The following is a 49302-nucleotide window of genomic DNA, read 5'->3' as shown; positions in this document are numbered from 1 at the left end:
TGACGAAGGGAGCGTCATCTTGGATCGACATGGATTGAGCGACGAGCAGTGGGAACGGGTCCGCCCGCACTGCCCGGTAAGGTCGGTGATCGCGGCCGTTCGGCTGCGGACAATCGCAAGTTCCTGGACGCTGTCCTGTGGATCGCCGGAACGGGAGCACCTTGGCGAGATCTGCCGCAGAGCTTTGGTAACTGGAACTCCAATTTTCGTCGCTTTCGTCGCTGGGCGACAAAGGGGTCTTCGATCTTCTATTCGAGCGATTATCCGGCGATCGTGACTTCGAATATGCCATGATCGACGGTACTATTGTTCGGGTCCACCAGCAGGGCACCGGCGCAAGGGGGGGACTCAACGTCAGGCGATCGGACGGTCACGCGGCGGTCTGACCACCAAGATCGTGGCGCTGGTGGACGCGCTGGGAAACCTGGCGCGTTTCGTTCTGCTGCCCGGTCAAAGCCACGACCTCGTCGGAGTGAGCCCGCTGATTAAAGACGTCGAATTCGGTATGTTGCTCGGCGACAAGGCCTTCGACGCTGACTGGTTGCGTGCGGAACTCAACGATAGAGGTGCGGTAGCGGTGATCCCTCCAAAATCGAACCGGAAGCAGAACATCGACTGTGACTTCCATGCTTATCGCTGGCGGCATCTCGTGGAAAACTTCTTCTGCAGCCTCAAAACATTTCGCCGGATCGCCACCCGATACGAGAAAACCGATGAGAGCTACCGAGCCATGATCAACCTCGCCGCCCTGAAAATCGCTATGCGCTAAATGTCCACACGCCTTAGTACCAGCCAGCACGATGTTCCCCTTTTTATTGATATGGACTCGCATTAGCGAAAGTTGCACAGGGCGTAAATGGGGTTGGTGGAAAAAACCGTCCCCGCGGTTGTCGCTGTGGCTCGATCACTCGTTTTTTCTGAAAACGTGCACGCGGCTGCTCAGAGTAACATTCGATATGGTGTCATAACGCCCACGACCTTTCACAAACAGCTGGTCGCGACAGTTACGAAGACATCATTCAGGCCTGAGAAGCGTCAGGAGTTTATGCGCACGATGGCTCGACAGATGAGCAAGGCGCATTGCTTCACGGGTTCCGGCTTGACGCTCATGTGCCTACCAGTCACCTGCTCAGACGCATCGACGAGCTGCTCGACTTCGATTTTCGTAGGGGAGGCGCTGGCCGCGAGCTACAGCGCGAGCGGACGGCCACCGATCGATGCAGCAGCCGCTTCAGTACGACGTCGCCCCTTCAGATCGGCGTACGCGGCTGCATCGTCGCCCTTGTCAGAACCTCCCCAACGGCGGTCGGCCTCAGCGACGAGGGGTCGATCAGGCTCTGGTCCAGCGCTCCCTCGAAGACGATCGCGCCGTCGCGCCGTAGCAGGAAGAGGCCGCGCAGGTCGATCAGGGCACCGGATCGAGCCCGCGGGAGTAGGCGCGGAGCGCTTACTTGAACACCGCTGGTCGATAGCCGGCGATCCACGACCCGGCATACACTGACCCCCATCGCTCAGGTCCTCCCGCTGGCGCAGCCCGGCCCGCCGGGCCGTCGCGGGAACGAGGTTCTACCGCTTCTCATGCCTACGCCATGCGCCTCCTGAGCTCCGCTACACGAGGATCGCCGGCGAGCGCCCCTATGCCCGCAAGCTGCTCGATGACGGGCGGCACCCCCCAGGGCCATAGACCTGCATCCTCGGGGAGGATCGCATGAAGGATCGCGAGATACTCCTGGGGGTAGCGCTTGACCTCCTCGTCGTCGCCCTCGCCGCTGCGGGGGAAGACGTCGACCTGGTCGGCGGTGATGCCGAGGACCGGCAGCACGGCGGCGGTGACCTCCGGCATGCGGTCGCCCGAGCCGAGCGCCAGCGTGGCGAGTGCCGCCGATGCCGCAGGACTACGAGCGACCAGCTGGCGCGGCCAGACGTCGCGGACGAATTGGACGATGCGGGCGGCGCACGCGTCCGAAGCCTCCGCCCAGTTTCCCACCATACGCAGAGCCGCCAGGCGCTGGTGCTCGCCGGTCACGATAAGCGCCTCCCTCAGGTCGGCGGACGCGATCGTCGGGTCATCGCCGACTGGGGTGCCGAACCAGGCGGTGAGAAGGTGGCCGATGGCCTGATCCCGCTGGCGGGACGGCATGGCCCCGTCCTCGACAAGCCCGAGCAGCAGCGGCCGGACAAGCACGAACAGGCTGTCGAGGAGCTGCTGCTCGAGCGCGAGCAGCCCGACCAGCGCGGCGTCGACGGCGGTATCGTCCCGCGCGCCGCCAAGGAGGGGCAGGAGGTTCCGCTCCGTCCACCTGCGATCCTTTGCGAACAGCCAGTTGGCCTGGCCCGCGAGCAGGACGGCGGCATGCGCACGGGGCTCCTGCGTCAGAGACAGCAGCGTGGTCGCGCGTTCCTGGAAACTTCCCGGCAGCGCTTGCGGGTCGCCGCTCCAGTCGGCTTCGGCGAACAGCATCTCGGTCAGCCGGCCGGCGGGCGCGTTGATGGCCTCGCCGATCCACTCGTGCTCGCCCTGTACGACGACGCCGGAAGCTCCCGCCTCCGGATGCCGCGCGAGGACCTCCACCAGCCGCTGCCACGTGGCGAGATGCAGATCGCGGTGCTGCCGCCAGACCGGTTCCGAGCGTGTCGCGAACCAGTAGGTCGCCGCGCCGACGTTCTCTGCGAGTACCGCGTCCGGCAGGCGGCAGATCCGCCTCGCGAGCATGCAGCGCAGGCGCGGCGAATCCGCCCGACGTGCTTCCGACCAGAACAGATCGCTCCAGGCCCACGCCCATGGCTCTCCGCGAGCGGCGGCACGTCGCAGTGCGGCCAGGGCCCTGACCGGCCTGCTTTCGGCAAGGCCGCGGAACGGGCGAGCCTCGACGAGGAAGTCGCGCCGCCGCCCCGCGCCCTCCTCGGCAGTCGTCAGCACCTGGTCAAGCGGAACCTCGAGGAGCCGGTCGTGGGTTTTGTCGGCCGAGACCTGACCGCCCCGCGACGGGTTGCGGTCGAGCTGCTCGGAAGCGTCGTCCTCGCTCCAGCCGGGAAGCCGTGCAGCCAGTTTCGTCATCAGCGGACCGAGATCGAACGTCGTCTGGAGCCCCTCGCGCCGGAGCCAGTGCAGACGTCGCAGGACCGAGTTGATGCGATAGGGCTCGAACGCATCGGAAGCCGTCCCCTCCCGTGGCTCCGGTCCTGCGAGGATCGCGGCCTCGATGCTGCCGCGGGCGTCCTCAGGCAGTTCCGTCCAGCGCGCCGTCAGCGTAATGAGCAGATCCCGCTCAAGCCGTCCGTCCCACAGGTCGGAACCCAGGGAGAGGACGATCGCGGCGGCCTGCGCAGGGTCCGTCAGCTGCCGCTGCCCCGCGGCCCACACCCGCAGATTGCGGAACGGCGTGCCGTGCGCGTTCCGCCAGCTGCCGATCTCGGCCAGCGCCAGATCTGGTGCGGTCTCGTACAGCTGTGCGACGAGCGCCGCGAAGCGGAACATCAGGGCGGAGATGTCCGAGACCCCGATCCGGAACTCGCCTGGCCCCAGCTCGTATCGCGCGAACGGAGCCAGCCCGGTCAGCGCGAAGCCGCCGACGGCCTGTTCGAGCCGGCTGGCGAGCAGAAGGTTGCGGCGGACGCCGTCGACGTAGTCCGCGAGATGCTCGGGCGGAACCTCGAGGCGATCGGCGTGCCGCGCGTAGGCCACGTCGGCATCCACGAGACGAATGCCGGCGGCAGCGGCGGCGACCGGCGCCGTCATCGGTCGCTGCACGGTCAGACGCGGGCGTTCGATCCGGACGAGGCTGGCTACCGCGAGCGACGACCATCCTTCGGCCTGAACGACGCGCTGCAGGTCGTACACGCTCCGTCCCGCATCCCCCGCCTCCTCGCTCGCCGCGAGCAGCAGCCGCCATCCCCTGCGCACGGCGGCCGGCACGTCGTCGCGCAGCAGGGCGTGGCGGACCCTGAAGGTCATGTCCGGGTGAAGCGCATCCTGCCCGGCGGCCCACCATAGCGCGACGGGATCGGCGGCGATCCGCCCGAACCAGCCTGCGAGGCGTGCAAGCCGCTCCGTCAGCTGCGGCGCGTCGGTCGAGGAACGCCCCCGCAGCGACACCGGGACGGCGCTTCTGCCGGCCGGACGCTCGCCCGAGACGGCCTCGAACGCCGACCAGCTGCTCTGCGGAACCGTCGCGGACCGGTGGCGATCCTGATCGCGAGGCGGAGCCGTCTCTCCATCCAGGCCGTAGGCTGCGAACGGATCGAAGTCCTCTCGTGCGGAGCCGTCGAGGCTCGTCATCCGGGGCTTGTCGAAGCGGACCTGCGGATCGAAGACGCAGAGCCACTCGGCCGGCGGCGGCGGCTCGTGTTCGGCGAAGATCCTGGCGCCAAGACGCGAGGATATCAGCTGCGCGACCTGCCCGCGCTGGTACGGCAGCAGATTCCTGGGTCCCCGCATGGCCATGGCGGCGACGTCCCGGCGCCAGCCGTCCGGGTCGCGAGCGCGGCCCGCCCAGGCGTCGAGTGTCGTCCACAGGCCGGAGAACGTGTCGAAGGGAATGGCGGTCACCCCCTTGTGACGCCAAAGTGAAGTCGCACGCGACGCCTCGCCGTCCTGGAGCGCGTAGAGCCGGCCCGGCCTGACACCGGTGCTGAGCGCCTCCAGCAGATACTGCATTGGCGGATCGTCTGCGGAATAGCCCACGAAGACGATGCGGTACCGGTCCATCAGCGAACGCATGAAGGCCGTCGCCCAGCCGTCCGCCAGGTACGCGCGTCCGAAATCGGCGGAGGAGAGGACGAATTCCGGTCCGTCGGGTCCCCGGTAGTCGAGGGTGACCTTGCCGTGGAGGTGGATCACGCCTGCCAGCGCACCGGTGCGCGCAGGATCCGGCAGCGACGGTGGCGCCACTGCCCGCAGGGACGGATCGGCAAGCTCGAACACGCGATCGAAGTTGGTCGTGACGAGTCTGACGGTGCCGTCGGGTGCGCGCGACAGGTCGATCAGCGCCTGGTGGGCAGCGAGACCGGGCACGCCGGGCGGCTCGAGCGAGCGGGCTACGGCCCGCCGCACGTCCTCGACGGGGAACTCCTGCTCGAGCAAGGCGAATATGCGGTCGGCCGGCGGGATGCCGCCGGCTCCGGGGATGGGATCGATTCGTCCGGCGAGCTCGATCAGGCGACGCGCGGGGCTCGTGCGCGACGATCCGAGCTCGTCGACCACCCTGCCGGCAAGCTCGTTGAAGCTCGGGCCTCCGGCCTGATGGCGGGATACGCCGGCGCCGCAGAAGAAAACGACCTGACCCTCGTCGCGCGCATCGAGAAGATCGCCTGGCAGATCGGGACCGTCGGCGATGAACCTCACGAAGCGGTTCCCTCCAGCCGGTGCGATCGCATCGGTCGGGACGGGCGCCTTGAGCGAGGGCGGACGAGACGCGCGGGTGATCCGACGTTCGCCTTCGCTTCGGACTGCCGTGCTTCCCCTGCATCGCTCGTCATCGTCGTCTCCGCGAACTGCGTACGGATGGAAGCGGACGTTCGCAACGTCAGGACGGGGCTCCGGTAGAGGAAATCCTAATCCGCCATTGCGGCCGTACGACACCTGTGGAAGCGGGTCAGGTCGGTCGATCGAGCTGAAGAGGAAGATCCCGAAACGCGTCGGTCGTGATCTGGCCTAGGTCGCCAAGAGCCAAGACCCCGCCCGATCGTGAGAGCCGCTGCAGGTGCCGCCGATATGCCTCGACCGTCCGCTCCCCGTCGCCGCCGTCCAACGTGCCGTACAGGATGTGTGCCGGCCCGAAGTGGATCTGCCGCCGCCGGCGCTTGATGCGGTCCAGCATGATCGGCCGCGATGCGACGATGCCGATCCTGGCGTTCGCCAGCGAGAGGTCGCAGTACGCCAGGAACGCGCCGACCTTCGCGGGGACCTGCGACGCGCGGTCGAAGTCGATCATCGCGGGTCCCTGCCCGGCGAGGGCGATCGTCACCATGATCTCCTGCCAGGCGTCGTGGACCTCTGCGATGCTCAGGTGCGGGACCGGTCTTTCGGCGTCGGCCGCGACCATCCGGACGATCCGCATCGCGGCGACGAGGAACTTCCAGCTCTCGGCGGACTGCGCCCTGGTCATGGCGATCGCTCCGAGATCGACGGTGCGGCCTCCGAACTCCGCCTCGAGCGAGACCTTCTTGCCGGGCGAAGTCGCCTGAAGCTCTGCGAACAGCGCGACATCGGATGGCGAGACCATCGCCTCCCGTTCGAGATGGGCGTGCGCACGGGTCTCGTCATGTGGACCCAGCACGACCTCTAGGCATGGCGTGACCACGCGGATTGCGTGGAGATGATCGAACGACGCGTCGAAGACCTTCGCCGCTACGACATGCCGTGCGCCGTTCGGGAACTCGGCTGCCAGCGTCCCCGCCTCGCCCTCGGCGATGAGCTCGAAGAGGACGTCGGTCACGTCGATCTCCGGCTGCCGGGCACGGACGCCGAAGCGCTCGCTCGTGAAGGTGAAGCGCTTCGCCCTGACGCCGCTCTTCAGTCCCAGCATCTGGTCCAGGACGTCGCGGCGTCCGCCCGCTGGCAGGGTCACCAGTCCCCTGCCGGTGGTCGTCTCGAAGCCGATGGTCCGGACGATCCCTTCCTTTGCAGTGGCGTACGACGGGATCCTCGCGATAGCCTGCGCGATCCAGTCGAGCAGTCCTGCGGCTGGAACTTCGGTCGTCTCATCGAACGCCAAGCGTACGGTCTCGCGGTGGACGGCGACGACGCCGAGCGCGTCGGCTTCGCGACCGGCCTTCAGCCAGGCTGCGATCTCCGCCAGCCAGACGTGCCGGATGAAGTAGCGTGCCTCGCCGTCGCGCAGGACCACGAGCAGGATGAAGGTCGGCAGTGGCGAGCGCGCGTATCGCAGGGCATTCGACAGACTGAGAGAGACGGTGCGTCCATCGCCCTTCGTCGTCTTGATCTGGACGGAGGCTATTCGCTGGGTCTGTCGCAGATCGATCGCGATCTTCGGCTGAGCCTCGGGCGGAAACTCGATGAGCATGTCCCAGCCGTTGTCGTCCTCGTCAGACTTGGTGCAACTCACCTCGGCTTCGCTGCACAGCAGGCTGAACCGCTTCTCGCCCTGCCGGCCTGTCATGAGGTTGGAAAACGACATCGCTCCAGCTTACTCATGGCAGCTGCGCAGGTGAAGAAGCCTTCCCGGTCCGACGAGACCCAAGCCTTCGGTTCCCCGATATGGACGGAAGCAGGAATCCGTTAACGTCGGCTGACTACATCTCCGAACAGGCCCGGCGTCAGCAGGGCGCGGGCTGGCAACATCTTTTTGGGAGCCGCGGCGACGATGCCAACCATCTATCGTGACGACCTCAGCGACCGCCTGATACATCTGACGAAGGGCGAGCCCGAGCAGGCGATGGGAACCTTGCTGACGATCATCGACGAGCGCAGGCTGATCGGCGGGATCGGCTATATCAAAGGGCGGACACCGTTGCGTTTGCTTCAGCGAATCACCAATTTCCAGAATTGGTTTTCTTCTTGCTCAGCCGCGGGAAGAGGTGAAGTACAAGCCGTATGGCATCATGTTCAGGAAGACATGGATCTACAGGAAGGGTGGCCGGCCCGTGTTCTACCAATCCGAACATGTCTACGCGAAGCTGCCGCCGGAGCTGCAGCATCTCCATGTGCGCTTCGATCTGTCCTACTTGCCGCCCACGGATCACAGCTGAGAACGCGAGTGGCGTCTCAAGGCTGACGAGCTTCCCTTTACACCTGATGACGTGTCGCTGATTCTGCCGAACCGCGCCGTTCTGGACGTCATGGTCGAGCACCATCTTAAGGCCGCCGGCACGCCGTTTCCCTGGCGGTACATCCTCCTGGAGGATCTCGGCGTCCCCGTCGACCACGGCCTCATCGCCGACGCATAGATACGTTAAGCACGCTTACCCTGCGGGGCGGCGTTGCGCGGCGCCTTACGCCATCGCATCCAGCAGATCGCTTGTCTGGAAGTTCAGCAGAAACTGCGCGTACGACGAGCTGAAGATGTCCGCGATGTACTCGGCCACCTCGACATCTTCGGACGCGTCGTCGCCTCGCCGTACGCCGTACTTGCGCGACCTGGTCGTCGCGAACAGGAACAGGGTATGGAAGTAGACGGAGCTGACGAAGCGGCGCCCCGCCAGCTCCGCTGCCTCGACCGACTTGGCGTTCCGGTTGGAGTCCTTCAGCACGGAGCTGTCGACGTTGACGTAGATGCGGGCCAGCTTGTCTTCCTCGACATAGGGCTGCACGACCACGTCGAAGTTCATGTCGACACCGGCGTCCTGAAGCTCGTCCCACGACTTGCGCCCCTCACCGCCCTCCTTCGAGCACAGCACCAGCTCCGGGATGCCGAGTGGCGGTTCCGCCTCGGAACGGGGCTTCGTCGTCTGACGCTCGGGATCGGCGATCCGTACCAGCAACGTCTCGACGAGATCGCCCTCCGGGCTGGACAGCGTGGCCCTGAGTTCGATCATGTCGCCCGTCGCCATCTCGCTGGTCGCCCGCAGGCCGATCCTGATCGTGCCGTCGGCGGGGCTGGCACGGGTTACCCCTAGGATCTCGCCCTCTTCCGACGCAGCGCCGGCGTCCCGCCGCCGCCGCCGGCCGCAGCGGGCCTCATCAGCGCCACGGTCAGCCGACCGGGATCGTCGGTACGGTCAAAGTAGTCGTTCTCGACGTCGGTGGCGAACGAGATGGTCCGGCTGCCGCCGGCCGGCAGCCGGTACAGCCTGACCTTGCCCTCCTGTCCGTGCGGACTGCCGGCCGTCTCGCGCATGGTGGAGCGTCTTGCGGCGGACGGCGAGGACATCCAGGTCGTGCTGACCACGCAGGCCCGTCTGCCGGAGATCGCGTTCGAGGCGGACCTGCCGCTTGATCGCCTGGATCCGGCGTCGTCCGCGCTTCTTCTGCCCGCGGAGATCCGAAAGGACGAGCTGACCGACCTCCTCGAGATCGGGGACGGTCATCCTCTTACGCTCAGGATCCTAGCTGCGCTGGTCCGTCATCTGGGCGCCGTGAGGTTCGTCGTAGAGCGGGTCGGCCGGCGCCCGGAGCTTCCGGTCGAGCTGCCCGGGCGAGCGGCGCACGATGCCGGCTCATCGCTCGACCGGTGTCTGAGCGTGCCTCTTGAGCGACGATCGCCGCCCCGACGAGGCACTGCTGCTGAGCCTGCGGCCGTCTGCTCGGTCAGGCTGGGTGGTTCCACCAGGCGCATAGCGGATCTGCGGACGTCGACGCCGTCATTCAGCTTCTGCGCCACACCTTCAGGGACGGGGCTACTACCCTGTCCCGCCTTCTCGAGCGCTCGGCTGCCCCTTCCTGGCTTGTTCGCGCCGTGGGCGCTTCCTTCGACGTCAAGGATCTGCTGCGTGAACGAGCCTACCGCTGGGACCCGGCGCGACGTCTCCGGTGGAAGGAGATCGCCGATATGGACAGGACGAACGAGGAATTCTGGCTTGCCTCGAAGGTCTACTCGTCCGGACGGGGCGCGAGATCGATCGGGCCGGATTTTGAGGAGATCACAGCTGCCAGACGATTTCGCTAGCTGATCATTAAGCCGCCGCGACGCGCGACGCAGCATCCATCGCCTTTCCCGGAGGCGCCCGATCGAGTCCAGTCAAGCCTGCGGCCTTGCGACCTGCACCAAGGTCAGAGGCGAACTCCGCGATCGCGGCGCATGGTTCGATCGGACCGAGCCACTTCAGACACACGACGTCCGATGGCCAGCAGTTCGACTGGATCAGCCGAGGACGATGTCCTACCGCCGCGAGATGTTCGCGAACCGCCGGGAAGACGACGGACGTCCTGCTCGGAGTCGAAGGGCGCCGCGATTGATCCAGGGAGATTTCAATCTCCTCTGCTGGGTCGCGCATTGGAGAGTTCCGGAAGATGATAATAACATGCCCGACGTGCAAACGGACGAGTCAACTGGAGACGGCTCCGACCGGATCGGCGAACGACGACGAGGACGTGGTGGAATGGTCCGCTCCCGAAGGCTTCCGCAAGGTCGTCGGGGGATGGAGATCGAACGTCCTGAACCTCTATTGCCGGCAATGCGGTGTGCCAGCGCAATGGGGCGGCCCACGCATCGTCTAACCCACGTACTATGCATGGCCGGCCACGTGGACATCGACATCGTGCGGGCACCCACGGAAGCTGGCGATACGCCCGCCACTACCGTCGCGATGCCTGAAGCCAACCGACGCCACTCTGCCGTCGGGACGGACGACGCGGACGGATTAACATCCCGCGCCGACCTTCGAGCTGCCGATCGGTGTCGAGCAGCCGCCCTGTAAAAAGTCGCATGAGCGGCCAGTCCTTGATCAGGAATTGGAGTCCTTGCCATGGCATCAGCGCGGGCGACGCACCACCAAGGTGTCGGTGGCGGACGATAACTGCTGGTTGTCTCGGACGCCGGGCGTGCCTAATTACCTTACATGGCGTACGGCTACCTTGGGGTTGCGATCCTTTCCGAAATTGTCGCCACGTCCTTCCTGAAGCAGAGCGATGGCTTCACCAAACCCGTTCCGACGATCGTCATGGGCGTGGCATACGTGGTTTCCTTCTACTTTCTGTCGCTTGCACTGAGGGACATCCCTACTGGGATCGCCTACGCGATATGGTCGGGCATCGGCATCGTACTCATCGCCATGATCGCTTGGGTGGTGCAGGGCCAGAGGCTGGATATTCCCGCCATGGCGGGAATGGCGCTGATCATCGCTGGCGTGCTCGTTATGAACCTCTTCTCGAAGACGGCCGGGCACTGACGTCAGCGGCCGGCTTGCACGATCCTTCCTGAGAACATGACGGGCCAACAATGTTGAAGGAGGATGGCCGGATCGAACGGGCACGTCATCCGCCACGGCCGCCTGTTCCTTCGAAAGAGCGATTTTTGGTCGAGTGAAGCCGCCCGCATCCGTCGCTACGGAAGGCTCCGCAGGTGGACGGGGCGGGTCGCTCGCGGCCTCGGAGGCAGTCCTGAACCAGATGTCGTCGGTGCGGGCGGTCTTGGCGGTGAACCAGTTGACGGCCTCAACCGCCAGGTTGGGCATGGCCGGATCTACTACCATCATTCTACAAGAACGGCACCAAGGCAGTCGCATGTGAGGCCACGGCGGCGCGGGTCGACGAGGCGTTCTTCGCGAGGCACCCCGCCACCGAGCTCTGGGATGGAAAGACCAGGAGCTGAAGTGCGCCGACGGGCTTACCCGGCCGCTGCGCCAAGACTACCGTCGGGCTTCAGGCTGACGGTTGGCCCATCGTCGTGGCTATCCCTACCCCCGACGGCGAGATCCGGCTCCTGGTGGCCGTGGCACCGAAAGCGCAGGGGCAAAGACGCGTTACTGCTGCTCACCACCATCCGCCGTTACGACCTGTACAGCATGACGATCCATGGCAACGATCACCGGTATTGCGGCGTCACCGGCCGCCGAACGGTCGTCTTCGTCAACGTAGACGACCGCGCGAACATCCGCTTCACCGCACGCCGTGATCGCGGCTGGTGGCCATGCCGTGATCACGGCGGTCGAGCTCCTCGGCGTTTCCTTTCGCGGCCCGCGGCGAACCGTGAGGTGATGGACCGGCGGGCGCGTCAGAGCTTCCGAGTGAGTTCCGGCACGATCTCGAAGAGATCACCGACGAGCCCGAGGTCGGCCACCTGGAAGATGGGGGCGTCCTCGTCCTTGTTTATGGCGATGATCGTCTTTGAATCCTTCATTCCAGCGAGATGCTGTATCGCACCCGAGATGCCGACCGCGACGTAGACCTCAGGCGCGACGATCTTTCCGGTCTGGCCGATCTGATAGTCGTTGGGGACATACCCGGCGTCCACGGCGGCCCGGCTTGCGCCGACGCCCGCTCCAAGCCTGTCGGCCAGAGGCTCGATAAGCTCGGCGAACCTCTCCCCGGACCCCAACGCACGGCCACCCGCCACGATCACCCGCGCACTCGTCAACTCGGGACGGGACGATGCGGCGATCTCCTGTCCGACGAAGGTCGACAATCCCTTGTCACCGGTCGACTCGACCGTCTCGATCCTGCCGGTCCCGCCATCGCTGGCCGCCTTCTCGAAGGCCGTTCCGCGAACTGTGAGGACCTTCTTAACGTCCGACGTCCGAACCGTCGCGATCGCGTTGCCGGCGTAGATCGGCCGCGTGAACGTGTCCTCGCCCTCGACCGAGAGGATGTCGCTGATCTGCATGACGTCCAGTAGTGCCGCCACCCGCGGCGCGAGCGCCTTGCCGCTGGTCGTCGCGGGCGCGAGGAAAGCATCGTGACGACCCATGAGTTCAACAACGAGCGGCGCGACGTTCTCGGCCAGCAGGTGCGCATATTCTACATCGTCGGCGACATGCACCACGCCCACGCCCGCGATGCCCGCAGCCGCCTGCGCAACGCCGCCGACCCCATGGCCGACGACCAGCAGATGCACCTCGCCCAACAGCGACGCGGCGGTCACGGTGCGAAGCGTCGCATCCCTGACGGCGGTGCCGTCATGTTCGACCCAAACAAGCGTCTTCACTTGGCAATCCCCATGGCATGCAGCTTCATTACCAGTTCGTCGACGTCCGCGACCTTCACGCCGCCCTTTCGCGCAGCAGGCTCAGCGACGCCGATCGTCTTGAGCCGCGGCGTCAGATCTAGCGCGAATTCGACCGCCGCCCTCTGCGCCATCGGCTTGGCCTTCGCTTCATGATGTTCGGCAGAGACGCGTAGCGCGGCTCGTTTAGCCGCAGGTCGGCCGTCACGATCGCGGGGAAAGGATAGCGGTCCGTCTCGAGGCCTCCATCCACCTCGCGCGTGACGGTCAGGCCATCTGGCGTGATCTCGACCTTCGATGCGAACGTGGCCTGGCCCCAGGCCAGAAGTCCCGCGAGCATCTGTCCAGTCTGATTGTTGTCGTCGTCGATCGCCTGCTTTCCCAAGATCACCAGCTGCGGCTGCTCCTCGGCAACGATCGCCCTCAGGATCTTGGCGATACCGAGCGGTTCGACCCTCTGCTCGCTGGTGACGAGGATGGCACGGTCGGCTCCCATCGCGAGCGCGGTGCGCAGCGTGTCCTGCGCCTTCGGCTCGCCGATGGAGACGACGACCACTTCAGAGGCCACACCACCCTCCTTCAGCCGTATAGCCTCCTCGACCGCGATCTCGTCGAAGGGGTTCATGCTCATCTTGACGTTCGCAAGGTCGATCCCCGAACCGTCGGCCTTCACGCGCGGCTTCACGTTGTAGTCGAGTACGCGCTTGATCGGCACTAGTACCTTCATCGAATTCCCTCTCGATCGACCGGTTGTCTCATGGCCGAAAGTACGAACGCCCGTAATTATGCGTAAGCAGAATTAAGGAGATTGGAGCTCACCCGATCTATAGCCGCTGGCTCGGCGCGCGACCTCGGCACCCGTCCGAGCGACCTTCAGTCCTCTGGTCTGCGCATGGAGAACGCCGCGTCGGGGCGAACTTCGAAATAGTCTGCGGCATAACCGGCCCGCAGTACGATCCCGGCTCCGGCAGTATCGAAGAGGCCGCCCCGAAGAAGCGCCCGGTCGATATGCACTCCCACGATCTCGCCCAGCGCGATCCAGGCTTGCAACTGACTTCCCGACGCATCCGTGAGCCGATGTATGTCGATCAGGCGGCATTCCAACGACACGGGCGCATCTGCGATCCGGGGGCAGTCCACGATCTCGCAGTCGATCGCATCGAGACCGGCCTGAAGGAACTCATCGACCAGAGGGCCCGCCGACCGAGACGTCGAGTTCATGGCTTCCGCGTGGCGACGGGTAACCAGGTTGCACGCGAAGACGCCGGTCTCGCGGACGTTCGACAGGGAGTCCTTCTCACCGATGCTCGAGAAGCCGACAATGGGCGGCCTGTCGCAGAGCATCGAGAAGAAGCTGTACGGCGCAAGATTGGCGACGCCGGCGGCGGAGCGGCTCGAGATCCACCCGATCGGTCTCGGGCCGAGGATCGCCCCCAGCGGATCGCGGGCAAGGCCATGTCCCGATCGGGGTTCGTAGAAGTGCCTGCCGTCCATTCCGTGGTCCGCTCATCATCCCTCCCGCGCGACCAGGACCGACCGGGAAATACCGACCGAAGTCCAGGCGTCGGGGGCCATCGTCGTCGACGGTCGCGACCTACTTCGAAGCCGTACCCGCTAGATAGGCCACGACCGCCTTCCTATCCGAGTCCTTCGCAAGGCCGCCGAAGGCCATTGCGGTACCGGGATACGCCGCCATCGGGTCCTTGAGGAAGGCGTCGAGCTTCTCGGGCGTCCAGCTTCCGTCCGCCTTCGCGAGGGCCTGCGAATAGGGGTAGCCGGCAACACCGCCGATCTTGCGGCCGAGTACGCCAGCCAGCGCAGGCCCCGCCGGTGAAGGGACTCCCGCTTCGGCGGAGTGGCACACCGCGCAGTTGCTGAAGACCTTCTTGCCGGCCTGCACCTGCATCGTATTGCGAGCCAGCGAGGAATAATCGATCGATGCCGCCGGGACCGAGGAGGTTCCGCCGGCCTTTTCGTCTCCTCCCTTCGGATTCGAACACGCGCCGACTGCGACGAGGCTTACGGCTGCGCACGCCATCATCGCGCTGCGAATGGTCAATCTGTCATCCATTGCTGATCTTTTCCTTCTCAAGCATCGTGGTCATCTCGCGACATGCGCGGATGCCACTCTCCACGGCCCCCGTCGATGTAGGCATGCCAACCGTCGGCGGTGCCGGAACCCGCGAAGAACAGGCGTCCCTCGGGCTTCGCCATGTCCTTGTACTTACGGAACCACCCGACCCGGTAGGCGGGCCACGCCATCTTCGAGAACGGGTCCTTCACCCAGTTGTAGGGCGCGATGTCGGTTATCTCGACACCGGGATGTATCTTGCGCAGCTCCGCGTTGACCGCATCCTGGTCGTTGATGTCGAGCAGTGACTGCCGCCCCAGCGTCGCCTTCAGAATGGTCCCGATCTGCGCACCGGACTCCTCGGTCTGAATCGCGCTGAGGGGGTTGGGGTCGTCGCAGAACGTGAAGGTGTTTCCGATGTTCTGCTTGATCCGCATGTACATCGTCGCGCCATCGCACAGATCGCCGTTCTTGATGAACGCCTGCTTTTCGGCCGAGAGCGCGGGTTTGAACTCGATGTCCGGATACACCTGTGTCGGAAGGGTGAACAGGACGGCCTTGGCCTCCACGGCCTGACCGTCCGCGGTGCGCAGCGTGACACCTGCAGCAGTCGTCTCGACCTGCTTGACGACGGTCCCGAGCCTGACGTCCGCCTTGCTGTCGTCGAGTATCGCCTTGGCGAGCGCCGCGGTGCCGCCGTTCGCGATGTGCCAGTGCTTCTCGGAGTCGGTGAAGGTGTACGGGTCCCACGCCGCGGCGGCGAACATCTTCACGTAGCTCATATAGCTGAAGGTGTTCGTCGGCGAGCCGGCATAGAGCACCAGTTCGGCATTCAGTGACGCACGCTGGATGGGGTCGAGATCGAGCTTCGCCATTCTATCCGCGGCGGACATCATGTCGAGCCTTGCCACCTCGGGATTGGAGAAGGGAGCGAACGGTTGCGGGAACAGCGTCTTCGCGCCCTCGCAGAACTTGTCGAAGGCGTCGTTGTAGCCGGCGTCGAACCGCGCGGGCGGAACGTCATGGACCTTGCCGTCGGCCGTCATCACGTAGGCCTTGTCCAGGTCCCGCAGCGGAACCTCCTCGAACCCGAAGCCGTACCGCTGCATCTCGGCGAACACGTGCGGCTGCACCCAGTGCACCGACGAACCGCCCAATTCGATCTGGCGGCCAAGGAACTTGCTCGTGAAGGTCCGCCCCCCGATGCGCGGGCGGGCCTCCAGAACCACTACCCGCCACCCCTTGGCGGCGAGTTCGCGAGCCGCCGTGATGCCTGCGTACCCCGCACCGACGACGGCCACGTCATACGGCCCCTTGTCCTTGCCGTCGCGAGCCTCTCGATCCGGATTCTCCTTGGCGCAACTCGCAAGAGCGATCGTGCCGGCCGCAGCCGCCCCGAATCTCATCAGCGATCGCCGATCTATCCCGCCACCGAACCCCACACCGTCTTCGTCCGTCTGCATCGTCATGCTGCCTTTATACTGCCGTTCGCACCGGTCTCCCGAAGGGATCAAGCGGCGACGTTGATGACCTGGAGGCGGGTGTATTCGTGAACACCTTCCAGACCGCCTTCCGTGCCGAGCCCTGACTGCTTGACGCCGCCGAACGGGATGTCGGGGTGGATGGCCGTGTGCTGGTTGATCCAGACGCTGCCGGCGGAAATGCCCCGCGCGAGCTGTCGGGCGCGATCGACATCGCGGGTCCAGATCGAGGCTCCTAGACCGTATGAGCCGAGATTGGCGCGGACGATCGCGTCGGCCTCGTCGTCGAAGCGGAGGAGAGGGACGACCGGGCCGAACTGCTCGCCGGTGACGAGAGGAGCGTCGTCGCCAAGGTCCGCGATCACCGTCGGCTCGATGAAGTATCCTGGTCGATTGGCCACATGACCGCCGGTCAGCACCGTACCTGACGACGCCGCCTCGTCGATGATGCCTCGGACCTTGTCGAACTGCATGCGGTTCTGCACCGGACCGAGCGTCACGCCGTCCTCGTCGCCCGCGCCCAGCCTGATCTCCCGCGTCGCCGCGACGAAGCGATCCCTGAAGTCGTCATAGACCTCGGTCGCGACGTACAACCGCTTCGGCGCGGCGCAGACCTGACCTGCGTTCAGGAAGACGGTCGCCGCCAGACCGCGGGCCGCGGCCTCCACATCGGCATCGGCGAGCACGATGGCCGGATCGTTGCCTCCGAGCTCCAACGTAACGCGCTTCATGTCGTCCGCGGCACTGCGCATTACCGCCTTGCCCGTGTCGGTCGAACCCGTGAACGATACCTTTGCGACATCCGGGTGCGCGGTGAGGCGTGCGCCCATGTCGTTGTCGTCGGCCACGATATTGAAGACGCCCGCCGGAAAGACGTCTGCTGCGAGACGGCCGAGCTCGAGCGTAGTGAGCGGTGTCGTGGGCGCTGGCTTGAGGACGACCGTGTTGCCTGTGATCAGGGCGGGCGCGTACTTGTTGCTGGCCAGGATCATCGGAAAGTTCCACGGCGTTATGCCGGCTACCACGCCCAGAGGTCTGCGCTCCACCTCGTAGGCTCCGGTCGGATGGTCGCGCTTCTCCGGCTTCAATTCGACAGCGGCATAGAAGCGGATTCCGCGAACTGTCGCGTCGACCTCGTAGCGGGCCTCGCCCCAAGGCTTACCCTGCTCGCGGACGAGCAGCAGGGCGAAGGCGTCGGCCTCCTCGTCGAGACGACGCGCGAATTCCAGCAGGCATTCGCTCCTCTCCGACCACGACCTCGCCGCCCAGTCGGGGAAAGCCCGCGCCGCCGCGGCGACCGCTTCGTCCAACTGAGCGCCATCGGCCACGTGCGCGTCCGCGAAACTTTCGCCGGTGGAGGGATCGATCACGGCGATCGTGCGGGCTCCTTCAACGAGCCGTCCGTCGATTAGCATCCTGTAAGCGTTCATTGCTGATCCTGTCGCTCGGTATCTGGAAGGGAGGCGGTGGAGGAAGATCCACCGATCGGGATGTACGCGACGCACGTGACCTCGACGCGGATGGCGGGGCTGATGAATCCGACGACCTGCACCCCCGCCACCGAAGGCCCATCGCAGCCGCGATAGAAGTCCTGTCGATGCGGGAAGAGACGCTTCGAATACTCTTCACCGGTACAGGAATAGTAGATCGTCTCGCTGACGACGTCCGACGCCGCGCCCCCGTGCGCCGCAAGCACGCGTTCCATCTGTTCGTAGACGACCTTGAACTGAAGTGCCGCGTCGTCGGCATGGAGCTCGTTGCCGACCTCGTCCACGGCGGTGAGGCCACCGATGAAGACGAGATCGCCGGCGCGGACGCCGATGGACATGCAGTATTCGCGCTCCATCACAGGCATCAGATGGAAGGGTGTCGTGGTCATGTGAAAATTGCTCCGACCTGTCACGAAGCGCCATGCGCTGGAACGGCGACGCGGGCTGTACGGGTTGTTGAAACGAGAAAGGCTGCCACGAGAGCCGGCAGCGGGGTGACCAGGAAGACCGCAGACAGCGAGGCGCGCGTGAGCACGAGCGTTCCGATCGCGGGACCGACAGACTGCGCCGCGACGTTCACGATGTAGATCATGCGCGTGTAGCGGTGCCCGGGGTCGTTCTCTGCCGTCATCGACATGTAGAACGCCAGCCCCATGCACCATGCAGAGGCGTAGATGGCGAAGGCGATCGTGAAAAGCAGGGTGGAATGCGCGCCGTAGATGCCGAGCAAGGAGGCCAGAAACACCATCGTCGTGATCGCGATCCAACGTAGATGGCGCCCGCTCTCGCCGAAAAGCGTGGGTATGAGGCTGCCGCCGGCCGAAAAGATGTAGCCGAACGCCATGGCGTTCGCGACAGCTCGCTGATCCAGACCGTTGGAAAGGCCGATCCGCTCGATGAAGGCGTAGATAACATTTACGCTGACGCCGAACAGAAGGAGGCCGACCAATGCGATGCGGCCGGCGTTCCGACCACCGCCCTTCATACGAGGCACCTCCTCCGGCAGGACCGGTTCCGAGGGGCCGTTCAGCGATCGTGGAAGCAGCAGAGCCAGAACGGCGCCGAGCCCAAGCCAGAGCGCACCAGATCCCAGGGCGGCAGCATCGCCGAAATGCGACCGAAGCCCCTCGAGCAGCCAGATCGCGACCGCGGATAGCGTCATCCCCAATGCCAGTCCGGCCCCGTAGGCGCGAACCGGAACCACGGCCTGGGCAAGTACGCAGGCGGTGACCGTAGTGATCAGAACGACCGCGAAGCCGGCAACGAAACGGATGGCGCACAGCACGAGGAAGCCGTCCGCGGCCGCCGTGAACGCGTTGCCGACTGCGGCTACGATCGAAGCCGCTACTATCACCGTCCGCCAGTTCGCGCGAGGCATGAGGAAGAACCCGGCGACCGCGCCCAGCACTCCACCCGCCTGGTCCACGGTCTGTACGAGACCCGCCTGGCTGAGGGTCAGCCCGAGATGATCGACATACAGGCCGATGAAGAAGGGCGCGATGTCGATCAGGATCAGCGAGAATGCGTAGAGAAGGCAGGCGATCGCCAGGGTTCGTCCAGCCACCGTCCCCTTCATCGGTGAGGGTGTGCCGGGGGAAGGCGGTTGCGCGGCTGCCACGCTCACCGACCGGAACCGTGATGGTTGACTCGGCCCCGACGAGCAGAGGGCAGGCGATCAGCGGATGGGGTGTTCGTCGGCACGTCCACGAGACCTGGTACCGAAATTGGTGGGATTCCCTCCACGATCATGCCCGTCCTCGTCCCAAGCTGCTGCTGAGCTTTCTATCGGTTGAGCCGCCCGCCCCACGATGGCCAACCCGCGCTACGCCCGAGCGGCCATGATGAGTCGCGGACGACTGCATCGACAATAGCTCACTCCGACCGCGTAGCAACTTATTTATGCAGATGCATATTATTGAACTGTTCGACTCGCGGTCACGAACCAGAGCAACCGTAGTACCGAAATCGCCGATCTTCTCTGATGCGGCCCCGCAGAGGATGAACCTGCACAGACCTGACCAGAGCGGCCAACAGCCAACCCGTGGGTACGAGCCGGCCTCATAATTATACGTAACGATAATTATTGACCGATCGCGAATCGTTACATAGCAATGAGCATCCGCCCGGATCGCATCCGGCCCGGACAGCGCCCAGCGAAAGATCGCGGCGCCGTCATCGAAGTCTGCGGCGACGCAGGTTCCGGGAAGCGGGAGGACGTTTCAGGACCAATCAAAGGGGAGAGCCTTCCATGCATGTTCCATACGCGTTTCGCCTTCCGGCAACGGTGCTCGCAACCGCGCTCTGCACCACCCTGCCGTTCTCCGTTCGAGCCCAGGAGATGCCCGCTCCTTTCGGTACGGGGCCGGTCTCGTCGGGGCTGGCGGCGCAGGAATCGTCCAATGGAACAATGGCGGCGCCCCCCGCGGCCCAAGGTCGGCCAAGCCCCGGCCAGGCTGACTCGACGGAATCCGGCGATATCGTGGTGACGGCCACCCGGCGTGAGCAGCGGATCCAGGACGTGCCGATCGCGATTTCAGCGATCGGGGCGGCGGCGATCCAGGAGCGTCAGGTCACGCAGGTCGCGGATATCATCAAGCTGGCTCCGAATTCCCAGGTCAGCTATCCCTATGGTGAGGGCGGACCGCCCAACTACGTCATCCGAGGCATATCCTCGACCGACTACTCGCCGAACCAGAGCAAACCCATCGCCATCTACATAGACGAGGGTATCCGTAATCTGCAGGCGTTCGAGTCGATGCCGGTATTCGACGTCGAGCGGGTCGAGGTGTTGCGGGGGCCGCAGGGAACCCTTTACGGGAAGAACGCGACGGGCGGTGCCGTCAACATCGTGACCATCAAGCCCGGCTTCACGACCGAAGGGTACCTGACCGGAAGCTACGGGAACTTCGACCGGGTACGGCTTCAGGGTGCGATCCAGACACCGCTGATCAAGGACATCCTATCCGTCAGGATCGCCGGTCTGTACGTTCACGACAACGGCACCTTCCGGAACCTGGCGCCCGGTGCCGGCGACCTGAATCAGACCGACGTCTTCGCTATCCGCGGTGCGCTCCAGTTCCAGCCGTCCGACGACTTCGAGGCGACGTTGCGCTACAATCACGTCAGGAGCGGCGGTCGGAACTACGCTCCGATCGCCGCGAACATCGACTTCAACGACCCCGCGATCCTCTTCCCCGGCAACAACCTCGGCAATCAGCCCGGTTCCAACAGGAACGGCCTGGGGTTCTTCGAGAGCTCGCTCACCCGGACCCCGAAGCGGGACATCCGCATCGACGGTCTCAACCTCGTGATGAAGTGGAACGCCTCGGACACCATCACCCTTAATTCGGTGACCACGTACGATTGGGGCAAGTGGGTCGATACCGTGGACTCCGACGGTCTCGAGCTCGAAGTGGAGAGCCCTTTCGTTACACGCGGCAAGAACCTCAAGCAGTTCGTTCAGGAGTTTCGTCTCGCCACCTCGTTCGCAGGTCCCTTCAATCTTCAGGCCGGAGCGATGTACACCTGGGACAGCGCCAATGCCGGATTCGATTTCCGCCTCTTCACCGACCCAGCCTGCGGGAACGCCTGCAACGCCGGCCTTACTGCCAACGGCCGAGGCCTCACCCAGACGAACAACTTCCTACAGAAGCGCGACGGGTACTCGGCGTACGTTCGTGGAGAGCTCGAGCTTGCCCGAACGCTCACCGCCACGGGCGGCGTGCGCTTCAGCCGCGACAAGGTCGCCGTCAGCCGATACAATGCCTTCCTGGGCGACACCGCCGACACGTTCGCGGTAAACACGATCGCCAACGTGTCAGACCGCCGGACCTTCAACGACACCAGCTTCGAAGCCGGCATCAACTGGAAGCCCGCCGAGACCCTGCTGCTGTACGGCTCCATGCGCGAGGGATACCGTACGGGTGCCGTGAACGCGCAGGGCTTCAGCGACCCGTCGGAAGTCAACTTCGCACCGCCCGAGACCGCGCGGACCTTCGAGGCGGGCTTCAAGTCCACGCTGCTCGACCGGGCGCTCACGGTCAACGGCTCGGTGTTCCAGACCGACTACAAGAATCAGCAGGTCATCGTGCCCGAAGGGCTGCTCCTGCCACTTCGTTCGATAAGCGACTCGCGCGTCCGGGGCTTCGAGGCTGAGATCACCGCCAAGCCGACCAACCGTGTGACTTTGGGCGTCGGCATCGGCGTCCTCGATCCGACCTATGGCGCCGATGCGGTCGTCACGGGAACGAGCGGCGTCGATGTCGCCGGCAATCAGATCGCCAACTCCGCGCGGTTCAGCCTGAACCTGAACACGAACGTCGTGCTGGCCAAGTTGGCCGATGCGACGATCGAGTTCAACGGCGACGGCGTCTACACGTCGCGCGTCTACTACGATATCGGCGAGACACTTTCGCAGGGTGGCTATTGGCTGGCGAATGCTCGTGTCGCCTACAACGCAGACCGTTTCTCGGTCGGTGCCGGCGTCAAAAATCTCTTCAATGAGAAGTACGTATCTTACGGACTGCAGTTGCGCGCTCTTGGTTTCGATTTCCTGCAGCGCGGTGTGCCGCGCATGTACAGCGCCGACGTCACCTTCCGCTTCTAACGCCTGGAGTTTCCTCGAACGCCGGGTCGGACTGAAGAACACGCAGGCTGCGCACGGTACACCTGCTCCGATCGGATCATCGCGTGCGACGATGATCCCGATTTTGTTCACGTCGCAGGACGCGCCCCTACCTCGTCGAGACAGCTTTCGGCAGGCGGCGAGACTGGCCGCCAAGGCGACCGAAGACATTTTTACTTCTGCAACAAGGCGGTCACCGCGATTTCGGGGCGACTCTGCCAGCCGCTTTTCCGAACGTCATCTCTCGGGGGGACAGCACTCCGTCGCGCGTCGCGTCGAGTGCCCGTGGCGGCCTAGCCAGCAACTCGCGGCGGGAGACGAAGCCGTCTCCATTCCGATCGAGCTTGCGAAAGTTCGATACCGGCATCCCCTGCATCCGCCACTCCGTACGCGAGATACGGCTATCCCGGTCGGCATCCATCTTCTCGATCAGCTTCCTGACCCTGATGGGCGCGGACGATGGCGGACCGTTCGCAACGGCTGACGAGACGATAGTTGCGCAGACCACAACCCAGATCGCCCCGAACACAGGTTTCGCCGCGGAACGCATTGACATGGAACCGGTCTCCTTCATTTTTTTCGGATAGCGCATAACGGCAGGCGCGGCATCACAGTATTTCTTCGATCGAGAATTAGCACGTGGGTGAAAACGCAGCTGCCACCGTCCTTAAACACAGTGGTTGACCGTGTGCCGGCCCGACGACGGACCAAGCAGAGGGCCGCGAATGGCTTGTAATTATGTGAACGTATAATAATGTTGACGAGGGGGTTGGGTGCGTGCTCAGTTGCATATCGAGACGCCGGCTCCTGCCGATAGGACCTTCGGGACGATCGGCGTCGCTCGACCTGGTATTCGCAAAGTCGCAAAGACTACCGATCCGGTGATGGCTAGATGATCGCGAGAGGAGATGCCGTGATGCAGCGACCGCAGGTGTCCATCAAGAAGCAGCCGCGTCATGCTTGGCGGCCAATCGCCGCGGCACCCGATATCTCGATGACTTCGCGATGAAGGTTCATCTCAACGTGAACGGCACGCGCGTAAGCCCGGAGGTCGATGACGACACGCCCCTTCTGTGGGTACTGCGCGACACGCTCGGGCTGAAAGGCACGAAGTTCGGCTGCGGCATAGGTCAGTGCGGCGCATGCACGGTCCTTGTCGATGGACAGGCAACCCGTTCGTGCTCGCTGGCGGCAACGGCCGCTGCAGGGCTCGACATCATGACGATCGAAGGCCTCTCGGCCGATGGCGCTCAATACGTCCAGAAGGCCTGGCAGGATCACAGGGTTCCGCAGTGCGGGTACTGTCAGTCCGGTATGATCATGGCCGTGACCGCACTGCTGTCGAAGACCGCGGCTCCGACCGATGAGGACATCGATCAGGAGATCACCAACATCTGTCGCTGCGGTACCTACGACCGCATCCGCGCGGCGATCCATGCCGCTGCGAACAACCGGGTCTGATGGCCATATGGAACCCGATCGCAGGTCCCTTCTGAAGTCCATCGCCGCGGTCTCGGCCGGGATCGTCTTCCCCGTCGCCATCGCTGGCTGCCGCGTCGATGACTACGGTCCCGCCGAGCCGGTCGAGCTGATCTCCTGGGTAGTGGTGATGCCGAACAACACCGTCAGGATCCGGATACCGCAGAGCGACATCGGACAGGGCGTGATGACGACCCTTTCGCAGGTCCTGGCCGAAGAACTCGACCTCGACTGGTCGCTTGTTCGGCCGGAATTCTTCGATCCCCTCACAAATCTCAGGCGGGGCAACGTCTACGTCTACACCTGCACCGAGAGCAGCTGGTCGCAGATCGCCTCTTCGATCCGATGAGGATGGCAGGCGCGCAGATCCGCCACATGCTGCTCGCCGCGGCGTCCCGACGCTCCGGGATCCCCGTCGAGGACCTCAGGACGGAGAACAGCAGCATCGTCTCCGCGGGCGGCGGAAGGCAGAGCTATGCCGAGTTGGCGCTCGAGGCTTCGCGTCTCACACCTCCGGACCCCGCGACGGTGAAGCTGAAGGACGCGGCCGATTACAGGCTCATAGGAAAGCCGATAAAGCGCCTCGATCTTACCGCGAAGACGACGGGCGCACTCAGGTACGGCATCGACGTCGAGCTGCCCGGCATGCTTTACGCTGCCGTCCGTCAGTCGCCGGTCTACGGCGGACGGCTCGTCTCCTATGACGAGAGTGCAATCTCCAGCTTTCCAGGGGTGGTCAAGGTCGTGCGGATCGCCGGCGGCCCTTCCGGTCTGAACGGGCCGATCGCGGACGGTGGCGAGGACTATCCGATGGACGACGCGGTAGCCGTCGTGGCGGACAGCTTCTGGCGGGCGAGGAAGGCTCTGCTCGCCTTGCCTATCCAGTGGGAGGACGGAGAGTTCGCGACCGCGAGCAGCCCATCAATCATGGCCGACCTGACGCGGCGGGTCGGGCAGCCCCAGCCGGTCGTCAGGGAGGCCGGGGGCTTCGGCGAGGCGATCGGACGGGCTCACCAGATAATCGAAGCGGACTATTCGTATCCCTTCATGGACGCGATGCCGCTCGAGCCGATCAACTGCACGGCGTGGCTACAGCCTGATGGCCTTCAGGTGTGGGCGTCTACGCAGTTCGCCCAGGATGCCCACCGATTGGCCGCGGTGACGGCCGGCCTTCCGCCGGAGAAGGTACGCTTCCACCTCCCTTACACAGGCGGTGGCTTCGGTAGACGATGTCAGAACGAGTACGTCTCGCAGGGAGTACAGATCGCCAAGGCCGTCGCAGACCGGCCGATCAAGCTGATCTGGACCCGGGAGGAGATGATGGCCCGCGGCTATCCTCCCCCGATCACGGTCTCGCGTTTCAAGGCTGGGCTCGACGAGAATGGAAAGGTGATCGCGTGGTTCAACCGGGTGGTGAGCGGGACCGCGCCGGACCAGAGCTACGGCCCTGCCCGCCTGCCGCATTACGTGCCCAACCTCAGGATCGAGTACGCGCGCATCAAGACGCCACAGCCTTTCGGCTGGATGAGAGGCGTCGCCTTCACGCAACACGTGTGGATGAACCAGGGCTTCCAGGACGAACTCGCCGTAGCTGCGAGGCGCGACCCGGTGGAACTCTACTTCGAGCTGCTCGACGAGAACAGCGTGCCGGCTGGACTGGCGGATCGCAAGGTCGCGGTCGGTCGCATCCGCCACATGCGGGCGGTACTGAAGCGCGTCACGGAGATCGCCCGGTGGGGCGAGCCGATGGCGCCGGGCAGAGGTCGAGGCGTATCCGTCAGCGATTTCAGCTACTGGGTCACCTATCGCACCGGAACTGCCGCTGCGGTAGTCGATGTATCACTTGACGGTAAGGGAGGCCTCCGGGTCGATCGCGTCGTCGTGGTTCTGAACTGTGGCCGCATACTGAATCCCGAAGTCGTACGGGGGCAGGTCGAGGGCAGCATCTTCTGGGCGCTCACCACCGCGCTCTACGGAAAGATCACCCTCGAGAACGGTCGCGTGGTGGAGCGCAACTTCCAGGACCACAACGTGGCGCGGCTCGCAACCGCGTGTCGCGACATACGCATCGAACTCGTCGAGAGCGACGACCATCCCGCCGGCGTCGGCGAGGATGCCGTTCCCATCGTGATGACAGCGATGCTCAACGCCATACACGCTGCTGGAGGGCCGCGCATCCGGTCGCTTCCGCTCAGCCAGCATGACCTGTCATTCCGCGCTACGAATCCGGTCGCTCCGTCTCAGCCTAGCCGCGGCATCGCGATGCGCGCATACCCCCCATCCGCCGCTTGCGGATGGGGGGAGGCAACGCCTAGCCGACCGACCTGATCGCCAGGCTTTCGGCCTTGCAGAAGGCGTTCTTCGACACCAGCCTGCCGTCCTCGAAGCGAAGGATGTCGAGCCCATCGACCATCGACCTGGATCCATCCGCCGCCGTCATCATCATCGTCCAGGTCACGAGCGCGCGAGCATTCGGCTCGTCGAGGATAGTCGAGGTCACGTCGTAGCTGACGTCGCCAAGCGTGCCATCGAAGATGGACCTCAACGAGGTGCCGATCGCCGCCCTGCCCCGATGCTCGATCCCGTTCGGATCGACGTAGACCGCTTCCGGGGAAAGCAACTCGACCATTCGGTCGTAGTCCTTGTCGTTGAACGTATTCATGAATGCCGTCGTGTTGTCGGAAAGGTCGGACATGCTTGCTCCTGGGGTTTTTCGTCGTATTGTGGAAAGAGCCGACCGGGCCGGACCTCTTTTGTGGCCTGTGACCGGACGGGTTCGTCAAACGGGTACCGTCAATTGTCGAACGGCACTCCGAGAGAATTGCGGAAGGTCTGAGGCGAACAGTTGGCCCAGCGCTTGAAGGCGCATCGGAAGTTGCTGACCTCGGTGTAGCCTGCGCGGTCCGCGACCTCGCCGATCGTCAGGCCGGGATCCGCAAGACACCGCTTGGCAAATGCGAACCGGATTTCAGCCAGCGTCCATGCGTACGTCGTTCCCAACTCACGGAGCCTGCGGCGAAGCGTCCTGCCCGACAGCCCGAGTTCCCGTGCACGTCGGCTTCCGCTGCGTCGAAGCGCGGCCCCGTCAGGACAACTTCCTTCAGTCGTCTCACGAGCGGCGGGTCCGACCCGAGAGCTGGGTCCGCTGCGTTAAGGGCATCCCCTCGGGCATCATCCTGCATGCGCCCCGTACGGCGGCGTCGTTCGGAAAGCGCGCGTTCTCCAGCGTCCTCGAAGAGCGACGAGCAGCCCACTCCATCGCAAAGAGCCTCCAGTGCGGCTGTGGACGAGTGCGAGTCGACTATCCGCCACGGATCCGAAGGGGGCGTACCATCATCGAGCAGGCGAACGTCTCCTACCACGCCTTTCCGAAGATCGGCCGGATTCGATCGATCCACCATCCTTGAATGCGATGCCATTACGCGCGCTCCTCTCCACGCTCCCGGTCACGACGCGGCGGTCTCGCCTGATCGGCGAGACCGGAACCGCCAAGTCGTCCGAACCGATGCCGCCGTACTACGCCAGCTCGACGGACCGCCGGACAGACGGCGCGACACAACCTGACGACGGACATGTATCCATTGAGACGCAACGCCGTGAGACTCCTCAATCAATTATACATGTGGATAAATCAAGAGGTTTGAAGATGGATAGCATCACGGCAAGACCTCTGGCGGGCTGTAGTATGCCGGACGACACGACACCTAAGCCAACGATCGAGGGTGCAGATCGGCATAGGATGACACGGCTTTCGATTACGCCTTGTATTTATACAGATGCCGAATTAACGTTCCATTCGCAGCAGAGGAGAGGGCGTTGAAAGCCTATCGCGTAGGGCAGATCGTGCCCAGTTCGAATGTGACGATGGAAACCGAGATCCCGGCACTCCTGCGTTCGCGGGAGTCCATCTCCCCCCGAGCGCTTCACCTTCCACTCGGCACGTATGCGCATGAAGCACGTGACCAAGGAGGAGCTGTCCAGGATGGACGCCGCAAGTGACGAATGCGCCATCGAACTCTCCGATGCCGCGGTCGACGTCATGGGCTACGCGTGCCTCGTCGCCATCATGTCGATGGGCAAGGGATACCACCGGGCGTCGCAGAAGCGGCTGCATCAGGCGACGGCAGACAACGGCAACCCGGCGCCGGTCGTATCGTCAGCAGGTGCGCTCGTCGATGCGATCAAGGCGATCGGCGCGAAGCGCGTGGCGATCGTTGCGCCGTACATGAAGCCGCTGACCGAACTCGTCGTGGATTACATTCGCGCCGAGGGGATCGACGTGGTCGAGTGGCGCGCCCTCGAGATTTCCGACAACCTTGCCGTCGCGGCGCACGACCCTGCGAAGCTCCCCGGCATCGTCGCCTCGATGGAGCATCTGTCGGAGGTGGATGCAATCGTGCTGTCGGCATGCGTTCAGATGCCGTCCCTGCCGGCGGTATCGATCGTCGAGGCGCAGGTCGGAAAGCCGGTGCTGACGGCCGCGATCGCGACGACCTGGGCCATGCTGCGGGCGCTCGACCTCGATACGCGGGTCCCCGGTGGCGGAACGCTGCTGTCGGGAGCGTTCTGACCATGGTCGTCCCATTCGGTTACAACGTTCACGCGAACGGCATCCGGCATCATCTGGTGCGACATGTCGGATCCGGGCGTCACCCACTGCTGCTCGTTCCCGGAATCACGTCGCCTGCGGTCACCTGGGACTTCGTTGCCTCCGGTCTGGTCGACGAATACGAGGTGCATGTCCTTGACGTCCGCGGACGCGGACTTAGCCAAGCGGGCGACCTCGACTATTCGCTCGATGCGATGGCGGACGATGTCGTGGATCTGGTGTCGAAGCTCGGTTTCGACCGTCCGGTCGTCCTCGGTCATTCGATGGGCGCGCGCACGGCCATACGCGCTGCGAGAAAGGCGCCGAAAGCGTTCGGCGGTCTGATCCTGGCCGATCCGCCGGTCAGCGGACCAGATCGGCGCGTCTATCCTTCGGCCTGGGCCTGGTACGAGGACTCGATCCTACTCGCACAGCGCGGGTGCTCGGCAGACGACATGAAGGCGTTCTGCCCCACATGGACGGTCGAACAACGAGCGCTGCGCGCGGAGTGGCTCCATACATGCGAACTGCACGCCATCAAGGCCGCCTATGACGGCTTCCACGCCGACGATGTCCATGCCGACCTGCCGCATATCGACGTACCGATGCGACTGATCGTCGCTGGAGCCTCGCCCGTGATCGAGGCGAAGGACGTCACCGAGATCCGGTCGCTTGCGCCAGCCATGGACGTGGTGACGGTCGAAGGAGCCGGGCACATGATCCCGTGGGACGATCTGAACGGATTTCTGCAGGCGGTCGCAGGCTTCAAAGCAAATATCGACGAGGCCGCACATGGATCACGCTAGTTTCGCAGAGATATGCCTCCATCAGTTGAAGATGTCGGGCGTACGGGCCGACGAGCGGCTAGTGGTGCTCACCCAGGGAGATGAGCGTCTGGACTACGCCGACGCCTTCCTTGCAGCAGGTCGGGCGCTGAAGGCCAACATCTATCACATGCGCCTGCCCGCCCCACCGCCGATGGGCAGCTGGGCCGTCGGTCAGACGCCGCTCGCGCGCATGCCCGAAGCGGTGGAGGCGTTGAAGAGCGTCGACATGGTGATCGACTGCATCTTCCTCCTGTTCTCGCCCGAGCAGATGGCCATCCAGGCCGCCGGGGCGCGGGTGCTGACGGTCGTCGAACCGCCAGAACTGCTGGCTCGCATGCTTCCGTCCCGGGAGTTGCGCGAGAAGGTGGAGATCGCCGGGGAACTGCTGGCAGGGGCGAAGTCGATGCACATCACCTCGCCGCACGGTACCGACGTCACCTACAAGCTCGGCACCTACCCGACCGTGACTGAATACGCCTGCACGGACGAGCCCGGTCGTTGGGACCATTGGCCTTCCGGCTTCGTCTTTACCGGCGGCGCGGATGATGGCGTGGACGGTCAGTTCGTCGTCGCCCCAGGAGATGTCCTGCTTCCACAGAATCTCTACGTTCGCGAACCCATCACGTACACGATCGAGAAGGGCATCGTGACTTCGATCCGGGGCGGCTTCGAGGCGGACATCGTGAAATCCTACATGGCCGACTTCGACGATCCTCGGGGCTTCGCCATGAGCCACATCGGCTGGGGCATGAACCCGGATGCGAAATGGCATCGCATGACGCCGGGCGAGTTCCCCGGTGGCATGGGCATGGAGCCGCGCAGCTTCCTAGGAAACGTACTCTTCTCGACCGGTCCGAACAACGAACTCGGCGGCGCGAACGATACGGACTGTCATCTGGACATCCCGCTGCGAGGTTGCTCGCTGTTCCTCGACGGAGAGCCCGTCGTGCTGAACGGCGCGATCGCGGCACAGGAGCTGCTCGCGAGCGGTCGCAAGGTGTACGATGTCGCAGGTTGATGTCTATGAGAAGGCTGGTTTCGGCCGGCAGGTGCCCCGCGGAACACGACCGGGAGTCGTGGTCGTGGACTTCAGCTACGGTTTCACGGACACGCGCTATCCGACCGCGGCGGACATGCGCGCGCAGATCGCCAAGACCCGTGAGATCACCGACCTGGCACGAAGCCGCGGCTTCCCAGTCATATATACGACGATCGCCTACCAGCCTTGGGAGGTAGAGACGCTGCCCTGGCTACGGAAGGCGACTGGCATGAGAGCGCTTCTTGCGGGGAGTCGGCTGGTCGAGATCGATGTGGCGACGGGAATCGTTGAAGGTGACCCCATCGTCGTCAAGCATGGTGCGTCGGCGTTCCACGGCACGAACCTGGCGTCCCTTCTGACGGCGGCTCACGTCGATACCGCGGTAATAACCGGGGCGACGACGTCGGGCTGCGTTCGCGCCACGGCGGTCGACGCGGTCCAGTCCGGGTTCACCGTCCTCGTGCCGCGGGACTGCTGCGCCGACCGGGCTTCGGATCCCCATGAGGCGAGCCTGTACGACATTTCGCAGAAGTACGGAGACGTCACCGACGCGACTGACGTCATCGAATGGTTCGGACGGCTCTAGATGCGAGAACATGAGTACTTGAGTACTCAGACGAAAAAAGGAGAGGGACGGAAATGGCTCAGCATGTGATCGTCGTAGGAGCAGGGCCTATAGGGCTGCTGACGGCATTCGGACTTGCGAAGGAGGGGACGCGCGTCACCATCCTCGAGGCGGAGGATCGGTTCAACGACAAGCCGCGCGCGCTCGTCTACCACTACCCCGTCTTGCCTCATCTCGAACGTCTCGGACTGTTGCAGGACTGCCTCGCCGAAGGTTCCTTCGACAGAGTTTCGGCTGGCACATTCACAGCACCGGCGAGATGATCGAGTGGGAGTGGTCGCCGGAAGGTATGGGCGGCCACGCGCTGCACCTTCACCAAGGGCTTCTTTCCAAGATCCTGGCACGGCGCGCCTCTGCGCTTCCGAACGTCGAGATACTGCTCCGCACCCGGCTCACCTCCTGCCGCCAGACCGATGCCGGTGTCATAGTGGAGGTGGAGGGCCCAGACGGGCCTTCCGTGATCGAAGGCGACTACCTCATCGGAGCGGACGGCGCGAACAGCACCGTGCGCAGGAACGTGCTTAACCTGCAGTTCCTCGGAACGACCTGGCCGGAGCGCTATGTCGCAACCAACACGAGAATCGACCTGTCCTCGCGCGACTACCCGAAGTCCGTCATGCAACTCGATCAGAAGCACGGGTCGATCATCTGCAAGATCGAGGACCCCGAAGTCTGGCGCGTGACCTTCGTCGAGGATCCCGACCTGCCGATCGAGGGGATCGAGGCGCGCATCGGCGAGATGTTCGCCGATCACCTGCCGGATCTGCCGTATGAAGTCCTCGCTTACTCCCCTTATCGCATGCACCAGCGCATCGCCGACCGCATGCGCGTCGGCCGCATCCTGCTCGTCGGCGATGCCGGACACGTGACGAATCCGACCGGTGGTCTCGGCCTGACCGGTGGCATGTTCGACGCCTTCGCCCTGATCGGCGCCTTGAACCGGGTCATCCACGACAGCGCGGGAGAGGAAATGCTCGAGTTCTACGAGCGCGACCGGCGGCGTGTTTTCGCGGAGATCACTTCTCCTCGAGCGTCCGGAAACCTGCGCAGCCTTTACCACATGAAGGATGGACAGGATAAGGACGATCGCATCCAATTCCTGCGCACGGTCGCCGGGGATAAACGGCTCCTCGAGCGCGAGCTCAGCTTCACCAAGCAGATGGAGACGCAGTTCTGAGTAATCCGCGCTCTTTCGAGCTGGCAGATTTCGGAGGCGTTTTCCTGACCACTGGACGCGTTCATGACGGAGACCGCGACTGGCCCGGGATCAACGCCTACGTACAGTGGTTCGTCCCGATGAACCGGCGACCCGTCTCCGTGCTTCTGGTGCACGGCGGCGGGGGTCAGGGCGCCGACTTCCTGCGGACACCCGACGGTAGACCTGGATGGATACATCGCTTTCTACGTGCGGGATACGCCACATATGTCATCGACCGTCCGGGGCACGGGCGCTCGACCTGGAACGACAGGGTGCTAGGTCCCCAGCAGCCGGCCGCCGACTACCAAGCGCTTTACCCTCGTTTCGTGGAGGTCGCGGAAAACGCGTTGTGGAAGGAAGCCGCAAGGCACGACAGGTGGCCCGTCAATCCGCGAGCGGGCGATAGGTTCATGGCTGGACAGGGGCCGATGGCCGCCACGCTCGGCGCCAGCCAACGCCACGTCGAGGTGGTCGCCGAGCAACTGTTCGAACTGACCGGGCCTACGATTGTGGTAAGTCATTCGATGGGCGGGCCTTGCGGCTGGGCCCTGACCGCGATTGGGGGCCCGAGCGTGGTGGCCGTGGTCGCGGCGGAGCCGTTCGGATACCCCGGCATGGTCCATCCGTTGGGGTGCTTCGACAACGGTTTGGCCGCGTTACCCTACCGAGGTCATCACGATCCGTTCGCAAGGCCCATCGCCATCGTAACTGGTGAAGCGACGTGGATGCGGGACGCGAACAGCCGCGCTGCCGCCTTCGTGCGAGCGAGAGCGCCGATTTTCGAGCACTTCCTGCTTGAGGAGCACGGCATCACCGGTAACGGCCACATGCTCATGAGCGAAACCAACAGCGACGAGATCGCCGACCTCATGATCCGGTGGCTCGCTAGAACGCTTGATGAGACCGCCGGCCGCGACAAGGACATGGGACAGGTGACTTCCTAGCCCGCCCGATCCGGGCTACTGCCCTGGGAAACCATGATGTCGGAAGCGGTTGGGATGGAAGTCGAAGCGATCGGTGCCGAGGAGGCGAAGCGGGAAGCCCTCACGGCGAAGGCGCGTAAGCCCGGGCGTCCACGTAAGGATGCCAATCACAGGGAGTCGATCCTGAACAAGGCCGAGGTGGCGTTTGCCGAAGGCGGATACGCAGGAATCAGCATCCGTGACATCGCGGAGCGCGCCGGCGTCAACCAGGGCCTCATACGGTACTATTTCGACACCAAGCAGCAACTGTTCGACGAGGTCTACCGCCGCCGCGGCGGATTGCTCTCCGGACATCGCCACGTACTGCTCGACCGGTTGCTGGAAAGCGGCGAGCCCCTGTCGGTCCAGTCGATCATCCGCGCCTATCTACAGCCTCAATGGGACCTCAAGTACAGCGGCGAGGCGGGTGCGGCGTTCGTTCGCCTTCAGGCGCGCCTCCACGCCGAGCCGGAAGAACATGCGTTGCGACTGCGGCGCGAGGTCTACGACGCATCGGTCCGGCGGTACGTCGATGCGCTAGCCGACATTCTCCCGAACATCCCCAAGAGGACAATCGGCCTGCGCATGGCGTTCTTGGTAGGCACCTACCTGTTCATGCTGAACGACCTGGGTCGTATCGAGGATCTGACCGAGGGGAAGATACAGCAACTATCGAAGGACGAGATGCTCGCGCACATGGTCAACTTCCTCACTGCTGGCATACAGGCTCCCAGCCCGTGAGCCGGACGCCGGGTCGGACGCCCGGCCGTCCGGACAGATCATCGGGCCATTGTCCCGAACCGCATGCCGGCCTTCCTGCCGTCGTACGTGGCCTGCGCAATTTGTCCGGCACCGAGACAGTCGCCGATCCGCTCCACCGAGCGGATCAGGCCGGCGTCTCGCTTCTCCACGAGCTGATGATAGAGCGCCTCGTTCGAGACCTGACCCGTCACGAGCACCACGGTATCGGCGGCGATCTCGCACTCCCGACCGTCGAGCTGCCGACTGACGGTGACCTTGCCTTCGGCGATTGAAACGATCGACGTACCGACCACCATCTCGATTCCCGCCTCGTTCATCGATTGATGACATGGACGAGTTCGAGCGTGTTGTGCGTCCACGGTGAGGGATCGCTGGCGGTCGTTACGTAGGTGACCTTGCATCCGGCCTTGGCGAGACGATCGGCGATTACGGCGGCCATGTAATAGTAGTCCTCATCGTAGACCACGACGCGCCCACCCTCCGGCAGCCTGTCGTCGAGGATGTCCTCGGCCGTCAGTACATGGGGAAGGTCGTGTCCGGGGATCGGTTCATCGTGATTGCGGCCGACGCCCTCGCCACGCCACTTCGCACCTGTGGCAACGATGACGTGGTCCGCGTCGAACCCGGCGACGTCGTCGGCGCCGAGCGGACTGTCGAGATACATGTTCACGTTCGGCATCGTCTGCAACTGACCGACCCGGTAGTCGACGACGCGGCCCCAGGCGCTCAGACGCGGCAGCCGGCGCTCCCTCACGAGCCGCCCCCCCCACTCGCTGCCCGCGTCTGCGATCGAGACCTGGTATCCGCGCTTCGCCAGCGTATGAGCCGCTTCCAGACCGGCGGGCCCGCCGCCCACGATGAGGATGGACGCGTCCGGATCGTGCGCCTCGGACACGTCCTCCGGATGCCAGCCGCTGACGTGTTCCTCGCCGGCGGAAGGGTTCTGGGTGCAGCGGATCCTGGACGAGGTCATGACCTCCGCGGTGCAGGCGTTGCAGCCGATGCATTCCCGGATGTCGTCCTGTCGGCCGGCATCGATCTTGTTCGGCAGGAACGGGTCGGCGATCGATGGCCGCGCCGCACCGATCAAGTCGAGCACGCCGCGCTTGATCTGACTGACCATGGCGTCGGGCGAGGTGAAACGGCCCACACCTACCACAGGCTTGCTGGTGACCTTCTTGACGAAATCGATGAACGGCTCCTGCTGCCCCTCCTCGAAGAAGCGGCTGCTGCCGCTGTCCCACGCCCAGTCGCTGACGTTCACGTCCCACAGGTCCGGGACGTCCGCCAGCGCCTCTACGACGCGTCGACCATCCTCAAGCGCCGTTATGTTGGACGCACGGCGCCGGTCCTCGACGGCGAAGCGTACCGCCACCGCACATTTGTCGCCCACGGCGTCCTTGACGTCCGACAGCGTCTCGCGAAGCAGCCTGACACGGTTCTTGAATACGCCCCCGTATTCGTCGGTACGCTTGTTCACGCGGGTGTCCAGGAAGTCCTGCAGCAGCGATAGGTTGTGCGCGCAGTACACATAGATGATGTCGAAACCCGCTTCACGGGCCCGCAGCGCGGCATCGCGGTACCACCGGCGGAAATTGGCGATGTCCTGCCGGTCGATCGTCCTCGCGGAGATGGGGTTGATGAAGTAATGCGGGTACTTGCCCGTAGGTGATAGCGGATGCTCGCGATGGTAGATGGCAGGACCCGAGGCACCCGCATGGGCAAGCTCGACGCCTGCCAGCGCGCCATGCTCCTTGATGGCCGCGACGACCCGCGACAGCGGCTCGATGTGTTTGTCGTCGTACATCCGCGGATCCGGTAGGGGCGCGTGATCCGACGTCTCGTGGATCATGGTCTCTTCCAGGCAGACGACACCCCAGCCGCCCTCCGCCCTCACCCTACGGAAGGCAATCATCTGCTCGAGTGCCGTCATCCCCATGGCCGTTGCATGGGGCACTACATAGAACCGGTTCTTCGTCCTGACGGGACCGATCTGCACGGGTTCAAACAGGATATCGTATCGGGGATCGCGCATCTATAACTCCGCCGGCGGCTCGCTCGGGAGCGGGTTCCCGACGTTCGACGTCGGCGGTGCCTCCATCCCCCGCCGGAGTCGGATGGAGTACGGGCACAGTAGAGCGGCGTCGATGATGCCGTGTATGTAAAGCGGCCATAATAAGGGAACGCCTCCCGAAAGGCGTGCTTGCGAAGCCGCGTCCCGGACGTCCCGACCAAATATCGCCGGGCCAGACCGTATCGCTCATCGGCCGATAGGTTCAACGCGTCCGTTCATGCGAGCGAGCGCGTCGAAGAGCGTCATGTCGAGGTCCATCCGGTGCTCGGCGCCGCGACCTTCTCGGAGCGGCGACTTGCCTTCGACGCCATCATCCAGGCGCTCAGGCCTAGTGTGAGAAAAGTCGTACGATCGATAGAGCGATGATCGTCATGACGCCGGAGCGCGCCGACGGCGGCTCGGATCGCGACGTACGCGCCTGCCGTGCGATCACTTCGCCGTCCGAGAGGAGCATTCCCGTTCAGCGTCTCGCAGCGACGATTCCGCCAGCTTCCAGGCGGGATACGCCACGACGTACGACAAGCCAGTCGATCTCCGTTCCACCTGCTCCGCATGAAAAGCACTGAAAGCGCGTTCCGCCGCGGTTGATGTAGAGATCCCTCGTCGGATCGGGATGCAGGCTGCAGCAGGATCGGATCGCGCCGCGGTCGGGATCACCCTCGGCAACCCCGTCGAGCGCATCGACGAGCAGCGCGAATGCCGCATGGGTAGCACTGCCGCGCTCGGCCTGAAGCGCATCCACCAGCCCGTGTTAGCGTCCCGCGGACGCAGGTCGAACCTCCCGCGCCGTGGCATCCGTCTCGGGCGTGATGTCGTCGCTCGGATCGAAGTCGTCTTCATCGGGGAAGCCCACCAGAGTACCGGAAATGAGCTGTCGCGAGCCCGCAACATCGCCGGGGGACAGCCCGGGTTCCAGATCCACGCTTGGCCGAGATACGAGGCTGCTTCCGACCGGAAGCAGCCTCACCCCGATCGCGATCCTGTCGAGTTCACCGCGACCCGACCGCAGAGCTTTCCTCCTGGCGTCGCCGTCGACGAAATGGACGCCCCTCCAACTGCCGTCCGACATGGCAAGTTCGAGGTAGTTCGGTAATCCAATATCACGATAGTTCATGTCTCCTCCTTTGGCATATGCCTTCGGTTCAAGCCGTCGACTCGGGGGGGTGCGGAAGCGGCGCCAGCGGTGGGCCGGGCCGCCGCTCGACGGGACAGTTGATGATCGTTCGTCGGAGCGTCTCTCGACGATCCCGAATCGGGCGACCGCGCCGAAAATGGCGCGCGGACAGGCCTCCTCGACTTCTATGCATCGATCGCCGATCCGACGAGGCGACGCCCGCCGTCGCGATTTCAGGTGCGCGCTCTCGGTGTCGCATGATCCGAAGGATCGCTTCCTACATTCGCGGCAACTTCTTTCAGGCAGATCATGAACGATATTTGTAGCTTCGTCGGTATCTGATCGCGACGGGTAATTGCGCCGATCGTCCTCATGGTATCAGGTATGTAGGAATCGATCTTCACGAGCGCGCCGGAATCTATCTCGGCACTAACCTGGTCCTTCGAAAGAAGAGTCAGGAAGTCGATGCGAACTAAGACGCCTCGGATGAGTGCAACGGATCCACATTGTATGGGTGCCTCCGGACGCACCATCCCGGACCGATCGAACATCTTCTGCCACCTATCAAGCAGGCCCGACGCTCTACGGGCGACAATCCAAGGATAGGCCGCCAATTGCTCAAACCCGGCAACGCTGCCGGCAAGCGGATGCTCGGCCCGTCCTATGATGGTGAGTCGATCCGCGAATAGTGGTTCCTGAAAAAGGTCTGTCCCGGGGTTATCACGGAGCGCGCCGATGAGAATGGCGATCTTGCCGCTGCGGAGCAGTTCGACCAGCTCGAGATACGACCCTTCTAGAACGTCGACTGTTACATCTGGCTGTTCTTTCAATAGATCCGCCAGCGTCGCTGGCAGCAGCAGGGACCGCGACAACGCCATTGCCCCAACGGAGAGGTGGCCGCCCCGGTCTGCGGTCTCCTGAAGCGCCGCAGCAAGTTCTGCGACCCCGATCATGAAACTTCGCGCAAGTCTCGATCCAGCGCGTGTGAGTTCCACGCCACGGCCCCGTTGCTCGACGAGACTAGTGCCTGACAGCGTTTCCAATCCGCGAACGGCACGGTGCAGAGACGGCGCGGAGATGCCTGCGGTCTCGCTCGCGCTCGAGAAGCCGCCAGCTTCCGCCAGCGCGATCAGACCGCGGACGTGCGGTGTCGTTAGGTAGCGATCGAACTTCTCTACTCCATAGGTCCCGGTCACGGCCCTGCAGCCACGTGTGAAGCTGTGCATAGCCCGCCGGGTACGCTGCAGAATGCGCGCTCCGTTGGGTGTCACCAGAACGCCAGTAGTGCGCCGATCGAACAGCATCGTACCGAACAGGGTCTCAAGGCGATTGAGAGCCTGTGTCAGACCGGGCAGCGTCGCGAACCTAGCCGACGAGCATGCGACAGCCATGGGAGTCACGACCTGGTGGAGGAGGCCGAGCTGTCGCGCGGCGGCATCTAGGTAGCACGTCGCCCGGAAGGCGTCCGCTCCGTCCTCGTGCACGCTGACCAGCCACGTCCTGAACAGGCATTCCACGACGGCGTGGACGCCGATCTTGCGGACTTGAGACCAGTCGTCGATGTGGATGGCCAGCGCATCGAAGCGGAAGCCGCTGACGTCCGGGCAGGAGGCGACGAACCGCTCCAGGCGATCGACGTCGCCGACGTCGTCGGCGACGATAGCCGTCCGCGGAGCCGAGCGGCCCTTGCGGAGAACGATCGTGGCGCCGGGACGACGCGCTTCCGCGCCGAGTTCGAGACGGTCGCCAGAGCCATAGATGTCATGCATACTTACTTCTCCCGAGGGCGCAGATCGTCGACTGCCGACAGCCCCCTCGCCGACAGGTGTCGGGTCCGCCTGGCCAGGCGGCTCGTCATGTTCGTCACTGTCAGGCAGTGTGTCGTCGTGCGGTCGGCTTCAGGCTGCCATCGTCGACTATCGCGGGCCGGCCCACTTTAAGCCGTGGCCCATGCCGGCCGGTGGTCCCGTACCCTTGCGGGAAAAGGGCCTGAAGCAGACTTCACTCGCTTTCCATTGACGATCCATCCCGTGACCTCCGTCGAACCCCGCCGACCTCCGGCATAACGTTCATCATCCTGTGACTTTCATCTAGGCGTGACCAGCCTCCTGCGTAAGTAATAAGTCACATGCTGATGAACTTTCTGGACTGTCGTGGCTGCGACCTGCTAGGCCTCGAAGATGACAGGCGGGAATGCGGCAGGTGAACGTGATGAGTGGATCGACTCTCGCACATCGAGTTCGATCGACGGCTGAACCGCCTCCTCAGTGATCCGCTGCCGATGCGGGAGCTGGCGCTATGGCTCGCGATGTCGAAGCGTCAGCGCGAGGTCGCCATGAGGCGCATGGACGCGCTCGCCGGGTGGAAGCCGGAAGAAGGATCCGGAGAGCCGGCGGCGGCGGCAGCGGCGGCCGGACTGAAGAAGAACCACTCCTACGAGATGGCCAAAGCGTGGCGGGCGGCACCGTCGCTGGCGTCGGTGGAAGTGCTCACCGCCGCGCCGCGGGCCCGCGTGAGCGACTACGATCATGCGGTCGGCGCGCATGTCACGACGGCGTTCGACGAGGTGTCCGCCAATGGGGGGATCGTCATCAGCGAGGTGGTGGAACGGCTGGCCGTTCTCGCCGCCGCCGACCTGGGTCAGATCCCGAGCTTCGCTACGCTGCGCCGAAAGGTGCTGGAGGAACAGCGCAGGCGCGAGAGGCGGACCCGGCCGGGCGTCCACCTCAACTTCGACTGCTGCGCATTCACGATGGCCAATCTGGATCGGCCCGAGCGCACAGCGTTCGCGATCGTCGATCGCCGGACGCAGCTCGTACTCGGTGCCGCGCTGGGAGACGCCCGGCGGGCCGGACATGGCTACGGTCTGGCCGCGGGCGACGCGCTGCGCCGCATCGGGACGGGATCGCTGAAGGAAGTCGCGTGGGCTGAGCGGCTGGAACAGACCGAGCTGGTCACCGGCCTCGACGACGGTCTTCTGAAGATCGGGGTCGAGGCAGCGTGGGCCGAGCTGCCGGTGGTGCAGCCTGCCGGAAAGCCAGGGCGCTATCTGCGGAGGGCGGCGGGCGACCGCATGGGCCGGATGCTCTTCCTCTCGGCCGATCGGCTGGCGAAGTCGACGGGCGGCGATGCGCAGGAGGCGGAGGATGCCGTAGACGACGCCGCTCGCCTTCAGGTCGAGGTCGAGATCCACAACGCGGCGATACTGCCGGATCTCGAAGGCGACCCTGCGTCGGGCCCTTCGGCGGGGCTGATCGCCGCGCTAGAGTTCTTTGCACGCCGGCCACATCACCGGCCTTCAGAGCAGCCTGAACCCGCCTGATCCGCCACGGGCCGCGTTGTGCTGCACGATCGCGGCCTCCAGCGCGAGCCTCGCGTCCGCAGGATCCAGCGGCCGGTCGTCGTCCGTGCGCAGAAGTCGATCGGCGGGACGGCGGCTTCGATTGAACTGAAGTTCCAGACGTCCGAGTCTGCGCCCGATGATGCGCGACAGGCTGGTGCGCGCGATGCCGGGTCCAACCCGACGCAGTCCCTCCGCGCCGTCGAAGGCGGCGGCGAAGGCGCGGTCGGCGGTCAGGCAGCCGGATCGCGATGCCGCCAGCGCCGCTCTTGCAAATCCGCCAAAATCCGGCCGTTCGTCGGTCAGGGTCAGCGCGGCTACGATCAGGCCGTCCGCGGCACATGCCGCGATCAGGAGGCTCGGCATCGAGATCGTGCCGTCCGTGAGTACCGGCAGTCGCACCCGGCACTCCGCGACCACCACGTCGCCCGCGTCCGCGACGTGGCCCCTATCCCGCCTGATCGCCATCAGCCGGCGCCATACCGTCGATCGATCGGGGGTCTGGAGCCCTTGCGCCCTCAGCGCCGCTGTCACGGCAGCGGTGGCGACCGACGGTCTCACGTCGGGACCGAGCCTTTCGAGCGTGTTGCGCATCACGCTTTCCGAAGCGGGCGGAAGCGCCCTCCAGCCCGTCCGTGGCTTCTCGCGCTCGGACTTGGCGCCTGCGATCGCGACTGCCGTTCCGTGCGTCCTCCAGGCCCGCACCAGCTTGAGGAACTGCGTGCGGCCGAGGCCGAGATATCCCGCGTGCTCCATTCGGTCGTCCTCCGTGGGACGCTCGATGGCGAGGTAGGCGACGACCACGGCGACGCGTTCGCGCACCTCCGTCCAGCGCAGCGGATCGACGCCCGACATGTCGAGTGACCTCATCTCTTTTCCCTTCGATATAATCATCCGGCTGAGGCGGCATTTCGGCTTGCGTGCAGAACCGGTCCAAGGCGACGCGTGGACTGGGAACCTGCGCCCGGTCGGCGGCACGGGACAGCCGAGCAGCGCCTGGCCGGAGGCGACTGAGCAGCCAGCGGCGCATGCAGGAGGGCATGTTCGCGGAAGGACCCAAGACGCTTTGCGGCTCTCACCTCCCGTGAGGCGGCAGAGCGGCCATACGGGGCTTCGACGAGGAATGTCAAAGCTGCGTCGGGATCGTTTAGGAAGGAGCCCGCGTCGGCAACAGGGGGGCATTGGGACCGCGGACCGTCATGAGAAAAGAGGCTCAATCGTGCGACTGGCCCCCTTCATCAGCCTCCTGAACATCGAAGCGCCTGGGCGTCGCCGCCCCTCTCCGCGCCGATGCCGGTCGTCGCACTCCCCGATCTGCGTCAAATTCGGTCGAGACAACGCTTTGAAAGAGCCGCGGACCCGCTCTGGCGAAGCGTGTCGATGCCGCCCGCGGGACGAGCCGCTGGCTCATGAACGCGGGTCCCGCCGCGTGCTCGTCGCCTGATACCGGACGCTCTGTCAGCCGTGACCAGGACCGGCGACGGAGCAAGCCAAGGGGAGCCGGCGCCTGCTCTACGATGCCGCGACCGAGAAGCGGATCGGCGCCGTAAGGGAGGTGGAGCATGTCGAAGGTATCGGGACGGTTGGAGCAGCCCGACTCTCGTGCGTAGATCAATCGAGATCGAGGCACTCGCCGTGCCGCGGATGGCCGTCCCTGCCACCGCCAGTCGCGTCCGCAATCATGCCTGCTCTTTCCGGTCGACCCGTCCCTCGCGGTGCATCGCTCCGGTCTCGACGACGAAGATGCCGTGATCGAAGTCTCGACCGGTGGCATAGAAGCCGAACATGCGTTTCCACGCCAGGACGGCTAGAGCGGCATTCAGCGCGTTGAGTTCGGCAATCTGGACATTGGAGGCGTACAGCCCGGCGGGATCGCCGGTCGACGGGATCCGCGATGATAGCGAATCGTGCGTCGCGGGCGTGCCAAGCGTCGTACGGACCGCGCCGACGACACCATCGTCGCTCATGGACAGCCCCATTCCGACATCGACATAGGGAATGCCCCGCGAAGCGAGGTGCTCGAGGATCGGCGGTCGGGCGGCACCGTCGTCGACGCAGACGAACACGAAGTCGAGCAGATCGAGCATGGGGACGGTGGTTGCGTCGATGCGCATCGGGTGGGGAACAACGCGACGATGCAGGCGCGAGTATACTTGGGTCAGCAGCTCGACCTTCGCGATCGGGGCGCGGAGATTTTCGATCGCGAAAGCGCCGGGACAACGGAAGGCGTTGTGCTGCTCGAACCGGTCGGCGTCGAAGAGGTGGATGGCGTAGACTGGGCACTTGGCGACGAGGTCGAGGACATAGGAGCCGGTCCCGCCCAGCCCGACGATCCCGACCGTTTGACCTGCAATTCGCTCCGCTGCCGCGCCGGTGCCGGCGCGGGCAGTCGCGGTGTCGGCGTAGCGGAAGGGACTGCTTGTGCAGACCTGGGACGCAGGCGCCCCGACCCGGGCTGTCGCGAGTGGATCGAGGCGCTGGGCGTGTGCGGAGATGATCGCGACGTAAGTGGTCACGTATTCGTGGTGATCATGGAATTCGCGCCCCTTCGGCTTGTTGCAGAGCTGCAGATCGGCTTGGACACCAGGCATGATCTGCCGCGATTCCGCGCCCGCGATCAGATGCTTGAGCGGATGGCCGTCCGCATCGCAGGGGGGCTGACCAACCCACCACGCCATGTGACCGTGCGGGCGCACGAGGACATTGCCGGAGATGTAGGCGATGACGGCGAGCGTGCCGAGCCTCACGCGCCCCCGCCCCCGGGCCGGGGCGACGTACGGAACATGGCGCACGACCAGCATGCCGCCGACGAGGGTCGCGTCGTAACCCTCGTCGAGCAGGCGCCTCAGCTGCGGGTCAGGACTTGTCGGTGAGCGAGACACTGAAGCTCTGCCCTTCGGTCACCGGTGTCTTGACGCTGCCTGTCATCAGCCCGGAAGCGGCGCCGAGCGGTCCGCCTTCGTAGGCGACCGTCAGCGCAGCGTAGCTGCGCCCCTCCTGCTCGGGAAAGGCCAGCCGGGCGAGATCCCTCGGCCCGATGTCCTCGCCGGCGAAGAGGTGGCTGCGGCCGTTCACCACGATGGTGCGAACGGTCGAGGTCCGCACGAGCGCGCCGGAGGGGGGCGGCGTGCCCAAGGCAGGGTCTCTGGTATCGATGTCGTTCATGGTCGTCGTTCCTTGCTGATCGCTTCATGGGAGTTCGGGCGCACAACGATCGGCGGCGCGCGCTGCGTCGGCCGGCGTCTCACTCGCCGGATCCAGCCCGGTCGCGCAGGGCGAATGCGTGATCGAAGAGCGCCCTGCCGGTGGGGACGTCATCCATGAAGTGGCGCCGAAGCCTGGATACGATGTTGCCGACCATATGAGGATCGGAGGCGCCGCCCTCTCCGTCGCATGCGACCTGCTGCGCGATGGAGAGGCGCCGAAGCTCCTCGCGCGTATCGGCGCATCTGACGGTGGCGATCGCCCTGCCGCCGTGCGCCTCGATGGCTGCGATGGAATGGGACGTCTCGGACGCCTGCACGATCCACGAGACGTTGGAGAGGTCGAAGACGCATCCCAGCCCCTCGTCCAGCCAGCGTCCCGTGCGGACCGGATCCAGCATCTCGACGAGCCGTCGGGACGCGAGCGGGTCCAGTGGCTTCTCTCCCAGATCCAGGAGGACGATCGGGTTGGCGCAGCGTGTCAGCGCCATGGCGAGGACCGGAATGGGGATGCAGCGCGTGGACCGGCCTTCTCGTTCGCCGGCATCGTTCAGTTCCGAGCCGCAGGCTTCCACCAGCGGCACGCCGGTGAGATGGGCGATGCGGCGGGCGACATGCCCGCGGCCGAATCCGGCGGCGCCGACGAGGACGAGTGGCGGGTGCCGGAACCAGCTACGCCCGGCCGCGGCCTGGCTCCGGCACGCCTCCGCGAGGAAGGAGCGCAGGCCCGGGACGTGATCGAGTCCCGTCGCCGACGACAGCGCGTCCGGCGTCAGCGCCGCGCCGCCGGACAGCCGGGTCGGCTGATCCAGGCCTAGCGTCGGGGCGTCCGCCGTCGTCGGAAAGGCGATGCGGATCGATGGTTCGACGTCGCCGATCACGAAGGTCTCGGTGGCGACGGCGCCCGAGCGGGGGGTGATCACAGGTCGCCCCTCCAGAAGAGCAGCGGGCGCCGGCCGCCTGCACCCAGGCCGCGCTTCTTCACCGCCTGCTCAGTCGTCAGCATCTCGTACAGAAGCTCGCGGCCCACCTCGTCCGCGCCCGCTTCCTCCACCTTGATGGCCATCTCCTCGTGGCGGTGCTCCTGCCACTTGAGCCAGTCCCAGAAGCGTTCCCGCTCCCATTCCGCCCCGAAGGTCAGCTTGAGGAACGGCGGAGCGTGGGGCCCCCGTCTCAGCTCCACCCCCAGCTTCTTCTTGTCCGATCCGGTGAAGTAGACGGCGATGGTGCGGTCGCGGAGCGCCTTCGCCTCGGACTTGGCCGCCTTCTCGGCGGCCTTCGCACGCTCCTTCTCCCGCTCCGCGGCAACGCTTCTCAGGTGCTCGTCGACGACGTCGTCCACGCTGGACGTTGCAAGGACGAGAGCGGTCTCCGCGAGATAGACGAGATGGTCGCCGACGAGCCCCAGGCCCTCGAACACGTCCGCTGCCTCGATCTCGTCTTCGATCGACCTCGACCACACCGGGCCGCCGGCCAGGACCACGTCGCCGGAGCGAAGCTCGCGCAGGATCGCGACATGATGCGTCCCGCCGATCATGACCAGACTGGCGCGCACGACGGTGATCGGGGCGGCGTCGGACGGACAGCCCAGCCAGGCGTCGGTCGGGGAGGGGCCAGTCTGTGGATCGTTACGGGCCATGACGATGCTCCTTTGTGCGGGAGCAACGACATGGTGCCGAACAGGGGCAAGATACCAATGGTTCAGCAGGGCAGCGAGCACGCATCGAGGAGCAACGAGGCTGCTCTAGAAGAGCGGCTGCAATCAGCAGTTTCCCTCCCTCACAGCGTCACCCGGCGACGTGCATCTCCGCAGTGTCGAGATGGAGGGACTGGCGGTATGCCGGACGCTCCGGCCGGTCGAGCTGTCTGAGCTACGGGCGCGGCGTGCAGAGCAGCTACGATTTGCTTCTCTTCGAGAAGGCCGAGCTCGACGATCGTCTCGTTCGGCAGGACTGGAGCGACGTGCGTTTCTGCCGGATCGAGTTTGACGGCCTGCTTCCGGTCACCACCGCCTGCGCGTTCTATCCCAAGCTGGATTTCGCCGGCCGGCGGCTGCAGGGCGTCGGAAATATCGGTGTCAGACCCGCCGACCTTTCCTTCACGATCACCAGCTTTGGCGGAAGGACGTCCGTCATATTCGCGTGGCGTGGTCCCGAGACTGGTGCGCCCAGACGGTTCATCGACTCCTTTCTCGCCATTGACGACGATGAAAAAGCGGCGCGGATCGCGGCGTTCTGCTTTGAGATTTCCGAAAACGTACAGATGACGCCTACCTGGTGGGCGGGTCTCGATCAGCCCGTACGCCGTCGTCTATCCGACAAGATGTGGGACGGGACGGCTCGACAGCAGCATGTCGCGAGCGCAATGGCCGACGTTGCACCTCTGCCCGTCGCTGTCACCGTCGCTTCGGTTTCCCGATCATGGGCGGCCACCCCCTGATCGCCGGGTCCCGGCCAGTGACCGCGTTTCCGAGTGACCCGCGATACATCATTGCCTGTCCTCGACGGCCTAGATCAGCCGATCGTTCCGGAGGACGTGAAGAAGAATGCGTCGACGTCATTGTCGGCAGGGGCAAGCTCTATGCCGGCCGCCGCGCGGCTTTCGGCCGTCAGGAACACGCCCGGCAGCTCCGTTCCCGCGTCGATGATGCCGAGCATGGGCAGGCCGTTGCCGCGAACCAGACACCTCCAGGCGGATCGATCGGTTGGCGACGGACTGCACGGCCCGGACGGATGCGAATGCCAGTCACCCACCATCGTCTCGAGGGCTACCCTTCCGCGCCACGCGGAATGAATCCGCTGGCGATGGGACGCACAGAGCCTTGCGAACGTCGTCGGGGTGGCCCGGTCGTCCGGCCCCTGCATGGTCAGGTCCGTTACTTCGATGTGCGCACCACGCGTCTACCGATCAGGAATCCGGGGAAGAGGATCTTGCAAGTCTTCTACGCCTGGGCACGATGCTTCGGTCGCGACGCTTCGATGGGCGCTTCGGCGAATGGGAGAGCCGTACCGCGCCTTCTGCAGGTGGAATGCATGCAGTTACCCTGCTCGTTCTGCCGATCGGTCGCGGGCCGACAGGCATCTACGATGATGCAAGACATTGTCTTCTGGCACCGCCGAATCCGGAATCCGCACTTGAGATAAACCTCAACAGCGTGGGTAAGCTGTGCGGCGCCACGACCGGAACGACGATACAATTGCTGGCGGACGGCCGACGATACGCCGCATGCTACGAGGATCAGTCAAGCCTCATGTGGCACGATGCCGGAGCTCTCGTCGCGGTCCTTGCGCTTGTCAGCACGGCGCTATCCCTTCACTCAGTAGTCCTAGGTCGCAAGGGCGGCGACATTGCGAGGGCCGCTGGTCTAGGGAAATGGACCGCGGTTGGCGCAATTCACATTGGCGCCTGAACGGATGACACACCGCTTCACTTCGACGCGGCGAATCGCCACCTAGTAGCTGGGTGCTTGCCTCGGCTGGCGAGGTCTGCTTCCCTCGGGATGATGGCTGATTTCGCCTCTCTATTGACCGGCTCAATTGCATCACTTGTCGCCGTATGGCTTGGTTCGCGGTTCGCCGAGGTCAAACGTGTTCGTGAGCAGGTTTGGGATCGCAAGGCTGCCGCCTATTCTGACATTCTTGACGCCCTGAACGAGATGCGACGTTACCTCGAGCTCGCGTATCAAGATGCAATTTTCCGCCACGACCGGGATGACGAGGACACGAACCGTCGTGTGACTATCTATCGTACGGCCATGGACCAGTTAGGAAAAACTACTTTCCGGCATAGCTGGATCCTGCCTGAGGCGGCACATGACTGCGTCATGCGGCTCGAAGCGGCACTTCGTGCAGACTATCAGTCTGCCGAGGACTCGCTGGACGCATCTTCTTACGCTTGTAAAAACACCTTGCGAGAGCTCCAGGCAATAGCCCGCAGCGACATGGCTGAGCCGACCATCTTCGAGAGGATCGGTTTCGCATTTTCAAGACGCACTCCCCCGCGGGCGGACGAACCTCATAAGTGACAGGGGTACACCCTGCCAAAATTCGCTTAAGTAGCCCCGTTGTTTCTAAGCCATTGAAGAATAGCGGGTCACATGCGAAGTTCGTAAGGGTCAGCGGCATTTTTTCATCCGACCGCCGCGTGGACCCGACGTCCCGCCGGCCCTGCGATAGGGGCCCAAGGTCGGTCACCCCATCCTGACCAAAGTCTGTCGGCAATGGCCGCCATGGCAGCGACGCCTTGCCGTGACGCCGTCCTGTGCCTAAACCGCTCTCATAATACCAATGAAATACCGGAGAGCTGTTATGACGCGATGCATGGCCATGACGGGGACGTACGCGGCCCTGATCGCGACGGGCTTGGCGACCACGGTCTCCGCGCAGGGTGCCGCGCAGCCGGTGACGATGCCCGCCATCTTCCCCGCGCCGACGTCGGTCGCGCTTCAGGCCGGCACGATAACGCTCGGCCGATCGGTGGTGCTCGTCGCCCCCGCCGGCACCGACGGTGACAGCGTCGCGCTGGTCCGCGAGATCCTGCGCGCCGCCGGAGTCACGACGATCACGACCGCACGGCGGCTGCCCGCCGCCCCCGATCGCCCGCACATCCTGCTCGGCACCGGCGATACCGCGATCGTCCGCGACGCGCTGGCCCGCGCCGGTACCGTCCGCGACACGCATCCCGAAGGCTATACGATCGCCACGCTCGCGGCGGGCAACAGCGGCATCATCACGCTGGCGGGCCACGACGCGGACGGACTATTCCATGCCGTCCAGACGTTCCGACAGCTCGCGGCACGCGCGGTCCTTCCCGCGCTGGTGATCCACGATCATCCCGCGATGCCGATGCGCGGCACGATCGAGGGCTTTTACGGCAAGCCCTGGACGATGGCGGACCGGACGAAGCATCTCGACTTCCTCGCCACCGTCAAGGCGAACACCTATGTCTACAGCCCCAAGGACGATCCCTATGCGCGCGATCGCTGGCGCGAGGCCTATCCCGCGGCGACTTTGTCCGCGCTCGGCACGCTGGTCGCGACCGCACGGCGCAATCATGTCGATTTCGTCTATGCGGTCTCGCCGGGCCCATCTGTGTGCTTCTCCGACCCCGCCGATGCTCAGGCGCTCGAACGCAAGTTCGCCGCGCTGCGATCGATCGGCGTCCACAGCTTCTACGTCGCGCTCGACGACATCGAATATACCAAATGGAACTGCGAGCGGGACAAGGCCAGTTTCGGACCATCAGGCGCCGAAGCCGCCGGCATCGCGCAATCGCGCCTGCTGAACGCGGTTCAGGCGGATCTGCTCGCGAAGGATCCGTCGTCGCGCCCGCTGATCATGGTCCCGACCGAATATTACGACGCGAAGGAAACCCCGTACAAGGCGGCGCTGCGCAAATATCTCGATCCCCGCGTCGTGGTGCAGTGGACCGGCACCGATGTCGTCCCCCCCCGCGATCTCGATCGCCGATGCGAAGACCGCGACCAAGGCCTTCGGGCGCAAGACGCTGCTGTGGGACAATTATCCGGTCAACGACTATGCGCAGACCACCGGGCGGCTGCTGCTCGCGCCCTATGCGCGGCGCGAGGCGGGGCTGGCGGGCGAACTGACGGGGATCCTGTCGAACCCGATGAACCAGGAGGCGCCAAGCCGCGTCGCGGTGACCGGCGTTGCTGCGTTCGGCTGGAACGACAAGGACTATGACGCGGACCGCACGTGGCAGTTCGCCGCCCGCGAGCTGGCGGGCGGCGATGCGCGCGCGACCGCGGCGCTGCTGAGCTTCTTCGACACGCAGCATCTGGCCCCGACCTTCGGCAGCCCAGCCCTGGCAGCCCCAGGCGCCCAGGCTCAAGGCCCAGCTCGACGC

General features: G+C 64.8%; 37 protein-coding genes and 10 pseudogenes (1 of these 47 only partly in view). 21 read left to right on the top strand and 26 right to left on the bottom strand.

Features of this window, described 5'->3' with window-relative positions; translation table 11 throughout:
* Positions 1–3 (top strand): annotated as a pseudogene (locus tag NI18_RS23085) (IS3 family transposase) (it extends 1202 nt beyond the left edge of the window).
* Between the two features lie 16 nt (positions 4–19).
* A pseudogene (locus tag NI18_RS23080) lies at positions 20–769 on the top strand (IS5 family transposase).
* Positions 770–1582: 813 nt separating this feature from the next.
* Here NI18_RS23080 and NI18_RS25525 read toward each other — a convergent pair.
* Together NI18_RS25525 and NI18_RS06610 are read right to left on the bottom strand one after the other, a co-directional pair.
* Entirely contained in the window at positions 1583–5344 is a 3762-nt protein-coding gene (locus tag NI18_RS25525) for an SIR2 family protein (protein ID WP_037528920.1), read from the bottom strand.
* A gap of 250 nt (positions 5345–5594) precedes the next feature.
* A complete protein-coding gene (locus NI18_RS06610) occupies positions 5595–7139 on the bottom strand; it encodes a hypothetical protein (RefSeq protein WP_037528919.1) in 1545 nt (514 codons plus the stop codon).
* Between the two features lie 186 nt (positions 7140–7325).
* On the opposite strand from NI18_RS06610, the gene NI18_RS24165 reads away from it, so the two are divergent.
* Both NI18_RS24165 and NI18_RS24990 read left to right on the top strand, forming a co-directional pair.
* Positions 7326–7736, top strand: a complete 411-nt coding sequence (locus tag NI18_RS24165; RefSeq protein ID WP_128082110.1) for a hypothetical protein — start codon at positions 7326–7328, stop codon at positions 7734–7736.
* 25 nt (positions 7737–7761) lie between these two features.
* Positions 7762–7908, top strand: coding sequence for a hypothetical protein (locus NI18_RS24990; RefSeq protein WP_157840493.1), 147 nt, complete (start codon positions 7762–7764; stop codon positions 7906–7908).
* 45 nt (positions 7909–7953) lie between these two features.
* Here the strand turns inward: NI18_RS24990 and NI18_RS06605 are convergent, their stop codons facing one another.
* Both NI18_RS06605 and NI18_RS06600 read right to left on the bottom strand, forming a co-directional pair.
* The gene (locus NI18_RS06605; RefSeq protein ID WP_037528918.1) at positions 7954–8511 is read right to left on the bottom strand and encodes a hypothetical protein; all 558 of its coding nucleotides are present in this window, start codon (positions 8509–8511) and stop codon (positions 7954–7956) included.
* A 62-nt stretch (positions 8512–8573) separates the two neighbouring features.
* Positions 8574–8798 carry a hypothetical protein gene (locus NI18_RS06600; RefSeq protein WP_037528916.1) on the bottom strand — a complete coding sequence of 75 codons (225 nt, stop codon included), beginning with the start codon at positions 8796–8798 and terminating at the stop codon, positions 8574–8576.
* Positions 8799–9356: 558 nt separating this feature from the next.
* On the opposite strand from NI18_RS06600, the gene NI18_RS25520 reads away from it, so the two are divergent.
* Both NI18_RS25520 and NI18_RS06580 read left to right on the top strand, forming a co-directional pair.
* A complete protein-coding gene (locus NI18_RS25520; protein WP_052149035.1) occupies positions 9357–9566 on the top strand; it encodes a hypothetical protein in 210 nt (69 codons plus the stop codon).
* 892 nt (positions 9567–10458) lie between these two features.
* Entirely contained in the window at positions 10459–10788 is a 330-nt protein-coding gene (locus tag NI18_RS06580) for a multidrug efflux SMR transporter (protein WP_037528909.1), read from the top strand.
* Positions 10789–11361: 573 nt separating this feature from the next.
* On the opposite strand, the gene NI18_RS24160 is transcribed toward NI18_RS06580, so the two are convergent.
* The 9 genes and pseudogenes from NI18_RS24160 to NI18_RS24980 all read right to left on the bottom strand — a co-directional run bounded on the left by NI18_RS24160 (position 11362) and on the right by NI18_RS24980 (position 19178).
* Entirely contained in the window at positions 11362–11541 is a 180-nt protein-coding gene (locus NI18_RS24160) for a hypothetical protein (RefSeq protein WP_128082109.1), read from the bottom strand.
* 71 nt (positions 11542–11612) lie between these two features.
* A complete protein-coding gene (locus NI18_RS06575) occupies positions 11613–12542 on the bottom strand; it encodes an electron transfer flavoprotein subunit alpha/FixB family protein (RefSeq protein WP_037528907.1) in 930 nt (309 codons plus the stop codon).
* Positions 12539–13287 (bottom strand): annotated as a pseudogene (locus NI18_RS06570) (electron transfer flavoprotein subunit beta/FixA family protein). The gene NI18_RS06575 and the pseudogene NI18_RS06570 overlap by 4 nt, the downstream one beginning before the upstream one ends.
* A 146-nt stretch (positions 13288–13433) precedes the next feature.
* Complete coding sequence (locus tag NI18_RS06565) at positions 13434–14054, bottom strand: flavin reductase family protein (RefSeq protein ID WP_037528904.1); 621 nt, start codon at positions 14052–14054, stop codon at positions 13434–13436.
* Positions 14055–14154: 100 nt separating this feature from the next.
* Positions 14155–14631, bottom strand: coding sequence for a c-type cytochrome (locus NI18_RS22130; protein WP_052149034.1), 477 nt, complete (start codon positions 14629–14631; stop codon positions 14155–14157).
* Positions 14624–16100 (bottom strand): annotated as a pseudogene (gene ndpB / locus NI18_RS06555) ((S)-6-hydroxynicotine oxidase NdpB). Before ndpB ends, NI18_RS22130 begins: the two are co-directional and overlap by 8 nt.
* 41 nt (positions 16101–16141) lie before the next feature.
* A complete protein-coding gene (locus NI18_RS06550) occupies positions 16142–17542 on the bottom strand; it encodes an aldehyde dehydrogenase family protein (RefSeq protein ID WP_037528900.1) in 1401 nt (466 codons plus the stop codon).
* Positions 17539–17991, bottom strand: coding sequence for a RidA family protein (locus tag NI18_RS24985; RefSeq protein WP_037528898.1), 453 nt, complete (start codon positions 17989–17991; stop codon positions 17539–17541). The genes NI18_RS06550 and NI18_RS24985 overlap by 4 nt, the downstream gene beginning before the upstream one ends.
* Before the next feature lie 20 nt (positions 17992–18011).
* The gene (locus tag NI18_RS24980) at positions 18012–19178 is read right to left on the bottom strand and encodes an MFS transporter (protein ID WP_037528896.1); all 1167 of its coding nucleotides are present in this window, start codon (positions 19176–19178) and stop codon (positions 18012–18014) included.
* A gap of 672 nt (positions 19179–19850) precedes the next feature.
* Between NI18_RS24980 and NI18_RS06535 the strand changes: the two genes are divergently transcribed.
* Positions 19851–22208, top strand: a complete 2358-nt coding sequence (locus NI18_RS06535) for a TonB-dependent receptor (protein ID WP_084215066.1) — start codon at positions 19851–19853, stop codon at positions 22206–22208.
* Positions 22209–22419: 211 nt separating this feature from the next.
* Here the strand turns inward: NI18_RS06535 and NI18_RS23075 are convergent, their stop codons facing one another.
* Positions 22420–22818, bottom strand: a complete 399-nt coding sequence (locus tag NI18_RS23075) for a hypothetical protein (RefSeq protein ID WP_084215065.1) — start codon at positions 22816–22818, stop codon at positions 22420–22422.
* Positions 22819–23231: 413 nt separating this feature from the next.
* On the opposite strand from NI18_RS23075, the gene NI18_RS06525 reads away from it, so the two are divergent.
* Positions 23232–23687 carry a nicotine dehydrogenase subunit S gene (locus NI18_RS06525; protein ID WP_037528962.1) on the top strand — a complete coding sequence of 152 codons (456 nt, stop codon included), beginning with the start codon at positions 23232–23234 and terminating at the stop codon, positions 23685–23687.
* A gap of 40 nt (positions 23688–23727) precedes the next feature.
* Positions 23728–25919 (top strand): annotated as a pseudogene (locus NI18_RS06515) (nicotine dehydrogenase subunit L); the annotation flags it as partial.
* 97 nt (positions 25920–26016) lie between these two features.
* On the opposite strand, the gene NI18_RS06510 reads toward NI18_RS06515, so the two are convergent.
* Both NI18_RS06510 and NI18_RS06505 read right to left on the bottom strand, forming a co-directional pair.
* Positions 26017–26400, bottom strand: coding sequence for a nuclear transport factor 2 family protein (locus NI18_RS06510; protein WP_037528885.1), 384 nt, complete (start codon positions 26398–26400; stop codon positions 26017–26019).
* A gap of 98 nt (positions 26401–26498) precedes the next feature.
* Positions 26499–26744: pseudogene (locus NI18_RS06505) on the bottom strand (AraC family transcriptional regulator); the annotation flags it as partial.
* An 825-nt stretch (positions 26745–27569) separates the two neighbouring features.
* Between NI18_RS06505 and ndpH the strand changes: the two are divergent.
* From ndpH to NI18_RS06470, 7 genes and pseudogenes are all read left to right on the top strand, one after another.
* A pseudogene (gene ndpH / locus NI18_RS06500) lies at positions 27570–28275 on the top strand (maleate isomerase).
* A 2-nt stretch (positions 28276–28277) separates the two neighbouring features.
* Entirely contained in the window at positions 28278–29099 is an 822-nt protein-coding gene (locus NI18_RS06495) for an alpha/beta hydrolase (protein WP_037528881.1), read from the top strand.
* Entirely contained in the window at positions 29086–30138 is a 1053-nt protein-coding gene (gene ndpE, locus NI18_RS06490; RefSeq protein ID WP_037528879.1) for a 2,5-dihydroxypyridine 5,6-dioxygenase, read from the top strand. The genes NI18_RS06495 and ndpE overlap by 14 nt, the downstream gene beginning before the upstream one ends.
* Positions 30125–30745, top strand: coding sequence for a maleamate amidohydrolase (ndpG, locus tag NI18_RS06485; protein ID WP_037528877.1), 621 nt, complete (start codon positions 30125–30127; stop codon positions 30743–30745). Before ndpE ends, ndpG begins: the two co-directional genes overlap by 14 nt.
* A 53-nt stretch (positions 30746–30798) precedes the next feature.
* Positions 30799–31961: pseudogene (gene ndpD, locus NI18_RS06480) on the top strand (6-hydroxy-3-succinoylpyridine 3-monooxygenase NdpD).
* Between the two features lie 119 nt (positions 31962–32080).
* On the top strand, positions 32081–32926 hold the full coding sequence (locus tag NI18_RS06475) for an alpha/beta fold hydrolase (protein ID WP_306286266.1): 846 nt from the start codon (positions 32081–32083) through the stop codon (positions 32924–32926).
* A 54-nt stretch (positions 32927–32980) separates the two neighbouring features.
* Positions 32981–33685, top strand: a complete 705-nt coding sequence (locus NI18_RS06470; protein WP_037528957.1) for a TetR/AcrR family transcriptional regulator — start codon at positions 32981–32983, stop codon at positions 33683–33685.
* 38 nt (positions 33686–33723) lie between these two features.
* On the opposite strand, the pseudogene ndpC reads toward NI18_RS06470, so the two are convergent.
* The 4 genes and pseudogenes from ndpC to NI18_RS06450 all read right to left on the bottom strand — a co-directional run bounded on the left by ndpC (position 33724) and on the right by NI18_RS06450 (position 38663).
* Positions 33724–35741: pseudogene (gene ndpC / locus NI18_RS06465) on the bottom strand (6-hydroxypseudooxynicotine oxidase).
* 499 nt (positions 35742–36240) lie between these two features.
* On the bottom strand, positions 36241–36522 hold the full coding sequence (locus NI18_RS06460; RefSeq protein WP_037528875.1) for a hypothetical protein: 282 nt from the start codon (positions 36520–36522) through the stop codon (positions 36241–36243).
* Between the two features lie 9 nt (positions 36523–36531).
* Positions 36532–36894 (bottom strand): hypothetical protein, encoded by a 363-nt coding sequence (locus NI18_RS06455; protein WP_128082106.1) that lies wholly within the window; start codon positions 36892–36894, stop codon positions 36532–36534.
* A 233-nt stretch (positions 36895–37127) separates the two neighbouring features.
* Positions 37128–38663, bottom strand: a complete 1536-nt coding sequence (locus NI18_RS06450) for a LysR family transcriptional regulator (RefSeq protein WP_052149030.1) — start codon at positions 38661–38663, stop codon at positions 37128–37130.
* 512 nt (positions 38664–39175) lie between these two features.
* Here NI18_RS06450 and NI18_RS06445 point away from each other — a divergent pair.
* Positions 39176–40216 carry a hypothetical protein gene (locus tag NI18_RS06445; protein WP_128082105.1) on the top strand — a complete coding sequence of 347 codons (1041 nt, stop codon included), beginning with the start codon at positions 39176–39178 and terminating at the stop codon, positions 40214–40216.
* Here NI18_RS06445 and NI18_RS06440 read toward each other — a convergent pair.
* The 5 genes from NI18_RS06440 to NI18_RS06420 all read right to left on the bottom strand — a co-directional run bounded on the left by NI18_RS06440 (position 40193) and on the right by NI18_RS06420 (position 45076).
* On the bottom strand, positions 40193–41104 hold the full coding sequence (locus NI18_RS06440) for a hypothetical protein (protein WP_128082104.1): 912 nt from the start codon (positions 41102–41104) through the stop codon (positions 40193–40195). The two genes, NI18_RS06445 and NI18_RS06440, sit on opposite strands and share 24 nt — an antisense overlap.
* 809 nt (positions 41105–41913) lie before the next feature.
* The gene (locus NI18_RS06435; RefSeq protein WP_084215063.1) at positions 41914–43116 is read right to left on the bottom strand and encodes a ThiF family adenylyltransferase; all 1203 of its coding nucleotides are present in this window, start codon (positions 43114–43116) and stop codon (positions 41914–41916) included.
* Complete coding sequence (locus NI18_RS06430; protein ID WP_037528867.1) at positions 43091–43399, bottom strand: hypothetical protein; 309 nt, start codon at positions 43397–43399, stop codon at positions 43091–43093. The genes NI18_RS06435 and NI18_RS06430 overlap by 26 nt, the downstream gene beginning before the upstream one ends.
* A 79-nt stretch (positions 43400–43478) precedes the next feature.
* The gene (locus tag NI18_RS06425; protein WP_037528865.1) at positions 43479–44360 is read right to left on the bottom strand and encodes a hypothetical protein; all 882 of its coding nucleotides are present in this window, start codon (positions 44358–44360) and stop codon (positions 43479–43481) included.
* Positions 44357–45076: a hypothetical protein gene (locus NI18_RS06420; protein WP_037528864.1), complete on the bottom strand. Its 720-nt coding sequence runs from the start codon at positions 45074–45076 to the stop codon at positions 44357–44359. The genes NI18_RS06425 and NI18_RS06420 overlap by 4 nt, the downstream gene beginning before the upstream one ends.
* A 245-nt stretch (positions 45077–45321) precedes the next feature.
* On the opposite strand from NI18_RS06420, the gene NI18_RS06415 reads away from it, so the two are divergent.
* On the top strand, positions 45322–45876 hold the full coding sequence (locus tag NI18_RS06415; protein WP_037528863.1) for a hypothetical protein: 555 nt from the start codon (positions 45322–45324) through the stop codon (positions 45874–45876).
* Between the two features lie 74 nt (positions 45877–45950).
* Here the strand turns inward: NI18_RS06415 and NI18_RS26610 are convergent, their stop codons facing one another.
* A complete protein-coding gene (locus tag NI18_RS26610) occupies positions 45951–46094 on the bottom strand; it encodes a hypothetical protein (RefSeq protein ID WP_306286265.1) in 144 nt (47 codons plus the stop codon).
* 845 nt (positions 46095–46939) lie between these two features.
* Here NI18_RS26610 and NI18_RS06410 point away from each other — a divergent pair.
* The 3 genes and pseudogenes from NI18_RS06410 to NI18_RS26605 form a co-directional block, all read left to right on the top strand.
* Positions 46940–47461 (top strand): hypothetical protein, encoded by a 522-nt coding sequence (locus NI18_RS06410; RefSeq protein ID WP_128082103.1) that lies wholly within the window; start codon positions 46940–46942, stop codon positions 47459–47461.
* Positions 47462–47723: 262 nt separating this feature from the next.
* Positions 47724–48824 (top strand): annotated as a pseudogene (locus NI18_RS06405) (beta-N-acetylglucosaminidase domain-containing protein); the annotation flags it as partial.
* A 49-nt stretch (positions 48825–48873) separates the two neighbouring features.
* Positions 48874–49302: beta-N-acetylglucosaminidase domain-containing protein (locus tag NI18_RS26605; protein WP_306286264.1), on the top strand; the 429-nt coding region annotated here is incomplete at its 3' end.

This window comes from Sphingomonas sp. Ant20, assembly GCF_000783375.1.
GTDB classification, from domain to species: Bacteria; Pseudomonadota; Alphaproteobacteria; order Sphingomonadales; family Sphingomonadaceae; genus Sphingomonas; species Sphingomonas aerolata.
Note: the sequence above shows the minus strand (reverse complement) of the source record. Positions and strands in the feature narration are given on the sequence as shown.

What these genes read in the sequence shown, in the direction of transcription:
- NI18_RS06610 (WP_037528919.1), bottom strand. Translation starts at nt 7,139, where the DNA reads ATGTCGTTTTCCAACCTCATGACAGGCCGGCAGGGCGAGAAGCGGTTC.
- NI18_RS24165 (WP_128082110.1), top strand. Translation starts at nt 7,326, where the DNA reads ATGCCAACCATCTATCGTGACGACCTCAGCGACCGCCTGATACATCTG.
- NI18_RS06605 (WP_037528918.1), bottom strand. Translation starts at nt 8,511, where the DNA reads ATGGCGACGGGCGACATGATCGAACTCAGGGCCACGCTGTCCAGCCCG.
- NI18_RS06600 (WP_037528916.1), bottom strand. Translation starts at nt 8,798, where the DNA reads ATGCGCGAGACGGCCGGCAGTCCGCACGGACAGGAGGGCAAGGTCAGG.
- NI18_RS06580 (WP_037528909.1), top strand. Translation starts at nt 10,459, where the DNA reads ATGGCGTACGGCTACCTTGGGGTTGCGATCCTTTCCGAAATTGTCGCC.
- NI18_RS06565 (WP_037528904.1), bottom strand. Translation starts at nt 14,054, where the DNA reads ATGGACGGCAGGCACTTCTACGAACCCCGATCGGGACATGGCCTTGCC.
- NI18_RS22130 (WP_052149034.1), bottom strand. Translation starts at nt 14,631, where the DNA reads ATGGATGACAGATTGACCATTCGCAGCGCGATGATGGCGTGCGCAGCC.
- NI18_RS06550 (WP_037528900.1), bottom strand. Translation starts at nt 17,542, where the DNA reads ATGAACGCTTACAGGATGCTAATCGACGGACGGCTCGTTGAAGGAGCC.
- NI18_RS24985 (WP_037528898.1), bottom strand. Translation starts at nt 17,991, where the DNA reads ATGACCACGACACCCTTCCATCTGATGCCTGTGATGGAGCGCGAATAC.
- NI18_RS24980 (WP_037528896.1), bottom strand. Translation starts at nt 19,178, where the DNA reads ATGAAGGGGACGGTGGCTGGACGAACCCTGGCGATCGCCTGCCTTCTC.
- NI18_RS06535 (WP_084215066.1), top strand. Translation starts at nt 19,851, where the DNA reads ATGCATGTTCCATACGCGTTTCGCCTTCCGGCAACGGTGCTCGCAACC.
- NI18_RS23075 (WP_084215065.1), bottom strand. Translation starts at nt 22,818, where the DNA reads ATGCGCTATCCGAAAAAAATGAAGGAGACCGGTTCCATGTCAATGCGT.
- NI18_RS06525 (WP_037528962.1), top strand. Translation starts at nt 23,232, where the DNA reads ATGAAGGTTCATCTCAACGTGAACGGCACGCGCGTAAGCCCGGAGGTC.
- NI18_RS06510 (WP_037528885.1), bottom strand. Translation starts at nt 26,400, where the DNA reads ATGTCCGACCTTTCCGACAACACGACGGCATTCATGAATACGTTCAAC.
- NI18_RS06495 (WP_037528881.1), top strand. Translation starts at nt 28,278, where the DNA reads ATGGTCGTCCCATTCGGTTACAACGTTCACGCGAACGGCATCCGGCAT.
- ndpE (WP_037528879.1), top strand. Translation starts at nt 29,086, where the DNA reads ATGGATCACGCTAGTTTCGCAGAGATATGCCTCCATCAGTTGAAGATG.
- ndpG (WP_037528877.1), top strand. Translation starts at nt 30,125, where the DNA reads ATGTCGCAGGTTGATGTCTATGAGAAGGCTGGTTTCGGCCGGCAGGTG.
- NI18_RS06475 (WP_306286266.1), top strand. Translation starts at nt 32,081, where the DNA reads ATGAACCGGCGACCCGTCTCCGTGCTTCTGGTGCACGGCGGCGGGGGT.
- NI18_RS06470 (WP_037528957.1), top strand. Translation starts at nt 32,981, where the DNA reads ATGGAAGTCGAAGCGATCGGTGCCGAGGAGGCGAAGCGGGAAGCCCTC.
- NI18_RS06455 (WP_128082106.1), bottom strand. Translation starts at nt 36,894, where the DNA reads ATGAACTATCGTGATATTGGATTACCGAACTACCTCGAACTTGCCATG.
- NI18_RS06450 (WP_052149030.1), bottom strand. Translation starts at nt 38,663, where the DNA reads ATGCATGACATCTATGGCTCTGGCGACCGTCTCGAACTCGGCGCGGAA.
- NI18_RS06445 (WP_128082105.1), top strand. Translation starts at nt 39,176, where the DNA reads ATGCGGGAGCTGGCGCTATGGCTCGCGATGTCGAAGCGTCAGCGCGAG.
- NI18_RS06440 (WP_128082104.1), bottom strand. Translation starts at nt 41,104, where the DNA reads ATGAGGTCACTCGACATGTCGGGCGTCGATCCGCTGCGCTGGACGGAG.
- NI18_RS06430 (WP_037528867.1), bottom strand. Translation starts at nt 43,399, where the DNA reads ATGAACGACATCGATACCAGAGACCCTGCCTTGGGCACGCCGCCCCCC.
- NI18_RS06420 (WP_037528864.1), bottom strand. Translation starts at nt 45,076, where the DNA reads ATGGCCCGTAACGATCCACAGACTGGCCCCTCCCCGACCGACGCCTGG.
- NI18_RS26610 (WP_306286265.1), bottom strand. Translation starts at nt 46,094, where the DNA reads ATGCTCGGCATCATCGACGCGGGAACGGAGCTGCCGGGCGTGTTCCTG.
- NI18_RS06410 (WP_128082103.1), top strand. Translation starts at nt 46,940, where the DNA reads ATGGCTGATTTCGCCTCTCTATTGACCGGCTCAATTGCATCACTTGTC.